This window comes from Rhizobium sp. MHM7A, assembly GCF_005862215.1.
GTDB classification, from domain to species: domain Bacteria; phylum Pseudomonadota; class Alphaproteobacteria; order Rhizobiales; family Rhizobiaceae; genus Rhizobium; species Rhizobium bangladeshense.
The window spans coordinates 227038-283372 of sequence record NZ_VCHT01000009.1 but is presented as its reverse complement, the minus strand read 5'-3'; the positions used below and the strand labels follow the sequence as shown (position 1 = coordinate 283372).

Sequence of the window (56335 nt, the reverse complement as noted above, 5' to 3'; positions counted from 1 at the left end):
CCCTTTGCCGCACGCGAGCTTCTCGCCCGCATCAAGGCGGTGCTGCGGCGCACGCGCATGCTGCCTCCCAACTTCCAGATCAGCGAAGCGGGACAATTGCTGACCTTCGGCGATTGGCGGCTCGATACGGTCGCCCGTCACCTTCTCGACAAGGACGGGACCGCGATTGCGCTGAGCGGCGCGGAATACCGCCTGCTTCGTGTCTTCATCGACCATCCGCAGCGCGTGCTCAACCGAGACCAGCTTCTGAGCCTGACGCAGGGCCGCGACGCCGAGCTCTTCGATCGCTCGATCGATCTTCTCGTCAGCCGCCTGCGGCAGCGTCTGGGGGATGATGCGCGCGAGCCGACCTACATCAAGACAGTGCGCAGCGAAGGTTATGTCTTCTCGGTTCCCGTCGAAATTTCGGAGCCGCGCCGATGAAGGCGGGAATGTCGATCCTGTCGGGCCTGATGTGGCCGAGAACGCTCAGATCGCGGATTTTTCTGATTCTTTTGGTTGGCCTGGCCTTCGCCTATGGGCTCTCTTTCAGCGTTCTCTACATGGAGCGCTACATGTCGGCCAAGGCGGTGATGCTCGGTACGCTGGAAAATGACGTCGCAACATCGATTGCCGTTCTTGACCGGCTTCCGGCAAGTGAGCGCGGCGACCTTTTGGACTGGCTGAGCCGCGGCAACTACCGTTTCGAACTCGGGCCTGGCCTGGCCGGTGTGCCCGACAGCTCCAGCAAGGCGAGAGAGATCGCAGGAAAGATAGGGGCGGCTGCGGGGCATCGCTTTCCGATCCGAATCGAACGGATTCCGGGCGAGGTGAACCGGCTGCAGGCGCATCTGACGCTGAGCGACGGAACGCCTCTGACGATCGATGTCACACCGAGAGGCGTCATGCCGATCGCCGCATGGCTGCCCTATGTGTTCGCGATCCAGATGGCGCTGCTTATCCTCTGCACCTGGTTTGCGGTCCGCCAGGCGATCCGGCCGCTCGGCAAGCTCGCCGCTGCCGCCGATGCGCTCGATCCTGACAAGGACGGTCAGGCTTTGAGCGAAGCCGGGCCGAGCGAGGTGGCGCATGCGGCAAGAGCGTTCAATGCGATGCGGGAGAGGATCGCCCACTATCTCGAGGAACGTGTGCAGATATTGGCGGCGATCTCGCACGACCTGCAGACACCGATCACCCGCATGCGGTTGCGCGTCGACATGGCAGAGGATTCACCCGAGAAGGAAAAGCTGGTGCATGATCTCGCCGAGATCCAGCGTCTCGTCCAGGACGGTATTGCCTATGCGCGCAGCGCCCGCGGCAGCGGGGAAAAGAACGCTCGAATCGATCTCGCATCGTTCATCGACAGCATAGCCTACGACTATCAGGACACTGGAAAGGCCGTCACGGTCGTCGGGTTGGTTGAAGGCGCCGCCTTCACCAGGCCGCATGCCCTTCGCCGCATCCTGTCGAATTTCATCGACAATGCGTTGAAATTTGCCGGCGCCGCGGAGATCAGCGTCGAGCGCGGTGCTGACAACGCAGTCGTTATCAGCGTCATGGATCGCGGACCCGGCATTCCGGATGATATGCTCGAAGCCGCGATGCAGCCCTTCTTCCGGCTCGAGCACTCCCGCAACCGGGAGACAGGCGGCACAGGTCTTGGACTAGCCATCGCCCAGCAGCTGACGGCCAAGATCGGCGGATCTCTGAGGCTCTACAATCGCTCCGGCGGCGGGCTGGTGGCTGAAGTCACCATTCGGTGATGTCGGCGACCGCTGGAAACGTCGCAATGTTTTGTACGGGAAAATGTCATGCGTGCCGGATGCTACGTTCTGTGACATTTCGGCCGTTTCCAGAAACATTCCGGATATATCGGTCCGTCAAACCACGCTCCGTCAACCCGGTCGCGCAGCGGCCAGCCGCGCAGAGCGACGTAAACAAGGAGTGTTTCCATGACCAAGATCGACAAGGTTCTCTATACCGGCAGGACCCGCACCACCGGCGGGCGCGACGGCGCTTCGCTGAGCGATGACGGAGAGCTGGATATCAGGCTCTCGCCTCCCGGCAGCACCCGCCCCGGCACCAATCCCGAACAGCTTTTCGCGGCCGGCTGGTCTGCCTGCTTCATTGGCGCGATCGGCATTGCCGCCGGCAAGTTGAAGGTCAGGATTCCCACCGAAACCGCCGTGAATGCGGAGGTCGACCTCGGCACGACGGATGGCGACTACTTCCTGCAGGCCCGTCTCAAGGTCAGCTTGCCGGGCATCGAAGCGGATGTCGCAAAGGCGCTGGTGGATGAAGCGCACCGGACCTGCCCCTATTCCAAGGCGACACGCGGCAATATCCAGGTCGAACTGAGCATTGCCTGACGGGCAGGAGCCGAAACAAGGAGCGAGGCCGGTCGGGCCTCGCCGACGGAGGATCGAATGAGATTGATGATCATCTGCGTTCTCGGAGCGGCAGTATTTGCCGCGCCCTGCATCTACGACATGAGTTCGCGGGAGCCTTCGCCGCTTGTGGGCCTCGTGACCGCGGCATCGGCAGTTTCTTCGGCGCAGGCGGCCGTTCATCCGAGATCATAAGGGAGAAAGCATTGAAGCTCTATCAGAACGAAATCTCCTCAGCGACGGCGAGGGTCAGGATCGCGCTCGCCCTGAAGGGGTTGAAGGCCGAGGCATTGCCGGTCACCATTCTTGGCGAAGACGCTGAGAGCCGGCAGGCGGGATACCGCAAGATCAATCCGCAGGGGCTGGTTCCGGCCTTGCTGACGGATAGCGGTGTTCTCATCACCCAGTCGCTGGCAATCATCGAATATCTCGATGAATTTCAACCTGAGCCGCCGCTCTTGCCCGGCACGGCGGAGGGCAGGGCGCAGGCCCGCTCGATCGCGCTTGCCATCGCAGCCGAGATCCATGCGCTGCTGCCGCCGCGAATCGGCCTGCATCTCCGCGCGGTCTTCCAGGCCGATGCCGATGCCATTGCCACATGGAGCCGCCATTGGGTCGGTGAGGGAATGGCTGCTGTCGAGACGATGATCGCGGGCCGGAGGCAAGGGGCTTTCGCCATCGGAGATCGGCCGGGCATTGCCGAGATTTTCCTCTTTCCGCAGGCGGTCAGCGCCCGGCGCATGGGTTTCGATCTCGCGCAGTGGCCGAATATTTCAGAGATTGTCGCAAAGCTCCAGACGATCCCTGCTTTCCAGGAGAACGCGCCTGCGGCTAGACGGTGACGTAATCGATGAGCACGCGGCCGCTTCCTTCTTACCGATTGAATTCGGTTTGCTTCGTCCTTTTCTAGCCCTGATATTGGGCATAGGTGACGCGTTCCATCCACTCGACGATCTTGCCGTCGAGCTGTTCCTGGATCGCTATATGGCTCATCGCCGTTTGCGGCGATGAGCCATGCCAGTGGCGTTCGTCCGGGGCGAACCAGACGACGTCGCCGGTGCGGATATCTTCGATCGGTCCGCCTTCGACTGGCTTCGCTATCGCCGTTCGATCTGGCCGCTTGCGCACCACCGATCCACAGGCGGAATCATCCCATGGGGCAATTTGACATTCCTTAACGCGCCACTAATTCACCGTTGAAGCTGAAGGAAACGATGAATGAACAGTGCCGCGCCTGCCACGAAAGCCCGGACCGGTGTGTCCGGTTTGGATACAATTCTGGCAGGGGGCCTCTCCACAGGGCACGTGTTCCTACTGGAGGGGAATCCGGGAGCGGGCAAAACCACAATCGCCCTGCAGTTTTTGATCGAAGGTGCGCGGCTTGGCGAGCTGGGGCTCTACATCACGCTTTCGGAAACCGAGAGCGAATTGCGGGCCGGCGCCGCGTCGCACGGCATGGTGATCGACGGCAATATCGAGATCTTCGAGGTCGTGCCTCCCGAAAGCCTGCTCGATGCAGACCAGCAGCAGAGTCTGCTATATTCTTCGGATCTTGAACTCGGAGAGACGACGAGGGAGATTTTCGCCGCGTTCGAGCGGGTCAAGCCACGTCGCGTGGTGCTTGACAGCCTTTCCGAGATCAGGCTGCTGGCGCAAAGCTCACTCCGCTATCGCCGGCAGATCCTTGCGCTGAAGCATTATTTTGCGCGGCAGGGAGCGACGGTTCTTTTGTTGGACGATCTGACGTCCGACGTACTGGACAAGACGGTGCACAGCGTTGTCCACGGCGTGATCCATCTTGAGGAACTGGCGCCGAATTACGGCTCCGAACGCCGACGTCTGAGGATCATGAAATATCGCGGGCAGGCGTTCCGCGGTGGCTTTCACGATTTCATCATCCAGACTGGCGGCGTGGTTGTATTTCCTCGGCTCGTCGCCGCCGAACACAGGTCGAGTTACCTCCGCGATCAGATCTCCTGTGACATTCCGAAGCTGGATCTTCTTCTTGGCGGCGGCATCGAGCGGGGTTCCAGCACACTCATCCTCGGTCCAGCGGGCACGGGCAAAAGCACCTTTTCGTTTCAGTTCCTGGTTGCGGCGATCCGGCGGGGCGAAAAGGCGGCGGCCTTCATTTTCGATGAGGAGCTCGGCCTGCTCCTTGCGCGTCTGAAGGTTCTCGGAATGGACCTTGAGGCGATGAGGGACGCCGGTCAGGTCCACATCGAACAGCTCGATGCCGCCGAGCTTTCGCCAGGGGAGTTTGCCCATCGCGTGCGAGACTGCGTCGACAAATTGGGCGCAAAAACCGTTATCATCGACAGTATCAACGGATATCAAGCGTCGATGCCGGATGAGAATTCGCTGGTCCTTCACATGCATGAGCTGCTGCAATATCTGAACAGGCAAGGCGCCAACACCTTTCTCACCGTCGCCCAACACGGGCTGGTCGGGGACATGAAGGCACCCGTTGACGTCACCTATCTCGCCGATACCGTCATTCTGCTGCGTTACTTCGAGGCTGCCGGGAAGGTGCGGCGGGCCGTTTCCGTGATCAAGAAGAGGACCGGCTTCCACGAGGATACCATTCGGGAATATCGCATCGGCGCTAACGGGCTAACGCTCGGAGGACCTCTCGTGGGGTTCCAGGGCGTGCTCCGCGGCGTCCCCGAATTCATAGATACCGCAAAGTCGCTCTTGTCGACCGATGGTGGGGATAGCGGCAATTCCTAATTCCGGCAAACCGAGAGCACTGATCTACACCCCCGCTGGCCGCGATGCCTCGGTGGCGGTTTCATTGATTGATGAGGCCGGATTGGAATCGATTGCCGCCGCCGACCTTTCCGCGTTTGCCTCGTCACTCAGTGATGACATAGCGCTTGGCGTTCTGACGGAAGAAGCGGTTCGGTCGAGTGATCTGAAGGCGATCGCGTCCTGGGTTTCGGCCCAGCCGAGCTGGTCGGACCTGCCTTTCATCGTCCTCACCATGCGAGGCGGGGGGCCAGAGCGAAATCCAAGCGCAGCCAGACTTTCCGAAGTGCTTGGCAACGTCACCTTCCTGGAAAGGCCGTTTCATCCGACCTCCTTCATTAGTATTATCCGAACAGCTTTGAAGGGACGGCATCGCCAGTATGAGGCGCGTGCCCAGCTCGAGGCTCTTAGTGAAGGAGAGCGTCGGCTGCAGACCGCGCTCGTTGCCGGTCGGCTCGGGGCATGGGAGCTGGAACTATCTTCGAAGGCCTTGTCGGTCTCGCCGACCTGCAAGGAGATTTTCGGCCGAGGTGCCGACGACGATGTCACCTACGACGATTTGATTGAAAGCATCCACCCCGAGGACCGGCCCGTTGTGGAGGCGCGCCTGCGCCAGACCATCGACACTGGACGTGACTACTCCATCGAGCACAGAACGATATGGCCGGATGGATCGCTACATTGGACCGAGGTCCATGCGCAGCTCTATACCGACAGATATGGTTCCGCCAGGAAACTTGTCGGCGTCTGCTCCGATACCACCACCCGGAAGACCGCCGAGGATGATCTGAGACGGCTGAACGAAACCCTCGAAGAGCGCGTCAAGGAACGGACCAGGGAGGTCAACACCGCGCATCAGACCCTGCTCGAGGAGGTGGCCCAGCGTGAGCGAGCCGAGGAGCAGCTTCGCCAATCACAAAAAATGGAAGCGATCGGCCAGCTCACGGGTGGTGTCGCACATGATTTCAATAATCTGCTGATGGTCGTTCTTGGGAACCTGGAGCTGCTGGGCAAACATGTCGCCGGAGATGCCAAGGCGATGCGTCTGGTCGATGGCGCACTGCAGGGCGCGCGTCGGGGTGCTGCGCTCACTCAGCGGCTGCTGGCCTTTGCCAGACAGCAGGACCTGCAGGTCAGGCCCGTCGATCTGGCCGAGCTGGTGACCGGAATGCACGATCTGCTGCAGCGTTCGGTCGGGTCCTCGATCAACATCGAAACCATTCTGCCGGCGGCGTTGCCGCCGGCGCTGGTTGATGCGAACCAGCTCGAACTGGCGCTGCTCAACCTTGCCGTCAACGCGCGCGATGCGATGCCGGAGGGTGGAAGGCTGGCGATATCGCTCCGTGAGGAACAGGTTATCGGCAATGATGGCGGTCTCGGGGAGGGAAGCTATCTCGTGTTGGCGGTGGCCGACAGCGGCACCGGCATGGATGCGGAGACGCTGAAAAAGGCGGTCGATCCGTTTTTTTCGACCAAGGAGGTCGGAAAGGGCACTGGTCTGGGCCTGTCGATGATCCACGGGCTTGCCGTTCAGCTCAACGGCGCTCTTGTCCTGACAAGCGAGCTCGGCATAGGAACGACCGCAGAGCTGTGGCTTCCGGCGACAGAACGGCCCCCTGAGCGTCCGGCCGAAGAATTGCCAGCCCCAGAGGCCTCGCCCGGGCTGAAGATACTTCTGGTGGATGACGATACGCTGATTGCCATGAGTTCCGCCGATATGCTCGAAGATCTCGGCCATGAGGTCGTCGAGGCAAATTCCGGTTCGGAGGCGCTCGCTTTGATCAGGAGCGGTCAACACTTCGACCTGATGATTACCGATTATTCGATGCCGGGCATGACCGGCGCACAGCTTGCTCAGTCCGCGCGGAACATGCTTCCGACTCTCCCGATCGTCCTGGCAACTGGTTATGCCGAGCTTCCCGCCGGCACAGATATCGATCTTCCGCGATTGGGAAAGCCCTATAATCAAGCGCAGCTTGCCAAGGAAATCACCAAGGCAATTGCAGGCGAAACCACTCCGATCTTGGGATCCAGCCGCATCGCAACCGCTTCAGTGCCTCGCTTGGCCAAGGCCGACGACCGTCGCGATGAAATCGGCGATGGCGTCCGTGTCATCTAGATCGAAGACCGGCAGGGCCGTATCCGCCACGGCATGATCGGCGGCGATGGCGCAGATATGAGGATCGGTCGGTGCCAGCGGCTGACGATTGGCGGCTTCAAGGCGACGAGCCTCGATCTTCGGAATAGGCTCGCGCTTGTAGCCCTCGATCAGGACGAGATCACAGGGGGCAAGGCGGGCGAGGATCTCCTCGAATTCGGGTTCGGGGGCGCCGCGTAATTCGTGCATGATGGCGTAGCGCGTGCCGGACACGATGGTGACCTCGTGGGCGCCGGCCTGGCGGTGGCGGTAGCTATCGGCTCCCACCTTGTCGATGTCGAAATCATGATGAGCGTGCTTGATCGTCGAGATCCGGTAGCCTCGGCGGGTGAACTCCGTTACCAGCCGGACGGCAAGCCCGGTCTTGCCCGAATTCTTCCAGCCGGCGATGCCGAAGATTTTTGGTGCTGTCATGCGCGAAGGGCCTCCAGCCAGCGTTCCGCCTCGATGAGATCATCCGGCGTATTGATGTTGAAGAAAGGGTCGAGCAGGCTGGCGCGGGTCGGATGCAGGGGAAAGGCCACTTGCGTAACGTCATGCCGCAACAGGAAGTCGCGCACGCGGCGTTTTTCGTCGATGGCCAACCAGGTTTCCAGATCAGCGGCAAGCGTCACCGGCCAGAGCCCGAAGACCGGATGGCTGCGGCCCTCGGAGGCGGCAATGGCGATCTGCAAAGGATGCTCGAGCGCTGCTGACAGGCGGGCGACGAGATCGGTGGGGAAGAACGGGCAATCCACCGAAACGGTAACGACGTGGGTAACCGAGGGAAGGCCGGCCGCATAGATCATTGCCGCATGGATGCCGGCCATCGGCCCGGCCTTGCCGGGAAAACGGTCGGGGATGACCGGCACGTGCTCGGTGGCGGCATCGGCGTTGACGGCAACGGAGATGACCTGCTGCGAGAGACGGACCAGCACATGGTGGAGCAAGCTCTCTGTTCCAAGCGTCACCTCCGCCTTGTCGCGGCCCATGCGTTGCGAGCGGCCGCCGGCGAGCACGACGCCCGCTATATCTGACCTGTCGAGCGAAAAACCAGTCATCATCCTGCCTCAAACCGGCGAGCGCGGCGCCGATTCCTGCGCGATCGGCGATACGCGGCGTTTGGCCTCACGATAGAACGTATAGAGGCCGGAAGCGATGACGATCGCAGCGCCCACGAGCGTCCACCTGTCGGGCACTTCGGCGAAAAAGACGAGTCCGAGCAGCGAGGAGAAGATCAGGCTGGTATAGCGGAAGGGTGCAACGAAGGAGATTTCGCCGGTGCGCATGGCAAGGATGACCGACTGGTATCCGACGAGCACCAGGACCGAGGCGAGCAGGAGATGTCCAAGCGCGCTGGCGCTGACCGGCTGCCAGCCACCGAGCACCGGAATGAGCAGGGCGCCGAAGAAGGAGGCGGATACGGCTGTGATGACTGTTATCATCAGCGAGGGGATGTCCGGGTTGATGGTTCGGGTGGCGAGATCGCGTCCGGCCGTCGTCAGCACTGCGCTGACGCAAAGAAGGGCAGCGGCGGTAAAGCCCTCTGGACCGGGTCGGATGATGACCATCACCCCGACGAGGCCGACGAGGATCGCTGACCAACGCCGCCAGCCGACCGGCTCGTTGAAGAAGAGTGCCGCGCCAAAAGTGACGACCAGCGGCAGCGACTGCAGGATCGCCGAGGCATTGGCGATCGGCATCATGCCGAGCGCGGTGATATAGGTAACGGCCGAGAGCATTTCGCAGATGATCCGGAGGATGATCATCGGCTGCAGCACGATGCGCCAGGAGCGCAGCGCGCCCATTTTCCACGCGATCAGATAGACGAGCAGGCTGGTAAACAGGCCGCGCAGGAACATGATCTCGCCGGCATTCATATAGGCGATCACCGATTTGGACAGAGCGTCGCTTGCGGAAAAGCCGGCCATCGCCAAGCTCATATAGATGGCGCCCTCAGTATTACGTGACCGCGGCATGAAGAGATTCCCTTACCTGTGCGCTCCTTCTTAGTCGGGAAGATGCATGAAGGGAATCGGATGAATGTCACACTCGGGATAAATCGCTGATGCGGTGCGCAAGAGGCTGACGTTACGGCAGCACCTATGTGGAAAACCACGACAAGTGACGATTTTACCTCGCGAATTCGGCATTTCCGATACGGTCATTAGGACTTGCACCCGAACTCTGCCGCGAAGCTGATCACCGACGAAGACCATTCGCCATCAGCGACTTTTGCCTTTGCGCGCGGGAAACGGGTGGCTGTAGCGCCTTATGTCTGAGACTTGGGATGCCTCAACAACTGAGGAGAAACAAACATGACACTTCTGAACGATAAGGTCGCGATCATCACCGGCGCAAGCTCCGGCATCGGCCGCGCAGCCGCTAAGGTCTTTGCACGGGAAGGTGCGAAGCTGGTGATCAACGGCCGTCGGCAGGATGCGCTAGATGCCGTCGTCGCCAATATCGAGGCGGAGGGCGGAAGCGCTGTCGCCGTAGCCGGCGATGTCAGGGACGAGGCGCTGCAGGCGAGTCTCGTCGAAACAGTGGTCTCGCGTTTCGGCAGGCTCGATATAGCCTTCAACAATGCCGGCGTCGTTGGCCAGATGGTCTCTGTTGCCGGATTGTCGCTCGAGGGCTGGCGCGAGACGATCGAGACCAATCTGACGGCCGCCTTCCTTGGAGCGAAGCACCAATCGCAAGCGATGGGAGAAGGCGGAGGGTCGCTGATCTTCACTTCCACCTTCGTCGGCCATACCGCCGGCATGCCGGGCATGGGCGCTTATGCCGCCAGCAAGGCCGGCTTGATAGGTCTCGTACAGGTGCTCGCCGCCGAACTCGCCTCCCGCAACATTCGCGTCAATGCGCTGCTGCCCGGCGGAACCGATACGCCTGCCAGCATCACCAATGCGCCTGATGCGACGGCGGAAGTGCTTGCCTTCGTAAATGGGCTGCATGCGCTGAAACGCATGGCGCAGCCGGAAGAGATCGCCAATGCCGCGCTCTTTCTGGCGTCCGATCTGTCGAGCTTCGTCACCGGGACGGCGATGCTGGCGGATGGCGGGGTTTCGATCAGCCGCACATAAGTATGTCAGAGATCGAGCCACCCGCCCTCGTCCTTCGAGGCTCCGGCCTGCGGCCTAAGCACCTCAGGATGAGGGCGGATCGTGGTGCTCGTGGCTGGAGTGATCTGCGTGCCGTGTGGCTAGTGTGGTAATCAGGGCGCTACATCACGTAGACTGGAGCTCTCGCGTGATGCTCGGCCCTCCATTGAGGCAAGCCGCGATTTGTCTCCGACCTCATCCTGAGGTGCCCCGCAGGGGCCTCGAAGGACGAGGTTGACCGCCATTGCGCCGTCATTTCCGGGGCCTAGGACATAATCAAGCCGCCATCGACATTGATCGTCTGGCCGGTGATGTATGCGGCGTCGTCGCTGGCGAGGAAAGTGACCAGGCCGGCGACGTCCTCGCCGGAGCCGGCGCGTTTCATCGGGATGCCCTCAACCCATTCCTTCATCAGTTCGCCCGGACCGTAATTGCCGAGCAGCTTGCCCCAGGCCTGATCGTTATAGGCCCACATGTCGGTTTCGATGATGCCGGGGCAGAAGGCGTTGACGGTGATTTTTTCGGTCGCGACTTCCTTGGCGAGGCTCTGGGTGATGCCGACGACCCCCATTTTCGAGGCGGCATAATGCGGCGTGAAGATGAAGCCGTCGCGGGCCTGGCCGGAGGCGGTGTTGATGATGCGGCCACCGCGCTTGTGCTTGCGTATTCTTGCAATGGCCTCCTGGGCGCAGAGGAAGACGCCCTTGGTGTTGACGGCCATGACCTTGTCCCACTCATTTTCAGTGAGATTTTCGACGCGAGCGATGGTGATGACACCGGCATTCTGGATCGAGACGTCGACTGCGCCGAACTCCTGTTCGGCGGCATCGTAGAGCGCGACGACGCTCGCCTTGTCGGTGACATCGCCGATAAAAGAGATCGCCTTGCCGCCTTCCGCCCTGATCCCTTCGGCAATGCCGTGGACGAGATCCTCATTGGCGGAGACGACGAGATTGGCGCCCTCGCGCGCAAAGCGCCTAGCGATGGCAGCGCCGATGCCGCGGCTTCCCCCTGTAATGACGACAGTTTTTTGATCAAAGCGTTTCATAGTCTTTCCTCGTATTCTGACATAAACAGCAAATCTCGGCGCGGCCGATCCTGCTCTTATTGTTTGGAGCTGAAGCGGCTGCTTGGCGTGAAGGGCGGGCAGACAACGATATTGCACGTCGTCATGCCCGTTAGTCCCGTCAGCACCTCGGTCTCAGCCAGGGAGGGAGCGAGACCGTTCATTTTCCAACGGCCGGCTCACCAGCAGCAGAAGCCGCCATCGACGAGAAGGTCGACGCCAGTCACGAAACTTGCCGCATTCGACAGCAGGAAGACCGCCGGCCCCACCATCTCGTCGACTGTCGCCATGCGCTGCATCGGCGTCTGCTCTTCGAAGAGCTTGGTCTGGTGGACCATCTCCGGCCGGGTGTTCATCGGCGTTGCCGTGTATCCGGGGGAGATGGTGTTGACGCGGATGCCGCGGCCGACCCATTCCATGGCCAAGGACTTCGACATATGGATGACGCCCGCCTTGGAGGCGTTGTAATGCGCCTGGCTCAGCCCCCGGTTCACGATCACACCGGACATCGAGGCGATGTTGACGATGGAGCCGCGTCCATTCTTCAACATGGCGCGGGCCTCGGCCTGGCAGGAAAGGAATATGCCTTTGAGGTTGATATCCATCAGCGTTTGATATTGATCCTCCTCCATCTGTTCCGCCGGGTTGGCGTTAGCGATGCCGGCAGCGTTGACCGCAAGCGTCAGCGCGCCGAGATCCGCTTCGGTGCGTGCTACCGCATCTGCAAGCGAGGTTTTGCTCGTGACGTCAGCGGCGATCTCGATCGAGCGGCGGCCGGCGGTGCGAATATGTTCAGCCGTCCTGGCAAGTCCGTCGTCGGTCCGGCGGTCGAGCAGCGCCACGTCGGCACCGCATTGCGCGAGGCCGATGGCAATGCGCTGCCCAATGCCGCTTCCGGCGCCTGTGACGATGGCCACCTGGCCGCTGAGATCGAAAAGCTTCGGGGCGTTCAGAGTGATGTCGGACACCGCTCTTCCTTTCTCTGTCTGTTTTGTTTTCACGCAATTCCTGACGCAAAACCGCTGCACACTTTTGCTGGAATTGCTTTAGATGGTCGCTAACTCCATGACCGAGACGTCGTTTGCCTGGTCACGATCGAGGATGCCTGCCTGCTTGCCCTGGGCAAGCACGAGAATGCGGTTGGAGATTCCGAGAACCTCCTCGAGGTCCGAGCTTACGACGATGACCGCCACCCCCTGTTTGGCGAGATTGACGATGATGTCATAGATGCCGGCGCGGGCGCCGACGTCGATGCCTCTCGTCGGTTCGTCGAGGACCACGACCTTGGGATCGCGCAAGAGCCACTTCGCGATCACGACCTTCTGCTGGTTGCCGCCGGAGAGATCGGAGGCGTATTGCTCGGCGCGGCCCTTGACGCCGAACTTGGCAACTGCCTTTTCCGCGAAGGAGCGCTTGAGGCGCGGCGTGATCCAGCCACCGCCGAGTTTATCCAGATTGGCGTAGATGATGTTTTCGCTAATCCGGTGGCCGACGATGAGGCCCTGCTCCTTGCGGTCTTCCGGAACCATTACGATGCCCTTGGCGATGGCGTCGGCCGGATCACGCAGCCTGAGTTCCTCGCCTTCCAGCCTGATCGAGCCGGCACTGATCGGATCCGCGCCCGAAATCGCCCGCACCAGTTCGGTGCGGCCGGCGCCGACCAATCCGGCGATGCCGAGAATTTCTCCGGCCCGAACCTCGAAACTGACGTCCCGGAACGAATTGTCAGGCGAGCTCAGGCCGGAGACTTGGAGTACAGGGCGCTCGGTCGGAACGGGCAGGGTGGGGAACAGGCGATCAAGCGGGCGTCCCACCATGCTCTCGACAATCGTTCGCACCGGGGTCGCGCTGTCCGAAAATTCCTGCACCCGCTCGCCGTCGCGAAGAACGACGATGCGGTCGGTAATCTGCTTGATCTCTTCCATGCGGTGGGAAATGTAGATGATGCCCACGCCTTCCGAGCGAAGCTTGCGAACCTGTTCGAACAGAGCTTCCGTCTCGGCGCCGCCAAGGGCGGCCGTCGGTTCATCGAGGATCAGGAGCTTGGCGTTGAGAGCCAGCGCCTTGGCGATCTCGATGAGCTGTTGATTTGCGGTGGAAAGGCCGGCGACCATCCGCGTTGCCGGTATATGGAGGTTCAAGCGCGCGAGCTGGTCTTGGGCCCGGCGGACCATCTGAGCCCGGTCGACGACACCGTTCTTCATCGGCCAGCGTCCGATGAAGACGTTTTCGGCGATCGACAGCTGCGGCAGAAGCTGCAGTTCCTGGTGGATCAGCACAACGCCCTTGTCGATCGCTTCCCGCGGGGTGACCGGGGCATAAGGCTGCCCCAGCCATGTCATCGATCCCTCGGAGGGTGTGCGTGAGCCGGCAATGATGCCCGACAGCGTCGACTTGCCCGCTCCGTTTTCCCCGAGAAGCGCAACCACTTCACCGGGATGGACGTCCAGGCTGACATTCTTCAGCACCTGGAGCGGTCCATACCACTTGGATATGCCCCTCAGGGAAAGAACTGGATCAGTCACGGCACACCTCCTCAAGACCTCGACTTCATTACGGATGGTTGGCGATGAAGCCTGCGACGTTTTCCTTGGTTGTCAGCGTGGCATCCAGGAGCTGTACCGGGGGTACCTTTTCGCCGGCGATAAGCTTGGCGGCATTTTCGACCGCGTCGCGGCCCATCTTCTGCGTCTGCTGGGTTGCCGTTACGTTGAAGACGCCCTTGCTGAGGGCTTCGAGAGCCGCGGTGTCGCCATCGAAGCCGCCGACCACGATCTTCTGCGAGGGGTTTGCGACCTTGATCGCCTGAGCGGCGCCAAGCGCGAGGCCATCGGCCTGTGCGAAGACGATCGAGACATCAGGATTTGCCTGCAGCATGTTCTGCATGATCTGGAAACCTTCGTCCTGGCTCCAGATGTTCGAATATTGCTCGGCGACGACCTTCACATCCGGATAGGCCTTGAGCGATTCAGCGCAGCCCTTGGAGCGGTCGACTTCCGGGGTCGTGCCCTTCTGGCCGTGGATGATGACCATCTTACCCTTGCCGCCGGCTTCTTTCAGAATGTAGTCGCATACCGCCTTGGCCGATGCGACGGAATCCGTTGCGAGGAACGTATCTCCCGGCGCGCCCTCGGCGTTGCGGTCGACGTTGACCACCGGAATGCCGGCGTTCTTCGCGAGCTTGACCGGAACGGTCGCAGCGGCGGCACCTGCCGGAATGTAGATCAGCGCGTCGATCTTCTGGGTCAGAAGATCCTGAATTTGGTTGACCTGCGTCGGCCCGTCGCCCTTTGCATCGACCGTGATGACTTCGATGCCGCGCTTCTTGGCTTCGGCCTCGACCGATTGCTTGATCTGGTTGAAGAAGTTTGCCTGAAGGTTGGCGACGGCCAATCCAAGTTTCTTCAGCTCCGCCGCGTGGACGGGACCGAGCATGAGACCGAGCAGTGCAGCGGACGCAAGCATGGTGCGCGCAATTTTCATTGTAGTTCCTCCGTTTTTGATGGAACCCTAGGGTATGTCCTCCCCCTCGGGTGATTGCTCCGCCCCGAATTTCCGGGACGGAATTCCGTGCCCGCCAACGCGGCGGACGATGCGCGTCAGGCGCGACGCCGACGAATGGTCTCTGCGCCGACCGCAAGCACGATCACGATCCCGATGATCACCTGCTGGAGGAAGGGCGAGACGTTGAGAAGGTTGAGGCCGTTGCGCAGCACACCGATGATCAGCACGCCGATCAGCGTTCCGCCGATGCCGCCTGCGCCGCCGGAGAGCGAAGTCCCGCCGATGACGACGGCAGCGATGGTGTCCAGCTCATAGCCAAGGCCGCTGGACGGCTGGACGGAATCCAGGCGGGCGGCGAGCACGATGCCGGCAAGCCCGGCAAGGACTGCGCTCACGACATAGACGGCTATCGTCACCAGCGGGACGTTGATGCCGGCCAGCCGCGCGACTTCGGGGTTGCCGCCCACCGCATAGAGCATGCGGCCTTCGGACCGGAAGTGCAGGAAGAGCCAGGCCGCAAGAACGACCGCGAGCATGAGGAAGACCGTGGCAGTCATGACGCCGAAATGGCGATCGATTGCCAGCATCATGAACCAGTCGGGGAAGCCGACGATCTGCTGGCCGTCCGTGATCATGTTCGCAACGCCGCGCGCCGCCGACATCATAGCAAGCGTGGCGATAAAGGCCGGAACCCTGAACTGCGTCACCAGAAGCCCGACGATCAGGCCCGAAACGGCCGATGCGATCAGGGCAAAGGCGATCCCGACTGGCAGCGGCAGACCAGCGACGTTGGCGGTCCAGCCCATGACCATCATCGCGAGGGCGAGGGCCGAGCCGACGGACAGATCGATGCCGCCGATCAGGATGACGAAGGTCATTCCAACCGCCATGATGCCGAGGACGGTGATCTGGTCGAGGATATTGAGGCCGTTCCGGACCGAAAGAAACGTGTCCGTGCTGAAGCTCAGAAAGATGCACAGCGCCAGCAATCCCACGAGCGGACCGGTCGCTCCCTTGAGCTTGCCGAGCCAAGCTCCGGAGGAAAGCCTGTGTTCATTGATATCGAGCGCCACCATTGCTCCTCCCATGCTTACGCTTGTATCTGATATTCGTGCAAGCTAGAATAATTATTCACTGTTGCTGGAAAATTCATTAACAAGTTGCTTTCCGGCTGTCAACAAGATTTGCAGCAGTGTGCGCTTCCGGGTGCCTCGCTAAAGGGCTTGACTAATCGGTTGGTTGTGCAAAAATATTGAATAGTGAATATTTATGCATATGAGGAGCCCATGGATACGACAGAACTTGAGCGCATCGCCCGCGACATCCGATTGCGTGATCTCCAGGCGGTCTTTGAAGCGGGCGCCGGCCATATTGGAGGGGAGATGTCGGTCATCGACATTCTGACGGCGCTCTATTTTCGTGTGCTGAAAGTCTGGCCGGATCAGCCGAAGCATCCCGACCGCGACAGGTTCGTTCTGTCAAAGGGACATACGGCCTGCGCTCTCTATGTGACGCTCGCAAAGCGCGGCTTCATTCCGGAGGAGGAGATTTCCACCTTCCTGCAGCCGCATTCGAGGCTGAACGGGCATCCGAACTGCAACAAGGTCCCTGGCGTCGAAACGAATACCGGGCCGCTCGGCCACGGTCTTCCGGTCGCAGTCGGGATGGCAAAGGCCGCCAAGCTCTCCAGCGCTCGATATCACACCTATGTCGTCACCGGCGACGGTGAGATGCAGGAGGGTTCCAACTGGGAAGCGATCATGGCGGCAGCGCAGTTCAAGCTCGACAACTTGACCTTGATCATCGATCACAACAGGTTCCAGCAGGGCGCTGCGCTTGCCGAAACCAATGATCTTGCGCCGCTTCGTCCGAAGCTCGAAGCGTTCGGCTGGGAGGTTACCGAGATCGACGGCAACGCTATGAGCGAAATCGTTCCGGCTCTTGAACACCGGGGATCTACGCCGCACTGCATCGTCGCCCACACCAACAAGGGCCACGGAATCTCCTTCATGCAGGATCGCGTCGAGTGGCATCATAAGGTGCCGAGTAGGGAACAATACGAAATCGCATTGGCAGAATTGTCGGAGGCACTGTGATGAACGCGCCAGTAAACCCACCCAAGCTCCACGATTGCCGCGACGCATTCGCCTCTACGCTCGAGCGGCTGGCCGGCGAAAACGAAACGATCGTTGCCGTCTGCAACGACTCTGTCGGCTCCTCCAAGCTCGGCGGCTTCAAGTCGAGGTTTCCGGAGCGCCTCGTCAATGTCGGCATCGCGGAGCAGAACATGGTCGGCGTCGGAGCAGGCCTTGCCAATGGCGGACGGCTGCCCTTCGTGTGCGGCGCTGCTCCGTTTCTGACGGGGCGGTCGCTGGAGCAGATCAAGGCCGACATTTCCTACTCGAACGCCAACGTCAAGCTGGTGGGGATCTCGTCCGGCATGGCATATGGCGAACTCGGTCCGACTCATCACTCGATCGAAGACTTCGCCTGGACGCGGGTGCTGCCCAATCTCCCGGTCATCGCGCCCTGCGACCGGATCGAAACCGCTGCTGCGGTTGCCTGGGCAGCGACCTACAGCGGGCCTTGCTTCCTGCGCCTGTCACGGGTCGGTGTGCCCGACCTTCTTCCGGAAGGTCACACGTTCGAACTCGGCAAAGCGAATCTCCTTCGCCAGGGTTCGCAAGTCACCTTGATCGCCAATGGCACCTTGACGCATCGCATCGTGAAGGCTGCCGAGATTCTCGCAGACCGCGGCATCGATGCCAGGGTGCTCAATCTCGCAACGGTTCGTCCGATCGACGAAGAGGCCATCATCGCCGCAGCCAGGGAAACCGGAGCGATCGTCACGGCCGAAGAACATTCGATCTTTGGCGGGCTCGGCTCCGCGGTGGCCGAAGTGGTGGTCGACCATGCCCCGGTGCCGATGAAGCGCCTCGGCGTTCCCGGCGTCTATGCCCCGACCGGTTCGGCAGAGTTCCTGCTCGACGAATACGGCATGTCGCCATCCGCAATCGCCGACGCCGCGCAGGCGCTGATCAAGCGCAAGTAATGGGATCAAGACTGGCCGGGACGCCTGTTGCCATCCCGGCCGTCAGCTGATCTGGGGAGGATAGAATGCGGGCAATTCTGGCATTCGACCAAGGCACGACCAATTCGAAGGCAGTTCTCGTTTCCGAGACGGGCGAAATCATCGGCCGAGGTTCGTCCCCTGTCGGCATCTCCTATCCGGGGGAAGGCTGGGTCGAACAGGACCCGCGCCGGCTCTACGCTTCGGTCTGCGAAGCGATCGATGCGTGCCTGAAGGCCAGCCCCGACGCGAATATCGCGGCCATTGCCATTTCCAATCAGCGCGAGTCCGTCACCGCCTGGGATGCCGAAACGGGAGAGGCGCTTGGACCGGTGGTCAGCTGGCAGTGCCGTCGAACGGCACGGGATTGCGAACGTCTGATTGCCGAACGCCGCCTCGAGCGTGTGCAGGCGCTGACCGGCCTTCCGCTGGATCCGATGTTTCCAGGTTCGAAATTCCGGTGGCTGCTCGACCGGATTCCGGCCGGACGGCGGGTGCGATTGGGAACGGTCGACAGTTGGCTCATCCACTGCCTGACAGGCGGGCGCCGGCATGTATGCGATGCTTCGAATGCCGCCAGGAGCCAGTTGTTCGATCTCAGCGAACAGAGATGGAGCGAGGAACTCGGTGAGATCTTCGGCGTCGATGTCGCGTTCCTGCCCGAAGTGCTCGACAGCTCCGCCGATTTCGGCCGGACGAAAGGACTGCCAGGGGTGCCGGACGGCACGCCGATCATGGCCGCGATCGGAGACAGCCACGCCGCCCTGTTCGGCCATGGAGCATTCAAGCCGGGCGACGGCAAGGTGACCTTCGGAACCGGCTCTTCGATCATGACGACGCTCCCGCAATTCATAGCCCCACGCAACGGCATCACGACCACCGTCGCATGGCGCATCGGGGGAAAGCCGACCTTCGCTTTCGAAGGCAATATTCTGGTTTGCGCTGCCAGCCTTCCCTGGATGGCCGGCATTCTCGGCCTTGAAGATGTGGCGGCCCTTGTCGAACTTGCGGCGAGCGCCGAGCCTGGCGGACCCGGTTTCGTGCCGGCCTTCGTCGGACTGGGAGCGCCCTATTGGAATTCCGACGCCCGTGCCCTGTTCTCGCAGATCAACTTCAATACGACACGTGCGCAGATGGCGCGGTCGGTAACCGATTCCATCGCGTTCCAGGTCCATGATGTGATTGCCGCCATGCGGGCACAGAGCGGCGGCGCGCTCGGCGCGCTCTATGTCGATGGGGGACCGAGCCAGAACCGCTTCCTGATGCAGTGTGTGTCGAACCTCATCGAACATCCCGTAATCCAATGCGAAGCACCCGAGGCATCGGCTCTGGGCGCTGCCTATCTGGCGGGGTTGTCGCTCGGCATGTGGAGCGATCTCCACGTTGTCGCGGCGCTGCCGCGAAACACCGAGATCATCGAGCCGCAAACCGTGGATCGCGCGGGACTTCTCGATAGCTGGAATGATGCGCTCGCCCGCTCGACGTCCCGCGAAACACAGGCTAAAGGTGAATAAAAATTCACTCCGGGATCAGCGATGACTCGCCTCAACGAACTCCGCCTCATTTCAAGGGTCGCCCAGATGTACCACATAGAGGGGCGGCGACAGGCGGAGATCGCAGAGCACCTTCGACTGTCGCAGGCCACGGTGTCACGCATGCTCAAGCGCGCCGAGGCTGAAGATATCGTAAGGACCAGCGTGATCCCTCCTGTCGGCACCTACAGCGAGCTCGAGGGCGCGCTTCGCGAGAAATACGGCCTGCCTGAGGCGATCGTCGTCGAGTGCACGGAAGATCGGGACGGCGCCATCATGGCCCGTATCGGTGAGGCAGCGGCTCATCTCCTGGAGGTGACGCTTGCGCCGGGTGAGATCATCGGCGTTTCGAGCTGGAGCCAGACCATTTTCAAGATGGTCGAGAATATTCATCCTCAGAAGAGCGCCCAGGCGAAATACGTCGTCCAGACCCTTGGAGGCATGGGCGATCCGTCGGTGCAGACGCATGCGACGCAGCTGACAACACGGCTTGCGCGCCTGACCGGCGCCGAGCCGAAGCTGCTTCCTGTGCAGGGCGTCACGACATCCAGAGAAGCAAAGCTTCTTATGCAGGCCGACCCCTTCGTGCGCGAGACGATGGATCTGTTCGGCAGCATAACGCTTGCAATCGTCGGCATCGGAGCCGTGGAACCATCCGAACTTCTTGCACGCTCCGGCAATATCTTTTCGTCTCGCGAACTCTCCGACCTTGCGGAAGCGGGAGCCGTCGGCGATATCTCGCTTCGCTTCTTCGATAAGAACGGCAAGGCGGTCAAGACGCCCTTGGATGACCGGGTCATAGGGCTTCCACTCGAGGATCTCGAACGGGTGGACCGGGTCATTGCTCTTGCCGGCGGAGCCAAGAAGACCGACGCGATCGCAGGCGCGCTCCGCGTGGGTGTCATCGACATGCTTGTTACGGACAAGTTTACCGCGCAGCGCTTGATCGACTGACGAGGTGGGGTGACTTTACCGGGTCAATGTGCCGTCCCGTCGACGGTTACATGATGCTATTCCAGCGAGCATTTCTCCACCCGAGCCTCGATCCTGTAGATCTCCATCAACGTCTCGGCAATCACCACATCCCCTTGGGGCGCCGCAGACGCGCATGCGGCCGTTGGCAATGATGAGGACTTGTCGACGAACCGCAGCGCCTGGTTGAGGTCTTGAATGGCGATCATGGCGAGCATGCCCTTGGTGCAGGCCTGTCGGCCATGAAGTCCAGGACTTCGATCTGGCGGTGGAGGTCGAGCGCGCTGGTTGGTTCGTCCATCAGCATGATTTCCAGCTCGCGGAGCGCCTGGGCGATCGAGACGAGTTTGACGTTGCGGCCGGACAGCACGCCGAGATCACGGAAGGCGAGGGCTAATGTCTAGGGCGCCCATGATCTCGTCGATGAAGCGCAGGTCGCTGTCGCGGGCGGCCCAGGACTGGCCCTGCTTACGGGCGAGCAGGATGCCCGGGCCCTTCGCTTCAGGCTCCGGGCGTGCGGCCCTGCGATCGATTCACTGGATCGATCGCCGCTTTGCAGGACCGGGCATCACCCACCGGTGACACTCATATGCCGGGCCACCGCCGGACGGTTGTGCGTGCGGTCGATGATGAAGTCGTGGCCTTTCGGTTTGCGGGTGATGGCCTCGTCGATGGCGGCATGGAGAAGGGCGTCGTCTTCGGTGGCCCGCAGCGAGGCGCGCAGGTCGGCGGCATCGTTCTGGCCGAGACACATATAGAGCGTGCCGGTGCAGGTGAGGCGCACACGGTTGCAGCTCTCGCAGAAATTATGTGTCAGCGGCGTGATGAAGCCGAGGCGGCCGCCTGTTTCCTCGACCCTAACGTAACGCGCTGGGCCGCCGGTCTGATAATGGATGTCCACAAGGGTGAACTGACGTTCGAGATCGGCTCGCAATTTCGAGAGCGGCAGATACTGGTCAGTCCGGTCTTCTTCGATCTCGCCCATCGGCATGGTTTCAATGACGGTCAGGTCCATGCCGCGGCCGTGGGCGAAACGCAGGAGATCGGGGATCTCGGCACCGTTGAAATCCTTCAAGGCCACGGCATTGAGCTTGATTTTGATGCCTGCCTTCTGCGCGGCGTTGATGCCTTCCATCACCTTGTCGAAATCGCCCCAGCGGGTGACCTTGCGGAACTTCTCGGGATCGAGCGTATCGAGCGAGACGTTGATGCGGCGCACGCCGCAGTCATAAAGTTCCTGAGCATGGCGGGAGAGCTGCGAGCCGTTGGTGGTCAGCGTCAGCTCATCAAGGCCGGAGCCGATCTTTTCGCCGAGCCTGCGCACGAGATACATGATGTTCTTGCGCACCAAGGGCTCGCCGCCCGTCAGCCTGATCTTCTTCACGCCTTTCGAGATGAAGGCGGAACAGAGCCTGTCAAGCTCTTCCAGCGTCAGGAGATCCTTCTTCGGCAGGAAGGTCATATTCTCCGCCATGCAATAGGTGCAGCGGAAATCGCAGCGGTCGGTGACGGAGACGCGTAGATAGGTAATTGCTCGGCCGAAAGGGTCGATCATTGGATGCGCATCTGACACCAGCGGCGCCGCGTTGCTTATCGTTCCCACTCTTGTATTCACCAGTTCCTCCGCCGCAGGGCCTTGCCCTTCGGGCTGTCGTCGTCGCGAAAGTCATGCCGGTTTCAAGCGATATCTTTCAATGTGTGCATATGTGATTGCCCCGTCAAGGGAAACAGATTTCACATACGGCAATTTGCGCTTGCCTCCAAAATGGCGAAAGCCTACTTCTCCAGGGAAAGAGGGTGACAGAGATGAGCGATATCTGGCCGACCGAACTCCGCGTCTCGAAAGACAGGCAGCGGCTTGTGGTGACCTTCAGCGATGGGCAGAGCTTCGACCTGTCGGCCGAGCTGCTGCGAGTGCTCTCGCCTTCGGCCGAGGTGCAGGGCCACGGGCCGGGGCAGAAGGTAACGGTACCTGGCAAACGCAACGTCGCAATCATCTCGATGACGCCGACCGGCAATTACGCGGTCCGTATCGGTTTCGACGACATGCACGATACCGGCATCTACACCTGGACCTACCTGCGCGAGCTTGGCGAGCGAGGGCCCGAGCTGTTTTCGGCCTATGAGGACGAGCTCAGGGAAAAGGGCATGAATCGCGACACGGCGGAGAAGCCGCGCTGAATTTCAGATAAAACAGCCATGAGGGGCATATGGCGAAAACCAACCGAAAGAGCTGGCTGCGTGCCAAGGGCAGCGCCGCCGGCAGCAAAGTGACCTTTCTCGAGCTGTTCTTCGACCTGGTCTTCGTCTTTTCGATTTCGCAGCTTTCGCATGCGCTCGCAGCCCATTATACGCCGCTTGGCGCGGTCGAAGCGGCGCTGATGACCTTCGCCGTCTGGTGGGTGTGGATATTCACCGCCTGGGTGACGAACTGGCTCGATCCGGACAGGATGCCGGTGCGCGGCATGCTGGTGGTGCTGATGATGCTCGGGCTGGTGTTGTCAGCCTCCATTCCCGAGGCATTCGGCGACAAGGGGCTGCTCTTTGCCGGCGCCTATGTGGCAATGCAGGTTGGGCGGTCGCTGTTTGCGACCTATGCGATGACGCGAGTGGACCGTGCCAATACGCTGAATTTCGCCCGCATCACAAGCTGGCTGGTGGCGGCCGCCGTCTTCTGGATCGCCGGCGGGCTCTTGGAGCATGAGGCCCGGCTCATCGCATGGCTGATCGCATTGGCGATCGAATATGCCGGGCCGGCCGCGGGCTTTGCGGTGCCGCGGCTCGGACGCTCAAGGCCAAGCGACTGGGATGTGTCCGGCGCCCACATGGCTGAGCGTTGCGCCCTCTTCGTCATCATCTGCCTCGGCGAAGCAATTCTTGTTTCAGGCCGTACATTTTCGGAGTTGCCGATCTCTGGTTTGACCGGCCTGATCTTCGTAACCGCCTTCATCGGCACGGTCGCCATGTGGTGGCTCTACTTCCGCTTCGGCCACGGGCGAGCCGTTCATCGTATCGAGCATGAGGAGACACCGGGGGCCTTGGCGCGGCAGGCCTTCACCTATGGGCACATTCCGATCCTGGCCGGCATCATCGTGCATGCGGTGGCTGTGGAATTCATGTTCTCGCATCCGCATGAGACGGGCGACTTCGGAATCGCCGCGGCGGTGCTCGGCGGTTCGGGCCTGTTCCTCGTCGGCAATCTCTGGTTCAAGGGCGCGACCAGCGGGCAGATGCCGCTGTCGCATCTTGCCGGCCTCGTGCTGGTGATCCTGCTGGCCTTCGTGACCCCCTTCATCGAGGTCTATCTGCTGGGTATTCTGGCGACGCTGGTGCTGATCATCGTCGCTGCCTGGGAATACCGCTCGCTGAGCGGCACATCGACGGCGCCGTCGCTGCATTGATCATCACTCGTCGTCGCGCAGATCTTTCAGCAGCACGGCGACGATGCGTTCCATCGAGGTGGCGGTCGCCATGCATTGCTCGATCGGCTCATCGGAGAGCGTGCGCTCGATGAGATCGGTCTGGATTGCCATCGCCGCCTCGGTCAGTTTGCGACCCTCCGGAGTGAGATAGAGGCGTAGCACCCGCTTGTCGCGCTCGTCGCCGCGCCGCTCGATCAGGTCGCGTTTTTCCATCTGTGGCAGCAGCATGCTCATGTTGGAGCGGCCGACAAGCAGTTTGCGTGCCAGCTCCTGCTGCGAAATGCCTTCGAAGCGGTAGAGATTGACCAGAATGTCGAGGTGAGGCGGCTTGATTTCGAGATCGGCGAGCGAGCGGGTCAAAGACTGCTGCATCAGCTGACAGGCGCGCGCCACCGCAATCCAGCTGCGAAAACGCGGATGATCCCAGGGAAGGGATTGATTTTTGTTCATAGTTGTACTTTATTGTTCAGTGTTGAACAGTCTTTGGGATTCCCACTATGGCAAATTTCTTAAGTGACGTCACCCGCCGCGGTTTTTCGCTGCTGCAGGCAGTTTCACCCGCTCTGGCGGGCAAAGCGGCGTTCCTGCTGTTCTGCCGTACGCCATCGCCAAGGCCGGAGGGAGCGAAGGCGAGGGCGGCGCATGCGTCGGGTGCGGCCCGGCTTGCCGGAGCCGAGCGTTTCGCCCTTAAGCTCGCCGGTGGAGGACGTGCATATGCCTACCGGCTGAACGGCGGGGCCCGGGGCAAGCGCAAGCGATTTCTGGTGACGCATGGCTGGGGCTCGCGCACTGAATATATGGCCGAGCTCGTTTCCATGCTTTCGGCGACTGGCGCGGAGGTCGTGGCGCTCGATTTTCCCGGCCATGGATGCGCCGGCGGACGCTTTCTGCACATGGGGCTCGCCGTGGAAACGATAGCGGCGGCCGAAGCGCGGTTCGGCACATTCGATGCAGCGATCGGCCATTCCTTCGGCGGGGCAGCTCTGATGGTCTCGGCTTTGGGTTTGCTGCCTCATCTCGCACCTGTCACCATCGAGCGACTGGCGTTGATCGGCGCACCGAGCGAGATGCGCTGGCTGTTTATCGATTTTGGCCGTTTGGTAGGCCTGCGCCCTGCCGCGCAGGCAGTCTTCGAGAACGAGGTTAGCCGTGTCACCGGGCGGCGACTCGAGGATTTCGATATCGGCGGGGCGGCGGATAGCATTGGCCGGCCGGTTCTCGTCATGCACGCCGAAGACGATAAGGAGGTGTCGCCCGCCCATGCAAGACGCTACGGGGCGGCAGGCGAGAGCGTCCGGCTGTTGTGGGCGAACGGTTTCGGGCATCGGCGCATCGTAAGCGCCGCTCCGGTGCTTGCTGCGATTGCGACATTTCTAGATGGCAATCCGGACGAGAAAGGCGTTACCGGCAGCGCTATCAAAAAAGATGCGGAGATCATTCCGTTTTTTGAGCTTCCGGCAAGGCGCGCGGCATTGTAGCGTCCGCCCCGGATATCAAGCCGCGGCGGGACGCCTTATGAAAATCATCAGCAGCATCGAAGAGCTCAATAGGATCTACGGCGCAGGCCTATCGCAGGCTTCGGTCGACAAGGTGACCAAGCGACTGACGCCGCTTTACCGTCAGATGATCGAGATATCGCCCTTTGCGGCGCTTGCGACCGTCGGCCCGGAAGGGCTCGATTGTTCGCCACGCGGCGATCTCGGCGGCGTGGTTCGCGTCGTCGACGAAGAGACGCTGCATCTGCCGGACTGGCGCGGCAACAACCGCGTCGATTCGCTCTCGAATATTGTGCGAGATCCAAGGCTCGCGCTGATGTTTCTGGTCCCTGGCTCGAATACGACGATGCGCATCAACGGACGCGGTGTCGTCTCCGACGATGATGCGCTGCTTGCAAGCTTCGAGATGGATGGCAAACACCCGCGCACCGTCGTCGTCATCTCGATCGACGAGGTCTATTTCCAGTGCGCACGCGCAGTGATGAGGGCCGATCTCTGGAATGGCGAACATTTCGCCGATCCGGCGAAGCTGCCGACGCCGGGTCAGATGCTGAAGGCCGCGGTCGGCGATTTCGACCAGGAAACCTACGACCGGGAATGGCCGGCACGTGCGGCGAAGACGATGTGGTGAAGGCCATCAGGACTTGTAGATCAGCCAGCTCTTGCTGAAGTCCTTCTGCATGCCGTCCTGATAGAGGACTATGCAGTTGCGCCCGGCATTCTTGGCGCCGTAGAGGGCGATGTCGGTCTTGCTGTATAGCTCGCCGGCATCCTCGGCATTCGACGCCATGCAGATGCCGATCGAAACGGTGATCGGGCCGTAATTCACCCGCGTGCGGGAATTCTTGAACGGCGTGGTTTCCAGCGTACGGCGGATGCGTTCGGCGATCGCCGCCACTTCCTCGACTGTGTTGCCCTCGATGATCAGGGCAAATTCCTCGCCGCCGGCACGGGCGACGAAGACGTCGCGCCGGACATTGCTGCGGATGACGGAGGCTACGGTGGCAAGAATCTTGTCGCCGACGGGATGGCCGTAGGTGTCGTTGATCTTCTTGAAATTGTCGATATCGGCGAGCAGCAGGGCCGTCACCGGCCGCATGCCGGGATTGTTGAAGACGGCCGCAAGGCGGTCGTCGAAGGCGCGGCGATTGGAAAGGCGCGTCAGCGAATCGGTATTGGCGATGCGCTTGTATTCGTCGAGTTCCTTGCGGACCTGGTCCATCTCCTGCGAGCGCTGGACGACGTCCTCGACGGTGCGTTCGCCATGCGCCATGGTGTCGCCAGTCGCCTGGCTTAAAAGTTCGATGGCGCTTTCGATCAGTTCGACGCTGGCATTGCTCTTCGATGTGATGCGCTTGTGGGTTTCGCCGAGCAGCCTGGAATAGCTTTCGAGCGAGCTCTGCTCCTGCCTCAGGATCCGCAACAGGCCTTCGAGTTCGCCTGATATGCGCGTATGAACGTCGTCGAAGACCCGGGCCGGGCTAGTGGTGAAATATTGCGCACCGAGCGCATCAAGTTCGGCCTGCGTGGCTTGGCTGCCAAGGGCTGCAAGTTCGCGAGTGAGGGCAGGGTTAGAGCCGATATAGGCCTCGTAGAAGAGTTCGTAATTGCGCGGTATCGGCGCAACACCCATCGAGCGCATGGCATAGGTGATTTGACCCGCGACGTCGGGAACCTGCACCTTCGGCGCGACAGCCGTATTCATCCGGCGAACTCCTCATATATTCAAAGGCAATATTTAATTTGTTAGCTTAAATTTCTTGGGAAAAGATTAAAGCGACATATACCAAAGATTACATATAAAAATTCCGGCGAAGCTCAATACTTCAGGCAGGCCTATGATTCTGCATTGGGAAATGTATCTTCGGCGGAACAGTGCATACCCGCTTGGCGGGAACGGTGTCTAAAAAACTTACAGTTCTTATCTGGTCCGAGGCCGTATTCATCTTGTCGACACCTGTAGGCAGAGGCATGAGACCATGAAAAGGTCTGGCCACATTTCTGTCATCGCTCTCGCCTCAACTGTCATCGTCGCTGGTGTCTTGCTGCTGGAGCAAACCGGTATTTTCGCCGGAGTATTCCGTACGGAGATACTGGCCAGAGTGGACGATGGAGATGTCGCGCGTCCCAGCCCTACTGCCGGTATGCCGCAGGATAACGGGGCATTGGATAAGGCGTCGACGCGGTAGAGGCGCGTGAGGAGCAGCTGACCGCGGTTGTTTTCATTGCCTATTCCTGGCGCTCAACGCGCTTGTGGCTCTGCCGCTTGCTTCTTCTCAACTGGATACCGTCGCAGTCATGCCAGGTTCAACTCCTGGAAGAAATCATTGCCTTTGTCGTCGATGACAATGAAGGCGGGAAAGTCTTCGACCTCGATCTTCCAGACTGCTTCCATGCCGAGTTCGGGATATTCGAGTACCTCGACCTTGCGAATGCAGTCCTTGGCGAGACGGGCAGCGGGGCCGCCGATCGAGCCGAGATAGAAGCCGCCATGTTTCTTGCAGGCCTCGCGCACGGCGCGCGAGCGGTTGCCCTTGGCGAGCATCACCATCGAGCCGCCGAAGGACTGGAACTGGTCGACGTAACTGTCCATGCGGCCGGCCGTCGTCGGACCGAAGGAGCCGGAGGCGTAGCCGGCCGGCGTCTTGGCGGGGCCGGCATAGTAGACCGGATGGTTTTTCAGGTAATCCGGCATGCCTTCGCCCTTTTCCAGCCGTTCACGAATCTTGGCATGTGCGAGGTCGCGGGCTACGATGATGGTGCCGGTCAGCGAAAGGCGCGTCTTGACCGGGTGCCTGGAGAGTTCGGCGAGCACCTCGGCCATCGGCTTGTCGAGGTCGATATGCACGGTCGATTCCGACAGTTTCGCCTCGTCGATCTCGGGCATGTACTTCGACGGATCAGTTTCGAGCTGCTCGATGAAAATGCCATCGCGGGTGATCTTGCCTTTGGCCTGGCGGTCGGCGGAACAGGAGACCCCGAGGCCGATCGGAAGGGATGCGCCGTGGCGGGGCAAGCGGATGACGCGCACGTCATGACAGAAATACTTGCCGCCGAACTGGGCGCCGACACCCATCTGCTGCGTCAGCTTGTGGATCTCATTTTCCATCTCGAGGTCGCGGAAAGCATGGCCGCTTTCTGAACCTTCGGTGGGTAGTTCGTCGAGGTAGCGGGTCGAGGCAAGCTTGACCGTTTTCAGGTTCATCTCCGCCGAGGTGCCACCAATGACGATCGCCAGATGGTAGGGAGGACAGGCTGCCGTACCTAACGTCAGAATCTTTTCCTTAAGGAAGTCGATCATCCTGTCATGCGTCAGGAGCGAGGGCGTGCCCTGGTAGAGAAAAGTCTTGTTGGCCGAACCGCCGCCCTTGGCGACGAAGAGGAATTCGTACGCGTCGGTGCCTTCCTCATAAATGTCGATCTGGGCAGGCAGGTTGTTCCTAGTGTTTTTCTCCTCGAACATCTTCACGGGCGCAAGCTGCGAATAACGCAGGTTCTTCTTCTCGTAGGCGTCTATGACGCCGCGGGCGAGGGCCGCCGCATCGCCGCCCTCGGTCCAGACCCTGCGGCCCTTCTTGCCCATGATAATGGCCGTGCCGGTGTCTTGACACATGGGCAGCACGCCACCGGCGGCGATATTGGCGTTCTTCAGGAGGTCATAGGCGACGAAGCGGTCATTGTCTGTGGCCTCGGGGTCATCGAGGATGGCGGCGAGTTGCTTCAGATGGCCCGGACGCAGCAGGTGGTTGATATCGGCAAAGGCGGTTTCTGCAAGTAGGCGGATGCCTTCCGGCTCAACAGTCAAGATTTCCTGACCCCTGAAAGTGTCGATCGAGACATGATCGCCGCTGATCTTGCGATAGGGGATGGTGTCCTTGCCGAGCGGGAAGAGATCGTCAGCCATCGAAGAGACCTTTCTGGTGGGCGTGCGTCGCTAGATTGGAACCGATCTAAATCCCCTGCCAGGCAAAAGCAATCAGGATGCCGCGAGAGTTCGGCGGGTGCGCCATGCGCAGTGGACGAGGCGAGGCTGCGACGGGCTCGACACAAGACGACTTCAGGTTGCCTTCGGTTCGGAGCCGGTCCATATTCCCGGTCGCGTTAACTTGCAGGAGCTTCCGATGACCAAAGCAAAGCCAACTGCTAACGACGACCTCTTTATTTCTTTCGAACATGATCCGATCAGAGGGAACCTTCTCGACAACGACAACGATCCCGAGGGTGCGCCGCTCTATCTTCGTTTTTTCGATGGTGTCCGCGTCGATGCGAAACAGGGACCGACGCAGGAGACGATCATACAAGGGAAATACGGCACGTTCACCGTGCGGCCCGATGGTCATTTCACCTACGAGCTGGATTACACGCTCGACGTGGTGAAGAACCTGCGGGCGCACGAACAGCTGATTGAAGAGATCCGCTACAAGATCTCCGATGGCGCCGGGGGAACGGACGTCGGCATTTTGACGCAGGCGATAGACGGCGTCAACGAAGAGGACAAGTACCATGAGACTCTGGATTTCGACGATATGGGCGTCTTATCGAGGGCAGATAATTTCTCCCTTCCCAATTACCGTGGCTTTGCGCTCTCCGTGAACGGCAGCCATGAAGTGACGCTTCTGAACGGTATCGTCTATGATACGATCGCGGGCGTCGACGCCATCACCGAGGACGGGTTCAGCGATACCGTTCTATCGCCGGGTTCTGCGCCCGTAAGCTTGAAGCTGCTCGATGGCGGGGAATTCACCTTTCAGAGCGTTTCGATCGCCGAAGTGTCGGCAGCGCCCTTCCACCTGACGCTCACTGCCCTGAATGGCGGGCAGATCGTCTATCAGCAGGAACTCGAGGTCACCGGCGCCAGTCTCGAGGTCACTCTTGAAGACATCGAAGAAATCCGTTTCGACTTCATGGGCAATTCGGTCGTCATGGACAATTTTTCGCTGCTGGTTTGATCCCGGTCACCCAGGTCTGCAAGAGGAATGTCACATGTCAAACAGATATTCTATCGCAGCACAGCCTGAAGCGATCAGCTTCGATCAGGATCGGACGGCCGTCATGGTGATCGACATGCAGAATGACTTCGGCAGCCGCGGCGGAATGTTCGATCTTGCCGGCCTTGATATTTCGCCGATCCAGTGCCTCGTTCCGCCGATCGCGCTGCTCCTCGAAGCGGCGCGAAAGGCCGGTCTTCTGATCGTCTACACCAGACAGGAGCACAATTCCGATCTCTCTGATGCCGGAAATGACGATTCCGCCCATCGAATAAAGCACAGGCGCATGAATATCGGGCGGGCCGTCACGGCACCCGATGGCAGCGAAAGCATGGTTCTGGTTCGCGATACGTGGAATACGGCCATCGTTCCGGAACTAGCGCCTCAGCCAGGCGACGTCGTGATTTCTAAACATCGATACAGTGCGTTCTTCGAGACGCCGCTCGATGCCATTCTGCGGACCAGGCGGATCAACACGCTCATATTCGTTGGGGCGACTACCAGCATATGCGTCGAATCGACGGTCCGGGACGCAACTTTTCGGGATTACCGTCCCGTCGTGCTTCGCGACTGCACCGCTGAATTGATCGCCGCCGATGCTGCCCGCAGCAATCATGAGGCGACGCTGCTCGCAATCGAGCTGCTTTTCGGCTGGACGGCAGAATCCGGCGACGTGATTCAAAGTCTGCTTGCCGAGGCTGCCGGGTAGAAGGAAAGACGGATCGAGGTGAGCGATCGACCCGTCAGCAACGCCAGGCAAAGAAGGGCTGCAGCTTGCCGCCGGCTACTTCGGCCCGATCATCGTTTCCGGGCGGACGATCGCATCGTAGTCTTCGGCGGAGACCAAACCGCTGGCGAGCGCCTCTTCCTTCAGCGTCGTGCCGTTCTTATGGGCCGTCTTGGCGATCTTGGCGGCGGCGTCGTAGCCGATCTTCGGGGCGAGGGCGGTGACCAGCATCAGCGAGCGTTCGAGACCGGCCTTGATGTTGTCCTCGCGCGCCTCGATGCCGACGACGCAATTGTCGGTGAAGGAGACGGCGGCGTCGGCAAGGAGCTGCACCGACTGCAGGAAATTATAAGCCATCATCGGATTGTAGACGTTGAGCTCGAAATGGCCCTGGCTGTCGGCGAAGGTCAGTGCGGCGTGATTGCCGAAAATGTGGATGCAGACCTGCGTCAGCGCCTCGCACTGGGTCGGATTGACCTTGCCCGGCATGATCGAAGAACCGGGTTCGTTTTCCGGTAGCGCCAGCTCGCCGAGGCCGGCGCGCGGGCCTGATCCGAGCAGGCGGATGTCGTTGGCGATCTTGAATAGGGCGGCAGCTGCCGCATTGATGGCGCCATGTGAAAAGACCATGCTGTCATGCGAGGCAAGCGCCTCGAACTTGTTTGGCGCAGTGACGAAAGGCATGCCGGTGATGTCGGCGATCTCCTCAGCGACCTTTTCGGCGAAGCCCACCGGCGCATTGAGGCCAGTCCCGACTGCGGTGCCGCCCTGGGCGAGTTCGCAGAGACCGGGCAGCGTCATCTCGATGCGCTTTATGGCGGAGCCGACCTGAGCGGCATAGCCGGAAAATTCCTGGCCGAGCGTCAGCGGTGTCGCATCCTGGGTGTGGGTGCGGCCGATCTTGATGATGTGGCTAAATTCCGTAACCTTCATATCGAGGGCGGCGTGCAGGTGCTTGAGGGCCGGCATCAGATGATGAGCGATCCGTTCGGCGCAGGCGATGTGCATCGCCGTCGGATAGGTGTCGTTGGACGACTGGCTCATATTGACATGGTCGTTCGGGTGCACCGGTTTCTTGGAACCCATGACGCCGCCGAGCATTTCTATCGCACGATTGGAGATGACTTCATTGGCGTTCATGTTCGACTGCGTGCCGGAGCCGGTCTGCCAAACGACCAGCGGGAAGTGCTCGTCGAGCTTGCCGTCGATCACCTCCTGGGCGGCGTCGACGATCGCCTTGCCGAGTGTGGGATCCAACTGGCCGAGCGACATGTTGGCGCGGGCGGCGGCCTGCTTGACGATGCCAAGAGCGCGGACGATCGACAGCGGCTGCTTTTCCCAGCCGATCTTGAAATTGCCAAGCGAACGCTCGGCCTGGGCGCCCCAATATCGGTCGGCGGCGACGTCAATTGGGCCAAACGTGTCGGTTTCGGTGCGGGTAGCGGTCATAGGGTTTGCCTTCCTGTCGCATGCTGTTTTCGGGCATCTTCGAAAGATGAGGTCTTATAGGTTGGAAACCCGGACAAGAAAACCGGATGCTGCGCGAAATATTGAAGGTAGCAGTCATGTTTGTGCTGCTGCCGGCCGTGCTTTTTCGGCCACGTTGAAAATTTTATGCGGCAGGAGGTTTTAGCCGCACTGGTTTGGCGGCAAAAAATCGGTAAAAAATTAACTAATAATTTCATAATTTTGTGTGAACTACTGCGCGGCGCCGTGCAGGATTTTCGTCACATAGAATTAGGTCCGCCGGCGCTGGCAGCGAAGGCCGGTTTCTGATCAATGGAGCCCTGCGCTGCTTGAGTTTCGCGGGATTTGAGCTTGAGCCTTGCGCTCGTGACAAGAACAGCATGACACCGGGACTGGAATATATATGACGTTCGTTTTGAAAGGTGCGGTATCCGCATTGGCAATTTCCTGCGGGCTGGCGGCAATGAGTGCCGTTCCCGCGCATGCCTATACGCTGATGGATATGCTGCGCGGCGACAGGCAGCGGACCCAGAGCACCATCTTCATGGACCAGATGCCGCCCGGGCGCGTGGCGCCGCGTGGCAGCGCCGGCGGATCGCTTGGGCTCGACCCGGAGGCGCCGCTGCCGAAGGTGAGCGGCCCACGCTATTACACCTACAAGACCGAAGCCCTGCAGTTCGTCGATACCAGCAAGTTCGCCGATCCGATCGTCACAGGTGCGGTTGCAGAGGTTTCGCCGGCGAGCGATTCCGGCACGGAACCGGTGGTGCAGCGCCGCTTCCTGGCACAGGCCAGGGTTCGCGCCAACGCCGACGTCGCCAAGGCGCTCGAAGCTTATTATGGCGACAACCGCAACCCGCTCGTCTGGATTGACGGCAACCAGATCAGCGAGCGCGCCAAGTCGGCGATATCCGCGCTGGCCGATGCGGCTTCCGTCGGCCTCGACCCTGCCGATTATGCCGTCCAGACGCCGACGGTCGATCCGGCCAATCCTGATCCTGCCGTGCGCGACCGGGCGCTGATGCAGTTCGAGCTTGAACTTTCGGGCAAGGTGCTTGCCTTCGTGCAGGACACGGTCCGCGGCCGCATCGACCCGAACAAGATTTCCGGCTATCACGATTTCCAGCGCAAGGCGGTCAATCTGGCGCCGGTGCTGAAGCTCGCCCGCATGAGCCCTAACCCCGGCGCCTATATCGCCAGCCGTTCACCTGATAGCCCGCAGTTCGAGGCTCTGAAGGGGGAGCTCGCCAAGCTTCGTGCCGCCGGCGGGAGTGAGGAGCAAATCGTCATTACGCTCACCGGGTTGCTCAGACCCGGCGACAGCTCGCCCGAGATCGCCAACATCGTCAAAGCGCTGCAGAAGCACGGGTCCGAGACGCTGAAGACCGATCATGCGGCGACGCTTGCAGCCTATGCGGGCGGCAGCGACTATTCGCCCGAGATCGTCTCGCTGGTCGAGGACTTCCAGAAAGAGCGCGGACTGAAGCCGGATGGTGTGATCGGCCAGGCGACGGTGCGCGCCATGACCGGCGGCGACACCAATGCTTCGAAGATCGACAAGCTCGTCGTCGCCATGGAGCAGGCGCGCTGGCTGCCGGAGGACCTTGGTTCCCGCTACGTCATGATCAATCAGCCGGCCTATATGGCCTACTACCACAATGACGGCAAGGAACAGCTGTCGATGCGTGTGGTGGTCGGTGGCAAGAACAATCAGACCTATTTCTTCAACGACCAGATCGAAACGGTGGAATTCAACCCGTTCTGGGGCGTGCCGCAGTCGATCATCATCAACGAGATGCTGCCGAAGCTGCGATCGGACCCGAACTACCTCGATCAGCTCGGTTATGAGGTTGAGGTGAATGGCCATGCTGTCGCCTCGTCCAGCGTCGACTGGTACGGGTCAACAGCGAATGTTTCGGTGCGCCAGCCGCCAAGCAGCGATAACGCCCTCGGCGAACTGAAAATCCTGTTCCCGAACAGCCACGCGATCTACATGCACGATACGCCTTCGAAGAGCTTCTTCAAGCGCGACATGCGGGCGCTCAGCCATGGTTGTGTGCGCCTTGCGAACCCGCGTGCAATGGCAGCCGCCGTGCTCGGTACGACAATGGACGACGTCGCCAGGCAGATCGCCAGCGGACAGAACCATGCGGTGAAGGTGCCACAGAAGATCCCGGTTTATGTCTCCTATTTCACCGCCTGGCCGAACAAGGACGGCGTGGTGGAATATTTCGACGACGTTTACGGCCGTGACGCCTATGTAGAGAAGGCTTTCGATGCCACGAGCAAGGCGCGTGGGGCGCAGATCTGACAATCGGATTTGATGGTTATGCGGGCGGGCGGTCTTTGGACCGCCCGTTTTGTTTTGGGGGCTTAAAGGGGAAGACACGAGGGAGAGGACATGCAACGGGCCGTGATCGCGCAGACATCGTCTTGATCACCAGGCCTCAAACAGCAACCTTTTCCGCATATTCCCCTAATAGTCTTTCGACCAATTCCGTTGTCAGCTCATCGAAATGGGTGATGATGTGGTCTGGTCCTAGGGTGTTCACCGGCACATCGGAATAGCCGAAAGGCACGGCGATCGACGGCACGCCGGCGTTTTTAGCGACCGCGATATCGTTGATGCTGTCGCCGACCATTACGGTCCGGGAAACATCGCCACCGGCGCGCTCGATGGTAGATGTGAGGTGACGCGCGTCGGGTTTTCGGTATTCGAAGGTGTCGCCGCCGGTAATGGCGTCGAAATAGCCGGTGAGACCAAGCTTCTCGAGCAGGCCGCGCGCGAGGCTCTCCATCTTGTTGGTGCAGACGGCGAGGCTATAGCCGCCCGATTTCAGCAGGTCCATCGCCGCGATCAGGCCGGGATAGGGTTGGGTATGGCCCGGCATGTTGCCGGCATAATGGGCGACGAAGCGTTCCACCAGCGGCGGCAGGGTGTCCGCTGAGAGCGGATGGCCGCGTAGCCGGCAGGCGCGCTCGATCATGACGCGCGCGCCCTGGCCGACAAGATGGGTGAGGTCGTCATAAGTGACCGGTTCAAGCCCGAGGGCTGCAATCGTATGGTTCAGGCTTTCGACCAGGTCGGTATGCGTGTCGAGGAGCGTGCCGTCGAGATCGAAGACGACGAGCGGAGCGGGTGCAGGAGTCAAGGGCTTGCCTTTTTGAGCGTGGGCGTCTTGCGAGCGGCGTCCACGGAAACGAACGTGTCTCTCCGCGGAAGCGATGGACACTCCTGAGGTAGGCGATCGCGTGACGGAAAGCAACGGCCTGAGGACCGCCGGGAAAGCCGCAGGCGTTTGTTTCGGCTTTTCATTTTCCGTGATGATTTTGACTTTCGTTTGCCAGGCGAGGCGTGTAAACAGCACATCCAACGCAATAATTCGGAGTTGGCGGCGCATGGATGCCCGCGAAATGAAGATCAAGGCCGCCGAGGCCGCGCTCGCTCACGTCGAAAGCGGGATGCGTCTTGGCATTGGCACAGGGAGTACCGCGGAAGAATTCGTCCGCCTGCTGGCGGAGAAGGTTGCGGGCGGCTTCCAGGTCGAAGGCGTTCCAACGTCCGAACGAACGGCGCGGCTCTGTGTCGAACTCGGTGTTCCGCTGAAGTCGCTTGACGAACTGCCGGCGCTTGATCTGACGGTTGACGGCGCCGACGAGGTCGATCGGGCGCTCAGGCTGATCAAGGGCGGCGGCGGCGCGCTGCTGCGCGAAAAGATCGTCGCCGCCGCTTCGCAGCGGATGATCGTTATCGCCGACGAGAGCAAGCTGGTCGAAACACTCGGCGCCTTCGCGCTGCCGATCGAGGTCAATCCCTTTGGTCTCGTCTCAACACGGATCGCCATCGAAAAGGTTGCGACGCGGCTCGGCCTTTCGGGCGAACTCAACCTGCGTCAGTCCGGTGACGGAGAGTTTACCACGGACGGCGGCCATCACATCATCGATGCATCTTTTGGCCGCATTCCTGATGCAGAGGCGCTTTCGAGCGAGCTGAATTCCATACCCGGCGTCGTCGAACACGGGCTCTTTATCAATATGGCGGCACTTGCGATCATTGCCGGTCCTGCGGGTGCGCGCACTCTGCAGGCAAACAGATAACAGGAGCATACACTCATGGTGAACATTGCAGGTCTTGGCCGTTTTGCCGCTGCGACCATCGTTCTTTCCGGGCTTGCCTTCGGCTCCGCCGTCAACGCGCAGGAGGTCTCCGAGGAGCAGCTGAAGGCCGCGCGCGCGGCGATTGACGCCATCGGCGCTACTGCCCAGTTCGACAATATCCTGCCCGGTCTTGCCGAGCGCCTCAAGGCCGGCCTGATCCAGGATTCGCCGAACTACCAGGATGCCATTTCCTCGACAGTGGATGCGCAGGCGCTGGCGCTGGCGCCGCGCCGCGGCGATCTCGAGAAGGAAGCTGCGCTCACCTATGCGAAGACTTTCACCATCGACGAGCTGAAGGCGATCGCCGACTTCTACAATTCCGACGTCGGCAAGAAGCTGCTGAAGGACGGCCCGGTCGCCTCGCGCGAGACAGCGAAGGCCGCGGATATTTGGGCGCAGGGCATTTCTCGCGACCTGGAAAGGCAGAGTAATGCCGAGCTTTCCAAGGTCATCAAGGCGCCGCCGCCGGCAACCGACAGCCCGGTTGCTCCGGCTCCGGCCGCCCAGCAGTAAGATCTGCTCGTCAGAACTTGCGAAAGCCCGGCATCGACCGGGCTTTTTTGTTATGATGCAGCAAGTGTGCGGCGGAGCTTGGTGAGGCAGACATGTCCGATCATTACAAGGCTGTGCGAGTGCGCATATCAGGGAGAGTCCAGGGCGTCGGGTTTCGCATGTGGACGCGCGGCGAGGCGTCACGGCTTGGGGTCACTGGTTGGGTGCGCAACGAAGCGGACGGATCTGTGGCCGCCTTGGTCGCTGGATCCGATAGCGCGATTTCGACAATGATCGAACGTTTTAGAAGCGGGCCGGCCGGGGCATCGGTTTCAGGCGTCGAGACTGAAGCGGTCCGGCTTGAGCAAATGCCCGCGGAGTTCCGTATCACCGGCTGAGAGCGGCATTCCGCCGACGGATGTGATCATCGACGCGCCGGAGACTCACCCCCAATCCTTCGAGCTCTTTGCCAATTGCCACACGCCTGTCTCATCCGGCTCCACGCGTTTGTTGCCACGGTAGAAGATCGGCACTCCGGTTTTCTTGTCCATTGCGAAGCGGCTCGGGGTAAATTTCTCATTCTCGTGACCCTGGATGGCGAGGTTGAGAGCTTCCTTGAACTTGCCGGCCCTGCACAGGTTGGCGAAGAGAATCTGATCCATCTTTTGCTCCGGCATTTTTGATCCCGTCAGTTGCCTGCCAGTCTGATGCGACCCGGTCAACCGCCAATGAGGATTCGCCAAGAGAGAACGTCGTGACGCGGGAGCGGGCTTTTGTTTTCATGACGATCGCCCCTATATCAGGAACGTCCTTCCTGTGATTCCCTTCCGGAGCTTCTCATGTCTTCCTATGATTACGACCTCTTCGTCATCGGCGGTGGTTCCGGAGGCGTGCGCGCCGCGCGCGTCGCCGCCTCGCTCGGCAAGAAGGTGGCAATCGCCGAGGAATATCGCTACGGCGGCACCTGCGTCATCCGCGGCTGCGTGCCGAAGAAACTCTTCGTCTATGCCTCGCAGTTCCACGAACATTTCGAGGATGCGGCGGGCTTCGGCTGGACTGTCGGCAAAAGCAGCTTCGACTGGAAGAAGCTGGTGGCCGCCAAGGATGTAGAAATCGCCCGGCTGGAAGGCCTCTACAAGAAGGGACTGGCCGGCGCCAATGCCGAGATCCTGGAAACGCGCGCCGAACTTGTCGATGCCCATACGGTGCGGCTTGTGAAAACAGGGCAGACGGTAACGGCAAAGACGATCGTTATCGCGACCGGCGGACGCCCGAACCCGCATGTCGCACTTCCCGGTCACGAGCTTTGCATTTCCTCCAACGACGCCTTTCATCTCGACGAACTGCCGAAATCGATCGTGATCGCAGGCGGCGGTTATATCGCCGTCGAATTCGCGAATATCTTCCATGGCCTCGGCGTGGGAACGACGCTGATCTATCGCGGCGCCGAAATCCTGTCTCGCTTCGATGAGGATCTGAGGCGAGGGCTGCACGAGGCCATGGTCGCCAAGGGCATCCGCATTCTCTGCCACGATACGCTGCAGCAGGTTTCGAAGGCCGAGGACGGGCTCGTTCTCGAGACGCTGAACAACGGTACGCTGCAGGCCGATATGGTGATGCTGGCGCTCGGGCGCGATCCGAATACAGAGGGGCTTGGCCTCGAGGCGTCCGGCGTTGCCGTCGACGAGCGCGGCGCCATCATCGTCGACGAATATTCCCGCACCAACATCGAAAACATTTACGCGCTCGGCGATGTCACCAATCGGGTACAGTTAACGCCGGTGGCGATCCACGAGGCGATGTGCTTCATCGAGACTGAGTACAAGAACAATCCGACCCGACCGGACCATGAGCTGATCCCTACCGCTGTATTCTCACAGCCGGAGATCGGCACCGTTGGCCTTTCGGAAGAAGAGGCGGCCAAGCGCTACGGTGAGCTCGAAGTATACCGCGCCCAGTTCCGGCCGCTGAAAGCCACGCTTTCCGGTCGGCGCGAGCGGATGCTCATGAAGTTGATCGTCGATTCTGCTAGCCGCAGGGTGGTGGGAGCCCACATCCTTGGGCATGATGCCGGCGAGATGGCGCAGCTGCTCGGCGTCACGCTGAAGGCCGGCTGCACCAAAGACGATTTCGACCGGACAATGGCGCTGCACCCGACAGCGGCCGAAGAGCTCGTCACCATGTATGCGCCGAGCTACCGTATTCGTGACGGGAAGCGCCTTTGAGCTTCCTAACTGGTGATGCGCGGCGCGCGGATGACCTTGAGGAAGAGCGCCTTCATCGCATCGGCGATACCTTCGGTCGGCGTCACCTCGAAGTAGAGGCCGGGTGAGGCGCATGCCTGCATCTTCGTCGGGATCTCGCTCTGAAAGGGCTTGATCCAGGTGTTGTACCAACTGTTCTTCGGCAGCGGCAGATAGGTGGTGTAGAGCACCGCGATCCTGACGCCTTTGTCCTTCAGCGGCTGGCAGAACGAAGTGTCGATCGGCTCCTGGCAGCGCTTGCCGGTGAGCTTCTTTGTGCAGCCCTTCGGCTTTTCGCTGTCGCCGACGCCGTCCGAAACGAAGAAGAGGATTTTCTGCGGTGTCGCGGAGGTGCTGCCATCGCCGGGCGTCGTGATGATGTCTTTCATCTGCGTCAGCGCGTTGTCGAAGCTCGTCTGTTGGTCGTTGTTGTAGCCCTGATACGGAATGGTCATCAGATCAACGGCGTCGGTGTAGGTGCGCACCTTATCGAGATCGTCCGTCGGACTGGATATGGTCGTGAGCTTGGCGTCTTCGGCCTTGGTGCCGAAGGTGTAGACGCCCATGCGGAACTGGTTTTCGGAAACGCGCGTCGTCTTGGCGGTCTGCGTCAATTCCTTGGTCGCCTGGCGCACAACGTCGATCCGCATGCTGACGCCGAGTTTCTTGGCGAGATTGTAGTAATTGTTGCTGTTCTGCGTTTCGTGACAGGCGAAGGCACAGCTGTCACTGGTGTTCTTTTCCATCGTAGCGACATCCTTGGCGGTGGCGCCGACGCCCATTGAAGGCGTATTGTCGAGCAGGATATAAAAATCCATGAAGGAGGCGGTCTGGTATTCGGCTGTCGCCCTGCCCGAAATAGTGATCGACTCACGGCCGAGAACGCGCATGAAGGTGGTCGGCACAGTCGCGTTGAAGGAAACTTGCGAGTTCAGCTTGTTGGCCGCCTTGGTCACATCGATGTCGAGATCAACCTGAATGTCGCCCAGTTCACCCGACATTTGAGACATGAAGATGTTGTGGGCATCAGTTTTGCCGAACGAAATCGTACCATTGCCGCTCATCGCCATCGCGGCGGCGACCGCCCCGGATTTTTCGGCGATCGAACCGACGGCGGCGGCATCGGCAGCGGCATAGAGCTGTGTCCTCAGGCTCAGTGCGTGGGCCACATCCACCGCCATGCCGGCAGCACCGAGGAGCGGCGCCATTAGCAATGCCGTCATGATGCCGAAATTGCCCGAACGGTCCAGAATGAAGCCGGGCGGAAGAATCGCCATGACATGCCCCTGATGATGAAACTCGTTCAGGTCTTACACGCAAAGTCTGAAATATGGGAAAATCGACATGGTATATGCTGGTTTAAAGCTTCGGGCGATTGGCCTTTGCAAGCCTCATCTAAAGGTCTATAAGCCGCCGGATATCAAGACAGGGCATCCGAGGAATGGATGTGAGTGAGGTTGGCGAAATGGCAGAGAACTGGACCCCGAGCAGCTGGCGGCAGAAACCGATCCTGCAGGTGCCCGAATATCCCGACGCAGCCGCTTTGGCGGCGACGGAGGCCCAGCTTGCCAGCTATCCGCCGCTTGTCTTCGCGGGCGAAGCGCGCCGCCTGAAGAAGCATCTCGCCAATGTCGCCGAAGGCAACGGTTTCCTGTTGCAGGGCGGCGACTGCGCCGAGAGCTTCGCCGAACACGGCGCCGACAACATTCGCGACTTCTTCCGCGCCTTCCTGCAGATGGCAGTTGTGCTGACCTTCGGCGCGCAGCTTCCGGTCGTCAAGGTCGGTCGCATCGCCGGCCAGTTCGCCAAGCCGCGCTCGTCAAATGTCGAGAAACAGGGCGACGTGACGCTGCCTGCCTATCGCGGCGATATCATCAACGGCATCGAGTTCACCGAGGAATCGCGCATTCCGAACCCGGAACGGCAGGCCATGGCTTACCGCCAGTCGGCCGCGACGTTGAATCTTCTCCGCGCCTTTGCGATGGGCGGCTACGCCAATCTCGAAAACGTGCATCAGTGGATGCTCGGCTTCGTCAAGGACAGCCCGCAGGGAGAGCGCTATCGCAAGCTTGCCGACCGCATCAGCGAAACCATGGATTTCATGAAGGCGATCGGCATCACTTCGGAAAATCACCCGAGCCTGCGCGAGACCGATTTCTTCACCAGCCATGAGGCGCTGCTGCTCGGCTACGAGGAGGCGCTAACCCGTGTCGATTCCACCTCGGGCGATTGGTATGCCACATCAGGCCACATGATCTGGATCGGCGACCGCACGCGCCAGGCAGACCATGCGCATATCGAGTATTGCCGCGGCATTAAGAATCCGATCGGCCTGAAATGCGGCCCCTCGCTGCAGGCCGATGATCTGCTGCAGTTGATCGATATCCTGAATCCGGGCAACGAAGCCGGCCGCCTGACGCTGATCTGCCGCTTCGGGCATGACAAGGTTGCCGAAAACCTGCCGCGCCTCATTCGCGCCGTCGAGCGGGAAGGCCGCAGAGTCGTCTGGTCGTGCGATCCGATGCACGGCAACACGATTACGCTCAATAACTACAAGACCCGTCCTTTCGAGCGGATCCTGTCGGAGGTCGAAAGCTTCTTCCAGATCCACCGCGCCGAAGGCACGCATCCTGGCGGCATCCATGTCGAAATGACCGGCAAGGACGTGACGGAATGCACCGGCGGCGCCCGCGCGGTCACCGCTGACGACCTGCAGGACCGATACCACACCCATTGCGATCCTCGCCTCAACTCCGACCAGGCGCTCGAGCTCGCCTTCCTGCTTGCTGAGCGCATGAAGGGCGGCCGCGACGAGAAGCGCATGGTCGTCAACGGTTGAGCCCAGCCCGAGACGAATGACGAAAAACCCGGCGCGAGGCCGGGTTTTTTATTGCCCTCAGATGCTGGCTTGGACGCTGTGCAGGTTGGCGTAGACGCCGTCCTGCGCCATAAGTTCGTCGTGTGTGCCCTGTTCGACGATGCCGTCAGCAGTCAGGACCAGAATCCGGTCGGCATGGCGGACTGTCGACAAGCGATGGGCGATGACGAGCGTGGTTCGGCCATTCGCCAGGCTCAGCAGCGCCTGCTGTACCGCCCGTTCGCTCTCGTTGTCGAGGGCGCTGGTCGCCTCGTCGAAGATGAGGATCTCCGGATTTTTGAGAAAGGCGCGGGCGATAGTGATGCGTTGGCGCTGGCCGCCCGACAGCTTGACGCCGCGCTGGCCGATATCGGTATCATAGCCATTGGGCAGGGCCATGATGAAGTCATGCGCATTGGCCGCACGCGCCGCCGCTTCCAGTTCGGCATCGCTGGCATCCGGCCGGCCGTAACGCAGGTTTTCCGCCACGGTGCCGGCAAAGAGGTAGACATCCTGCTGCACCACTCCGACATGGCGACGAAGCGAGGCAAGGGTCACGTCACGGATGTCTGTGCCGTCGATGCGGATCGCCCCGGCCTCGACATCGTAGAAGCGCGGTATGAGCGCGCAAAGCGTACTCTTGCCTACTCCCGAAGGGCCGACCAGCGCGACGAATTCGCCGGGGGCGATGGTGAGGGATAGCCGTTCCAGCACCTTGGGGCCATCGGCCTCGTAGCCGAAGGCGACGTCGGAAAAGCTGATCTCGCCGCTTGGCGCCGACATCAGACTGGCGTCTGGCAGATCGGTGATATCGGGATCGATCTCCAGGATTTCCATGGCTCTGATGAAACCGGTATAACCCTCCTGCCAGAGCCGCACGAAATTCGCGAGCCGCTGCACAGGATCGACCAACACGCCGACGCAGAGCAGGAAGGTCAGCATGTCCGGGACGGTCAGGTCCGCGGCCAGGATGCGCAAGCCTCCTGCGATGATCACCAATATGGTGACAAGCTGGGCGAAGGTTTCAGTGCCGACTGAAAACCATGCCTCGCTGCGGTAGCCATCAGCGCGGCTTTGCAGGAAACGCTGGTTCTGCTCGGCGAAGCGCCGGCGTTCGAGTGCCTCGTTGGCGAAGGACTGGACGACACGGATTCCCGCAAGCGCATCCTCGACACGCTCGTTGACGGCCGCGATCTGCCGCTTGCTGGCTTCGAGCGCCCGGTTCATGCGCCGGTTGAAATAAAGGGCATAGGCCACCGCCACCGGAGTTAGCAGCAGGATGAGGGCCGCCAACAGCGGGTCGATGAAGAACAAGACCAGCATGGCACCGCCATATTTCAGGATGGCGATAGAGATATCCTCGGGGCCGTGGTGAAAGAGCTCGCCCAGCCAGAGGGAATCGTTGGTGATGCGGCTCATCAACTGCCCGGTGCGCTGACGGTCGTAGAAGCTGAACGAGAGCTTCTGGCAATGCTCGAAAAGTTCTTGGCGCACCGTCGCTTCGATGCGGGCGCCCATCACGTGGCCGCGATAATCGACGAAGAAGATTGCCGCTATCTGGACAGCCAGAACGGTCAGCATCACACCGCCCATCGCAAGGATCTGAGCGAAGGCCTGCGGCGCGTCCGGCAGAGACAGAAGCCGGCTTGTGACAATATTGGCGCAAAGCGGCAACGCCACCGCGGTGCCGGCGACGAGGATGGCGCAAAGCAGATCCGCCAGCAGCAAAGGCAGATGCGGACGGTAATAAGAGAGGAACTTGCGCATGCGCGACCAGCGCCGCTGCCGATCGGCGGCGTTCGAATAGTCGCGGAAGAGGTCCAGGAAGAGGTTATGGCGTCGCGAGCTTTTCCTCGCGCGGGAGAACGGAGTGTGCATGAAGCAGAATGTCCTTGTGGGCGATATTTCCTTTCTGTTCGGACAGGGTCGCTCTCATGTCAGTCTCCCGGCGGTTGAATAAATCGAGCCTATAGTATCACCGAGAACAGCGTCCGGTTCAACGCGGCGAGGAGAGGAGATCGGCGAGTGTTGTCGACGGGCAACATCTGGCGGTCGCCGGCCAGGCTTGAACGGGGTTTGCGTTGAACCTGCGCCTTCAAGATTTCTGATCACTGGTTCAGGGGAATGGATTTGACGATGAGACCTTGTCGCCGCAAGTTTCTCCACGAACGAGGAGAGAGCGATCATGAGTGAACAACATACCGGCGGCTGTCTTTGCGGCGCCGTGCGATTTTCAATTCGGGCAAAGCCGGGACCTGTCGTGGGTTGCCACTGTTCCCAATGCCGCCGGCAGACGGGACTTTATTATGCTGCGGTCAACGTGCCGCGCACGGCGCTTTCGGTCGAAGACAACAAGGCGGTCCGCTGGTATCGCTCGAGCGATGAGGCGCAACGCGGCTTCTGCCCCAATTGCGGCTCCGCGTTGTTCTGGCAGGGGGATGAATCGCCGGAGGTTTCCGTCCTCGCCGGAGCCTTCGACGAACCGACCGGCCTTGCTTTCAGCCATCATATTTATTGCGCCGACAAGGGTGATTTCTACGAAATAACAGATGGCCTGCCGCAATATGACATCTATCCCGTCTAGCCGATTTGGGCCGTCTTGCGTCAGGTCTTGGCCGCGAGCGAGGCGCTGAGGCGAGCCACATCTTCTCGCAGCGCCGTCAGTTCCGTCAGGACGCGCATGTCTATTTTCTGGTGCAGCGAGAGCACTTCGAGTTCGGCCTTGAGATTGACCTCGTAATCCTTGGCGGCCTCGAAGCGGTCGCGCTCGGCCTGGCGGTTCTGTGACATCATGATGATCGGCGCCTGGATGGCGGCGAGCATCGACAGGATCAGGTTCAGGAAGACGAAGGGGTAGGGGTCGAAGGCGCCGGTTGCCAGGACGACGGTGTTGATCACCGTCCAGACAACGAGGAAGGCCAGGAAACCGAGGATGAAGGACCACGAGCCGCCCACACGGGCAATGCTGTCGGCGATACGTTCTCCAAACGAGGCCTCGGCAGAAAAGGCGGCGTTGACATCGGTCGAAATGATCTTGCGCTCGTGCGCTTTCGCCAGCACGCGTTTTTCGGTGTCGTCTAGTTCGTCGGCCGGTTTGTCGAAATGATGGTGCACGAAATTCGAGAAATTATTCATGGCCTGTTTCCGATGCCGGTTGTCTATCTCGGGCGTCAGTATTCCGCTCCGCCGGTAAATTGCAATGCATCGACGCAGTAGGCCTGCAGCGCGGCTGTTCACAAAAAATTCGTGGACCCGATGCAACGCTTTGACCGCGAACGTGTTGCGGTAACGGGAGCCGCAGGCTAAACAAATGACATGACACAGGAAAACGCTCTCTCCGATATCTTCCGCATCGCTATCGGCCAGCTCAATCCAACGGTCGGCGATGTCGCCGGCAATCTTGCCAAGGCACGTGAAGCACGCGCAGATGCCGGCCGAGAGGGCGCGCATTTGCTTGTACTGACCGAACTTTTCATCTCCGGCTATCCGCCGGAGGACCTGGTGCTGAAGCCGGCCTTCATCCGCGCCTGCTGGAAGGCGGTGGAGAGTCTTGCGGCCGACACCGCCGATGGCGGGCCGGGCGTCGTCATCGGCTTTCCCAGGCAGGACGAGACGGGGCGCTATAATTCCGTCGCGGTGCTCGACGGCGGCAAGGTGATCGCAGTGCGCGACAAGGTCGATCTGCCGAATTACGGCGAGTTCGACGAGAAGCGGGTCTTCGTGCAGGGGGCCATGCCGGGACCGGTGAATTTCCGCGGCGTGCGGCTCGGCATTCCGATCTGCGAAGATATTTGGGGCGAACTCGGCGTTTGCGAGACACTGGCCGAAAGCGGGGCGGAGATCCTGCTGTCGCCGAACGGATCTCCCTACTATCGCGGCAAGGTCGATATCCGTCACCAGGTGGTACTGAAGCAGGTGCTCGAGACCGGTCTGCCGTTGATCTATGCCGCCCAGCTCGGCGGGCAGGACGAGCTTGTCTTCGATGGTGCGAGTTTCGCCTTTAATGCCGACAAATCGCTTGCCTTCCAGATGAGCCAGTTCGAGACGGCGATTGCAGTGACGACATGGAAACGTCGGGAAGCCGGCTGGCACTGCGCCGAAGGGCCGATGGCGCGTATCCCCGAGGGTGAGGAGGCCGATTATCGCGCCTGCCTGCTCGGCTTCCGCGACTACGTCAACAAAAATGGCTTCAAAACCGTCGTTCTCGGCCTTTCCGGCGGCATCGACTCGGCGATCTGCACAGCGATCGCGGTCGATGCCCTCGGAGAGGAGCGGGTGCGAACGGTCATGCTGCCCTATCGTTACACCTCGGAAGATTCACTGAAGGATGCAGCCGATTGCGCGAAGGCGCTCGGCTGCCGCTATGACATCGTACCGATCGAGCAGCCAGTAACCGGTTTCAGCAGCGCACTGTCCAACCTCTTCGAGGGTACGGAGAGCGGAATCACCGAGGAGAACTTGCAGAGCCGCGCGCGCGGCGTCGTCCTCATGGCGATCTCCAACAAGTTCGGCGCGATGGTGGTGACGACGGGAAACAAGTCGGAAATGTCGGTCGGCTATGCCACATTGTACGGCGATATGAACGGCGGCTTCAATCCGATCAAGGACCTCTACAAGATGCAGGTCTATGCGTTGGCGCGCTGGCGCAACGAGAATGTGCCGCCGGGTGCACTAGGGCCGTCGGGTGAGGTGATCCCGCAGAATATCATCGACAAGGCCCCATCGGCCGAGCTGCGTCCCGACCAGAAGGACCAAGATTCGCTGCCGCCTTATCCCGTTCTCGATGATATTCTCGAGTGCCTGGTGGAGAAAGAAATGGGGGTCGAGGAGATCGTCGGGCGCGGCCATGACGTCGCGACCGTTCACCGCGTCGAGCATCTGCTCTATCTCGCCGAATATAAGCGCCGGCAATCGGCGCCGGGCGTGAAGATCACCAAGAAGAATTTCGGCCGGGACCGGCGCTATCCGATCACCAACCGATTCCGGGATCGCTGACGCGATCAGGATCTGGGGCGATCGTGATCACCGACGCGATCGGCATCGCGGACGCGCTCGGGATATCAGGAGGAAACATGCGCAGCTCGGTCGAGATCTACAATGTCAGGACAGGCAGGGCGCGCGAGGTCTGGCAGACGGACAGGCTGGTGGAGGCGCCGAACTTCTCCCCCGACGGTTCATATCTTCTGCTCAACGGCGACGGGCTGCTGTTCCGGCTGCCGCTCAACGGCGGCGATGTGGTGAGGGTCGATACGGGCTTTGCGGTCAACTGCAACAATGATCACGGCATTTCACCCGATGGCACCGAGATCGTCATCTCCGACAAGACCGAATTCGGCAAGTCGGCGATCTATATCCTGCCGATCGAAGGCGGCACGCCGCGACTCGTCACTGAAAACCATCCTTCTTACTGGCATGGTTGGTCACCGGACGGTCGGCAACTCGCCTATTGCGGCATTCGAGACGACCTCTTCGACATATATACGATTTCCGTCGACGGTGGCGTCGAGACGCGGCTGACGCATGGCGAAGGCCGCAATGATGGACCGGACTACTCCGCCGACGGACAATGGATCTACTTCAATTCCAGCCGCACCGGGCTTATGCAGATCTGGCGTATTCACCCCGACGGCACAGGCCTCGAGCAGGTGACGTCGGACAATCAGGGCAACTGGTTCGCCCATCCATCACCCAGAAATGACAAGGTGTTGATCCTGTCCTATGACCCCTCTGTTTTCGATCATCCGCGCGATCTCGACGTGCGGCTGCGGCTAATGGATATGGACGGCGGCAACCTGAAGACCCTGTTCGAGCTTTTCGGCGGGCAGGGCACGATCAACGTGCCCTGCTGGTCTCCTGATGGCGAGGAATTCGCCTATGTGCGCTATTTCCCGGCCGTTTAAGCCGCTGCCGCTTTGCGCCGCGTGCCAGCGGCTTTCGCCAACTCTTCCAGCACTGTCACCGACAAGTTCCAGTCGATGCAACCATCGGTGATCGACTGACCGTAGACCAGCGGCTTGCCGGGAACGAAATCCTGGCGGCCGGCGACGAGGTTGCTTTCCACCATCATGCCCTTGATATGATAGTTTCCGGCGGTCACCTGCGAGGCCACGGAATGGACGACGAGTGGTTGGTTCATCGGGTCCTTGCCACTATTGGCATGGCTGGCGTCGATGAGAATGCGGGGGGCGACGCCGAGTTTAAGGCATTCCGCTGTTACGGATTCGACATCGGCCGCCTCGTAATTCGGCCGCTTTCCGCCGCGCAGAATGATGTGGCAGTCCTCATTGCCCTTTGTCGAGGCGATTGCCGCCTGTCCGTCCTTGGTGACGGCCGGGAAGTGATGCGGCTGTGAAGCGGCGAGGATCGCGTCGAGCGCGACGCGAGCGCCGCCATCGGTGCCGTTCTTGAAGCCGATCGGGCAGGAGAGGCCGGAGGCGAGCTGGCGATGGATCTGACTTTCGGTCGTGCGTGCGCCAATCGCACCCCAGCTGACGAGGTCGGCAATGTATTGCGGCGTGATCGTCTCCAGGAATTCGACACCCGCCGGAAGCCCCATCGCATTGATGTCGAGCAGCAGGCGTCGCGCAATTCTCAGCCCTTCCTCTATTCTGTAGCTGCCGTCGAGATGCGGGTCGTTCATCAAGCCCTTCCAGCCGACTGTGGTGCGGGGCTTTTCGAAATAGACACGCATGACAATTTCAAGATCGCTGGAGAAGCGCTGTCGTTGCTCGGCCAGCCGTGCGGCATATTCCCGTGCGGCAACCGGATCATGGATGGAGCAGGGGCCGATGACCACGATCAGGCGGTCGTCTTCACCCTTGAGAATCTTATGGATCGCATTGCGGTTGCTGGTCACCGTCTCGCTGACGTCAGCGGTTCGGGGAATTTCCGCGATTATATCAGCGGGTTTGGTCAGCGGAGTGATCTCGAGGATACGCAGATCATCGATGGTATCAGACACAGTATGGCTCCTGTTTGGTCATACCGTGCGGAATAAAAAAGCCGCCAGGTAGACTAGCGGCTGTTCGGGTTGTCGTCGCGTCGAATTCAGTTACGCACGGACCCGCATCCGCTGTGAGCAGCGGTACGAATAAAATCGCGAGGCGTAGATTGAAGTCGTCGACATCAGGCGTATGTAGCGTCGAGGTCGTCGATTGTCACGCAAAATTTGCGGTCGGAAATCCGGCGTTCGCATGGCATCTTCCGCCTCCGAGAGGCTAAAGGCGTATCGCCCAGAAGCATTCCGTTCGAGGCGATACGTTGTATAACGAAATTAGAGGGCGTCGACGTTCACGCCTATGGTGACGGCGCCGATCGGGGTTCCCGATTCGTCTGAGATAGTGATGCTCGCCTGCGACTGCAGTGTCTGGGTCGATTCGTCTTTTTCGATCTCATCAACGAAGATGGCATCCTTGCCGGCGCCGAAGGACTTCTGGAATTTCGCCTCGTCCCCCTGCCAGTAATCGGAGGTGACGTCGCTTTGGCCGACATTCAGCCCCTTTGCGTCCATGACGAAGATCTCGGTAATCTTGCCGCCCGAGGCTTCCTTTTTCGCCTGAAGGAATTTCGACAGCGCGTTGCCGAGCACGCCATCGATCATCGAGTGGTCGGAGCCATCGACCTCGGCGCGCCATTTCTTGTCGAGGGCGTCGATGTCGGCTTCGCTCAGATTGGCGTTCGCAGTATCCTGCGCCTTAATTGCCTCAATGACGGTGGGATCGTTCAGCCAGGGGTTCACCTCGCTCTTAACGTAATCGGCAATCGGGGCAAGCTTGGCATCCTCGGCCATCGATACGCCGATGGGTGCGACGAATGCGGCTGAGGCGAAAAGCAATGTGGTCACAACTCTCTTCATAACTGTTCCCTTCCTGTGATCAGTTGCTGAGAAATGGGGCTTATCGGGCGAGGACGACATCAGAACTCCTCCCAGGCACTGGGAGAAGCGGCAATGGCTGCATTTCCGGCATGTCGTGGCATGATGGCTTTGGGTTCTGCACGATTTTGGCGGGCGCTCGGCTGGACGGGCCTTGGCTCGCCCGCCACGGTCGAGCCGACAACGAACCGGCCGGCCGAATCCTGCAGCTGGCGTCCCTGCAACAGCAGCTCCTGGCAGGCCGCGTTCGTTTCTTCGACCATCGCCGCGTTCTGCTGCGTCGCGTGATCCATCTGGTTGATCGCGCCGTTGATTTCCTGCAGACCGGTCGCCTGCTCGCGATAGGACTGAACGAGGGTAGCGATGCTGTCGCTGATGCGATTGATCTGCTCCTCGATCTTCAGGAGAGCATCACCGGTCTCGTTCACCAGCCCGACGCCGGCGGCAACCTCCTGGCCGGAAACGTTGATCAGGTTCTTGATTTCCTTTGCCGCGTTTGCCGAGCGCTGGGCGAGTTCACGAACCTCCTGTGCGACAACCGCAAAACCCTTGCCGGCCTCGCCGGCGCGCGCGGCCTCGACGCCGGCATTCAGCGCCAGCAGGTTCGTCTGGAATGCGATTTCGTCGATGACGCCGATGATGCGCCCGATCTGGCTGGAGGAGGTCTGGATCCGGTCCATCGCTCCGATCGCGTCGCGCACGACCGTCGCCGAGACGTGAGCACTTCGCTTGGTTTCCTCGACCAATTGTCCAGCATTTTCGGCCCGCTGCGACGAGGTCTTGACGGTCGTGGTCACTTCATCCAGTGCCGCAGCCGTCTGTTCCAGTGCTGCCGCCTGCTGTTCGGTCCGCTTGGCAAGCTGATCTGCGGAGGAGGCCAGTTCACTTGAACCGCCCTCAACCGCAACGGAAGCGATCTTTATCTCTGTCAGCGCGGCCGCGACGGCCTGGACCATGTTGTTGAAATCCTGGCGCAACTTGTCGAATTCAGGGCCTAGATCGGCAAGCTGAACCGAGAAGTCGCCGGCGGCCAGCTTTTCCAATGCGTTCGCAAGAGTGGTCATCACTAGCCGTTGCCTGTTGCCGGCTTCTTCCGTCAACAATGCATTGCGCGCCCGTTCGGCATCGAACGAGGCGCTCTGCTCGGCAGCGGCCTGCTCTCTTTCGACCTTTGCGATCGCCTCGTGACGGAAGACTTCCAGCGCACGCGCGAGAAAGCCGATTTCGTCGCCATTTTCCCTGTAGGCGACGGGGGAGGCGAGGTCGCCATTCTGCAACGCGCCAATTCGTTTGCTGAGGATCCTGAGGGGCCGGCCCACCAGGCTGCGCATTGCGAGAAGGAGAGCGATGACTGCGAAGGCAGTGATGACGGATTGGGTGAGCAGCGAAACGAGAACCTTCTGGCGGACTTCGGAAGCTATCTTTTCGACAGACCAGTTCGTAACGACGTAGCCGGTTGTCTTGCCAGACTTGTCCAGCGGCAGCGGCGCAATAATCGTGACCAGACCGGCGGACATTCCGTTGTCATCGACTGTCGTTTTGTCAGGTTTGGCGCTGAGGCGCGTCGCCAGGTCGGCCGGCGTCGGCAAACCGGAAATGCCGTCGCGCGTCCAGGTGTCGACGGCAGCAGGCTCCGCGTTGAATGCGGCAAATTGAACGAGATCGAGCGAGGGGTCGTCACGGTACAGCGAATAGGCTTCGCGAACGGCGTTCGCCTTGCCCCATTTCACGCCGCCGGCGGCCAGAGAGGCAAACTGTTCCGCATCCTTGGACCAGTTCGCCTTGGCGCTATCGATCAGCGCCCGGGTTTCATACATCCACGTATAGGTGGCGAAAGCGGAAATGCAGCATACATTGACGGCGACGATGATCACAGCCAGCTTGGCTGTCAGGGGCATGGTTTTCAAGAATTGGAACATCCGCGGAGCCTGGAATTGCGGCTCGGTCGACCATCTTTGCGACCGGCATATCTGCACGGCATCGACGCTGACGGTCACATCACGAGCGCTCATGCCCATGTCTGATTTGCGACCCAAAACGCGCAAAGGCAGTGTGGATTTGATGTATGAAGAAATCATAAAGTAGAGGAGGATGGGTAGGCACACAGAGGCTGTTCCTCCCGCAACCAAAAGATCGCCGATGCGGAGCTGTCTGCCCCTGATCAGCCGTCTGCGGTCGTGGTTCAGGGTCAGTCTGCCCGCACTTGCCGCCGCGCCGGTTTCCTGAAATAGATGCGCCGTCAGGTGCTCGCCCTTTGGGCGGGAGAATCGGGAATCCGGTGCAATGCCGGAACGTGCCCAACGCTGTAAGGCCGACGTCTGCCGCTTCATCGTGCCACTGGCTTTTGCCGGGAAGGCTGCGGCAGATGGATGAAGCCAAGTCAGAAGACCGGCCTGGCGAGATAGACCCAACCCGCGCGGACGGCGGGCGGTTGCGTTGTTGGGGATATGACGATGCGACCCTTTGATGTGGATGCCCTTTCGGCGGCATCCGGTTTTTCGCCGGCCGAGCGCGAGGCGGTGTATCACGCGATCATGACGCGACGTGACGTGCGCAGCCAGTTCCTGCCCGATCCCTTGCCCGACGACCTCGTGGCGCGGCTTCTGACAGCCGCGCATCATGCACCTTCGGTCGGCTTCATGCAGCCATGGAATTTCATTCTGGTCAAAAGTGCAGCCGTCCGCTCGCGCGTGCGCGACGCCTTTGCTGTGGCCAACGATGAGGCAGCGTCGATGTTTGAAGGTGAGCGGCGGCAGGCCTATCGATCCCTCAAGCTCGAAGGCATCGTGGAGGCGCCGCTCGGTATATGCGTGACCTGCGACCCCACTCGCGGCGGCGGCGTGGTGCTGGGACGGACGCACAATCGGCGGATGGATTCCTATTCGACCGTTTGCGCCATTCAGAATCTCTGGCTTGCCGCCCGCGCCGAGGGGGTCGGCATCGGCTGGGTCAGCATCTTCCGTGAAGGTGACCTGAAAACCATTCTCGGCATCCCCGAGCATATCGAAGTGGTCGCCTGGCTCTGCGCCGGCTTTGTCGACCGGCTATATGAGGAACCGGAACTCTCGATCAAAGGCTGGCGGCAGCGGCTGCCGCTCGAGGAACTGGTTTTCCACGACGGATGGGGACGCAACGACCCCTAGCAGTTACTGCTGTTGCGGTTGTGGGCCCGGCGTTGCCGGATTGGCAAGATCGATCGAGCCCTGGTCGCCTGCAAGGAATTGCGGGCCGACCTGACGGATCTTGTTCCGCGTGGGGTCGTAGGGACGCTCGGGAACGGATGGTTGCTGCGGGGCCGCTGCTGCTGCAGTGTCCTTCGCCGGGGGGGTGGTGCGGATCGTTGTGATCGAACCCTGCTGCGGCGGCTCGCTTAGGGCCTGCTTGCCACGCATCTCCTCGTAATAGGCGGTGAGATTGCAGGCGCAGGAATTTTTCTCGCCAGGCGCGCGGTTCTTGTAGGCGAAGGCGTTCTTCATGGCGCTGTAGGGAGCGCCCGTCGCGACCGAGATCATGTTCGAGGCCTCGGTACTGGTCACGTCGCGATAGAAGAGTTCTGTCTCGATGCCAGGGCACATTTTGGCGCAGGTCTGGGCATCCCGGCCGAAATCGACCGAGGTGGTGTTCGAGCTGATCGGGAAGAAGCCGCCGTCGCAGCTGCGAACGCAGATGGTGCTGACCGGCGAAAACATTTCAGCCCTCGGCAGGCCGTAACGCGGATCGGCCTCTTCACCGCTACCGAGCGCGATGAAGGTGTCGGTGCGCATCGCCTGTTCTTCGACGCTTGGGGCGGCCTCGCTGGCGCTGCGCTCTGTCGGCGCATAGAAATTTTCGCTGTTGCAGCCATTGCGTTCGAGCGCAGCCGTCAATTCACGGCGCGCGCCGTCATCGCCGCCGGCTTGGCTGCGCAGCTCGTTGCGGCGCTCCTGGAGATAACGGATATTGTCGATCATCCGGGCTTCGGCGTCTGAGAGCTCGGCGCAAAAATCGGCATTCTCGCCGCCGATCACGAGCATGCTGCCCGAGGTGCAGCCGTAGCTGCGCAGATCGTTGCGGACCTTGCGCAGCTCGAGGTTCTGCTCGGCGATTGCGCTGGCATATTGGCGCGCTTCCGGACCGTTGCCGTTGCCGATCGACCGCGGCAGTTCGGCAAGACGACCGCGCAGGTCGTTGCAGACGGCGCTGGACTGCGCGGCGGCGGGCGATGCCAACGCTAGAAGAAATGCAAGAGACAGGTTTCGGCGTTTCACGACTCGTCCCGGAATAAGCAATCGGTGGGGTATCGAATGCGACGTCACCCCGTGCGTTTCATAGCTCATTTCTCTTAATAAGCTCAGAGGATTTCTTAGCGTATTTTCGCGATCTTATCCAGCAGAGCGCCTGGCGCTCGTCGCTCCAGCTATTCCGATTATGCCTAAGTTCCAGCGACAGCTGACGGTCGTCATTGAGGCCGATCAGCCTTGAAGAATGTGCCTGCGTGTCAGCTCCATCAGGCCATCGGTGTCGCGTTTCTCTATCGCGTCGACCATCTGCTGATGTTCGCGGCCGGATTGCTCTATGCGGGCGCGCGTTCGCCACTGCGACACCGGCGCGGAAGACGTCCGCTGCCGAATTTCCGTGATCAGTTCCACGAGTTCCTGGTTGCCGGCGAGAGCAAGCAGATGGCGATGGAAGGCGAGATTGGCTTCGTAAAGTTCAAGCATGGTGCCGTTCAGCACAAGATCGTCGAAGCGTAAAGCCAGAACCCGCAAATTTGCAATATCGGCCTCGCTCGCATTCGCGATGATGCGGTCGCTGACGGCCACTTCGAGGATGACGCGAATGTCGCTGACCTCCTGAGCGCGGCGCCCGTCCTGCTCATGGACGTGATAACCGCGATTGGGGATATGCTCCACCAGTCGCTTCTGCACCAGTCTGTCGAGAGCCCTGCGAACCTCGGGCCGTGTACAGTTATACCGCCTCTCGAGATCGATCTGCTTCAACCAGGTTCCGGGCGGGAGGCGACCGGCAAGGATATCCTGGAGAATGAGTTCGGTCACATCGATGGCTTGCGGCTCTTGTGCTTGCGCTGTCGCGTCGCCTTCCAGCGAAATCATTCAATTCTCCCAGCCCGATTTCGGCGATGACTATCATAGCTCTGCCTCGGCCAACAACGAGGCGACATCGGCATCGAAAAATATTCATGCTCATGCCTTGCGCGCCTGATGCAATTGGAGCATAAATTGGCGCCAATTTGATTACCACTTTATAAGGCGGATTGTAAATCCATGCAGAATTCAGATGCCGTTTGGGAAATCGTCGAGAGAAAGCGCGCGGCGTTCTTCGAGTTAAGCGACCGCATCTGGGATATTCCGGAGACGAATTACCTCGAACATCATTCGGCCGAAGAGCACGCCCGCATGCTGGAAAGGGAAGGCTTTCGTGTCGAGCGCGGCATTGCCGGGTTGCCGACGGCGGTCATGGGAGAGGCGGGCGAGGGTGGCCCGGTCATCGCGATCCTTGGCGAGTTCGATGCGCTGCCGGGTTTGAGCCAGGAGGCCGGTATTGCCGAGCAGCGCCCCTTGGTCGACGGCGGCAATGGCCACGGCTGCGGCCATAATATGCTAGGCGCCGGATCCATGCTCGCTGCCGCCGCGGTAAAGGATTTCCTCGCAAAAAGTGGTTTGAAGGGAAGGGTGCGCTATTACGGCTGCCCAGCCGAGGAAGGCGGCTCTTCGAAGGGTTTCATGGTGCGCGCCGGCGTTTTCGACGACGTCGATATCGCCATCTCCTGGCATCCCGCAGCCTTTGCCGGCGTCAACAACCCCATTTCGCTCGCCTGCAATGAGATCAACTTCCATTTTTCCGGGAGGGCGTCGCATGCCTCCGCCACGCCACACCTCGGCCGCAGCGCTCTCGATGCGGTGGAGTTGATGAATGTCGGCGTGAACTATATGCGCGAGCACATGCCTTCGACCGCGCGCATCCACTACGCCATCACTGACGCTGGTGGCGGCGCGCCTAACGTCGTGCAGGCGCGCGCGACGGTACGCTATCTCGTCCGTGCAAGGACCTTGCCGGAGCTCCTGTCTCTGGTTGCCCGCGTCAAAAAAGTTGCCGAAGGTGCGGCCCTGATG

At 60.6% G+C, this 56335-nt stretch carries 53 protein-coding genes, 2 pseudogenes and 1 riboswitch (2 of these 56 running past the window's edge); of the genes and pseudogenes, 30 read left to right on the top strand and 25 right to left on the bottom strand.

The window, feature by feature from the left end:
• The 4 genes from FFR93_RS26630 to maiA form a co-directional block, all read left to right on the top strand.
• Nucleotides 1-423: the 3' portion of a response regulator gene (locus FFR93_RS26630; RefSeq protein WP_138395364.1), read on the top strand. It extends 318 nt beyond the left edge of the window; only the last 423 of its 741 coding nucleotides appear in the window; the start codon falls outside the window, past its left edge; the stop codon is at nt 421-423.
• Nucleotides 420-1742: a HAMP domain-containing sensor histidine kinase gene (locus FFR93_RS26625; RefSeq protein WP_138395363.1), complete on the top strand. Its 1323-nt coding sequence runs from the start codon at nt 420-422 to the stop codon at nt 1740-1742. The genes FFR93_RS26630 and FFR93_RS26625 overlap by 4 nt, the downstream gene beginning before the upstream one ends.
• 189 nt (nt 1743-1931) lie before the next feature.
• Nucleotides 1932-2348 carry an organic hydroperoxide resistance protein gene (locus FFR93_RS26620; protein ID WP_138395362.1) on the top strand — a complete coding sequence of 139 codons (417 nt, stop codon included), beginning with the start codon at nt 1932-1934 and terminating at the stop codon, nt 2346-2348.
• Between the two features lie 224 nt (nt 2349-2572).
• Nucleotides 2573-3208, top strand: a complete 636-nt coding sequence (maiA, locus tag FFR93_RS26615; RefSeq protein ID WP_138395361.1) for a maleylacetoacetate isomerase — start codon at nt 2573-2575, stop codon at nt 3206-3208.
• Between the two features lie 64 nt (nt 3209-3272).
• Here the strand turns inward: maiA and FFR93_RS26610 are convergent.
• Nucleotides 3273-3452 (bottom strand): annotated as a pseudogene (locus tag FFR93_RS26610) (cupin domain-containing protein); the annotation flags it as partial.
• A gap of 132 nt (nt 3453-3584) precedes the next feature.
• Between FFR93_RS26610 and FFR93_RS26605 the strand changes: the two are divergent.
• Nucleotides 3585-5096 carry an ATPase domain-containing protein gene (locus tag FFR93_RS26605; RefSeq protein WP_138395360.1) on the top strand — a complete coding sequence of 504 codons (1512 nt, stop codon included), beginning with the start codon at nt 3585-3587 and terminating at the stop codon, nt 5094-5096.
• Nucleotides 5071-7233: a hybrid sensor histidine kinase/response regulator gene (locus FFR93_RS26600; RefSeq protein WP_138395359.1), complete on the top strand. Its 2163-nt coding sequence runs from the start codon at nt 5071-5073 to the stop codon at nt 7231-7233. Before FFR93_RS26605 ends, FFR93_RS26600 begins: the two co-directional genes overlap by 26 nt.
• On the opposite strand, the gene mobB is transcribed toward FFR93_RS26600, so the two are convergent.
• The 3 genes from mobB to FFR93_RS26585 are packed head-to-tail and all read right to left on the bottom strand — an operon-like array spanning nt 7165 to nt 9230.
• Nucleotides 7165-7686 carry a molybdopterin-guanine dinucleotide biosynthesis protein B gene (gene mobB, locus FFR93_RS26595; RefSeq protein ID WP_138395358.1) on the bottom strand — a complete coding sequence of 174 codons (522 nt, stop codon included), beginning with the start codon at nt 7684-7686 and terminating at the stop codon, nt 7165-7167. The genes FFR93_RS26600 and mobB overlap by 69 nt on opposite strands.
• Nucleotides 7683-8312, bottom strand: coding sequence for a molybdenum cofactor guanylyltransferase MobA (mobA, locus tag FFR93_RS26590; RefSeq protein ID WP_138395357.1), 630 nt, complete (start codon nt 8310-8312; stop codon nt 7683-7685). The genes mobB and mobA overlap by 4 nt, the downstream gene beginning before the upstream one ends.
• A gap of 9 nt (nt 8313-8321) precedes the next feature.
• Nucleotides 8322-9230 carry a DMT family transporter gene (locus FFR93_RS26585; RefSeq protein WP_138395356.1) on the bottom strand — a complete coding sequence of 303 codons (909 nt, stop codon included), beginning with the start codon at nt 9228-9230 and terminating at the stop codon, nt 8322-8324.
• A gap of 339 nt (nt 9231-9569) precedes the next feature.
• Here FFR93_RS26585 and FFR93_RS26580 point away from each other — a divergent pair, with 339 nt between their 5' ends.
• A complete protein-coding gene (locus FFR93_RS26580; protein WP_138395355.1) occupies nt 9570-10337 on the top strand; it encodes an SDR family oxidoreductase in 768 nt (255 codons plus the stop codon).
• Between the two features lie 283 nt (nt 10338-10620).
• On the opposite strand, the gene FFR93_RS26575 is transcribed toward FFR93_RS26580, so the two are convergent.
• From FFR93_RS26575 to FFR93_RS26555, 5 genes are all read right to left on the bottom strand, one after another.
• Nucleotides 10621-11403, bottom strand: coding sequence for an SDR family oxidoreductase (locus tag FFR93_RS26575; protein ID WP_138395354.1), 783 nt, complete (start codon nt 11401-11403; stop codon nt 10621-10623).
• A gap of 197 nt (nt 11404-11600) precedes the next feature.
• Nucleotides 11601-12389: an SDR family oxidoreductase gene (locus FFR93_RS26570; RefSeq protein ID WP_138395353.1), complete on the bottom strand. Its 789-nt coding sequence runs from the start codon at nt 12387-12389 to the stop codon at nt 11601-11603.
• Between the two features lie 78 nt (nt 12390-12467).
• Nucleotides 12468-13946: a sugar ABC transporter ATP-binding protein gene (locus FFR93_RS26565; protein ID WP_138395352.1), complete on the bottom strand. Its 1479-nt coding sequence runs from the start codon at nt 13944-13946 to the stop codon at nt 12468-12470.
• 28 nt (nt 13947-13974) lie between these two features.
• Nucleotides 13975-14904 carry a sugar ABC transporter substrate-binding protein gene (locus tag FFR93_RS26560; protein WP_138395351.1) on the bottom strand — a complete coding sequence of 310 codons (930 nt, stop codon included), beginning with the start codon at nt 14902-14904 and terminating at the stop codon, nt 13975-13977.
• 116 nt (nt 14905-15020) lie between these two features.
• A complete protein-coding gene (locus FFR93_RS26555) occupies nt 15021-16001 on the bottom strand; it encodes an ABC transporter permease (protein WP_088676130.1) in 981 nt (326 codons plus the stop codon).
• 210 nt (nt 16002-16211) lie between these two features.
• Here FFR93_RS26555 and FFR93_RS26550 point away from each other — a divergent pair, with 210 nt between their 5' ends.
• The 4 genes from FFR93_RS26550 (at nt 16212) to FFR93_RS26535 (ending at nt 20481) form a co-directional block, all read left to right on the top strand.
• A complete protein-coding gene (locus tag FFR93_RS26550; RefSeq protein WP_138395350.1) occupies nt 16212-17021 on the top strand; it encodes a transketolase in 810 nt (269 codons plus the stop codon).
• Nucleotides 17021-17977, top strand: a complete 957-nt coding sequence (locus FFR93_RS26545) for a transketolase family protein (protein WP_138395349.1) — start codon at nt 17021-17023, stop codon at nt 17975-17977. Before FFR93_RS26550 ends, FFR93_RS26545 begins: the two co-directional genes overlap by 1 nt.
• A 65-nt stretch (nt 17978-18042) precedes the next feature.
• On the top strand, nt 18043-19509 hold the full coding sequence (locus FFR93_RS26540; protein ID WP_138395348.1) for an FGGY-family carbohydrate kinase: 1467 nt from the start codon (nt 18043-18045) through the stop codon (nt 19507-19509).
• A gap of 21 nt (nt 19510-19530) precedes the next feature.
• Entirely contained in the window at nt 19531-20481 is a 951-nt protein-coding gene (locus FFR93_RS26535; protein WP_138395347.1) for a sugar-binding transcriptional regulator, read from the top strand.
• 56 nt (nt 20482-20537) lie between these two features.
• On the opposite strand, the pseudogene FFR93_RS26530 reads toward FFR93_RS26535, so the two are convergent.
• Together FFR93_RS26530 and moaA are read right to left on the bottom strand one after the other, a co-directional pair.
• Nucleotides 20538-20984 (bottom strand): annotated as a pseudogene (locus FFR93_RS26530) (ABC transporter ATP-binding protein); the annotation flags it as partial.
• A gap of 83 nt (nt 20985-21067) precedes the next feature.
• Nucleotides 21068-22114 (bottom strand): GTP 3',8-cyclase MoaA, encoded by a 1047-nt coding sequence (gene moaA / locus FFR93_RS26525; RefSeq protein ID WP_138395346.1) that lies wholly within the window; start codon nt 22112-22114, stop codon nt 21068-21070.
• A gap of 191 nt (nt 22115-22305) precedes the next feature.
• Here moaA and FFR93_RS26520 point away from each other — a divergent pair, with 191 nt between their 5' ends.
• Both FFR93_RS26520 and FFR93_RS26515 read left to right on the top strand, forming a co-directional pair.
• Complete coding sequence (locus FFR93_RS26520; protein WP_064705192.1) at nt 22306-22680, top strand: DUF971 domain-containing protein; 375 nt, start codon at nt 22306-22308, stop codon at nt 22678-22680.
• A 29-nt stretch (nt 22681-22709) separates the two neighbouring features.
• Nucleotides 22710-23900, top strand: coding sequence for a low temperature requirement protein A (locus tag FFR93_RS26515; protein ID WP_138395345.1), 1191 nt, complete (start codon nt 22710-22712; stop codon nt 23898-23900).
• Between the two features lie 3 nt (nt 23901-23903).
• Here the strand turns inward: FFR93_RS26515 and FFR93_RS26510 are convergent, their stop codons facing one another.
• Nucleotides 23904-24371: a MarR family transcriptional regulator gene (locus FFR93_RS26510; protein ID WP_138395344.1), complete on the bottom strand. Its 468-nt coding sequence runs from the start codon at nt 24369-24371 to the stop codon at nt 23904-23906.
• Between the two features lie 47 nt (nt 24372-24418).
• On the opposite strand from FFR93_RS26510, the gene FFR93_RS26505 reads away from it, so the two are divergent.
• Nucleotides 24419-25399 (top strand): alpha/beta hydrolase, encoded by a 981-nt coding sequence (locus tag FFR93_RS26505; RefSeq protein WP_138395343.1) that lies wholly within the window; start codon nt 24419-24421, stop codon nt 25397-25399.
• A 37-nt stretch (nt 25400-25436) separates the two neighbouring features.
• Nucleotides 25437-26048 (top strand): pyridoxamine 5'-phosphate oxidase family protein, encoded by a 612-nt coding sequence (locus FFR93_RS26500; RefSeq protein WP_138395342.1) that lies wholly within the window; start codon nt 25437-25439, stop codon nt 26046-26048.
• A 6-nt stretch (nt 26049-26054) separates the two neighbouring features.
• On the opposite strand, the gene FFR93_RS26495 is transcribed toward FFR93_RS26500, so the two are convergent.
• A complete protein-coding gene (locus tag FFR93_RS26495; RefSeq protein ID WP_138395341.1) occupies nt 26055-27122 on the bottom strand; it encodes a GGDEF domain-containing protein in 1068 nt (355 codons plus the stop codon).
• Between the two features lie 274 nt (nt 27123-27396).
• Between FFR93_RS26495 and FFR93_RS41600 the strand changes: the two genes are divergently transcribed.
• Nucleotides 27397-27606 carry a hypothetical protein gene (locus tag FFR93_RS41600; protein ID WP_138395340.1) on the top strand — a complete coding sequence of 70 codons (210 nt, stop codon included), beginning with the start codon at nt 27397-27399 and terminating at the stop codon, nt 27604-27606.
• Between the two features lie 107 nt (nt 27607-27713).
• Here FFR93_RS41600 and FFR93_RS26485 read toward each other — a convergent pair whose 3' ends face one another.
• On the bottom strand, nt 27714-29321 hold the full coding sequence (locus FFR93_RS26485) for a fumarate hydratase (RefSeq protein ID WP_138395339.1): 1608 nt from the start codon (nt 29319-29321) through the stop codon (nt 27714-27716).
• A 217-nt stretch (nt 29322-29538) separates the two neighbouring features.
• Between FFR93_RS26485 and FFR93_RS26480 the strand changes: the two genes are divergently transcribed.
• Together FFR93_RS26480 and FFR93_RS26475 are read left to right on the top strand one after the other, a co-directional pair.
• On the top strand, nt 29539-30366 hold the full coding sequence (locus FFR93_RS26480) for an Ig-like domain-containing protein (protein ID WP_138395338.1): 828 nt from the start codon (nt 29539-29541) through the stop codon (nt 30364-30366).
• A gap of 34 nt (nt 30367-30400) precedes the next feature.
• Entirely contained in the window at nt 30401-31114 is a 714-nt protein-coding gene (locus tag FFR93_RS26475) for a cysteine hydrolase (protein ID WP_138395337.1), read from the top strand.
• Nucleotides 31115-31189: 75 nt separating this feature from the next.
• Here FFR93_RS26475 and fumC read toward each other — a convergent pair whose 3' ends face one another.
• Nucleotides 31190-32581: a class II fumarate hydratase gene (gene fumC, locus FFR93_RS26470; protein ID WP_138395336.1), complete on the bottom strand. Its 1392-nt coding sequence runs from the start codon at nt 32579-32581 to the stop codon at nt 31190-31192.
• A gap of 165 nt (nt 32582-32746) precedes the next feature.
• On the opposite strand from fumC, the gene FFR93_RS41040 reads away from it, so the two are divergent.
• Both FFR93_RS41040 and FFR93_RS26465 read left to right on the top strand, forming a co-directional pair.
• The gene (locus FFR93_RS41040) at nt 32747-32908 is read left to right on the top strand and encodes a hypothetical protein (RefSeq protein ID WP_171049263.1); all 162 of its coding nucleotides are present in this window, start codon (nt 32747-32749) and stop codon (nt 32906-32908) included.
• Between the two features lie 94 nt (nt 32909-33002).
• Nucleotides 33003-34910, top strand: coding sequence for a murein L,D-transpeptidase (locus tag FFR93_RS26465; protein WP_138395335.1), 1908 nt, complete (start codon nt 33003-33005; stop codon nt 34908-34910).
• Between the two features lie 136 nt (nt 34911-35046).
• Here FFR93_RS26465 and FFR93_RS26460 read toward each other — a convergent pair whose 3' ends face one another.
• Entirely contained in the window at nt 35047-35751 is a 705-nt protein-coding gene (locus FFR93_RS26460) for an HAD family hydrolase (protein ID WP_138395334.1), read from the bottom strand.
• Between the two features lie 247 nt (nt 35752-35998).
• On the opposite strand from FFR93_RS26460, the gene rpiA reads away from it, so the two are divergent.
• The 3 genes from rpiA to FFR93_RS26445 all read left to right on the top strand — a co-directional run bounded on the left by rpiA (nt 35999) and on the right by FFR93_RS26445 (nt 37647).
• Nucleotides 35999-36697, top strand: coding sequence for a ribose-5-phosphate isomerase RpiA (gene rpiA / locus FFR93_RS26455; protein WP_064705179.1), 699 nt, complete (start codon nt 35999-36001; stop codon nt 36695-36697).
• Between the two features lie 15 nt (nt 36698-36712).
• Nucleotides 36713-37270: a DUF2059 domain-containing protein gene (locus FFR93_RS26450; protein ID WP_138395333.1), complete on the top strand. Its 558-nt coding sequence runs from the start codon at nt 36713-36715 to the stop codon at nt 37268-37270.
• Nucleotides 37271-37362: 92 nt separating this feature from the next.
• On the top strand, nt 37363-37647 hold the full coding sequence (locus FFR93_RS26445; protein WP_138395332.1) for an acylphosphatase: 285 nt from the start codon (nt 37363-37365) through the stop codon (nt 37645-37647).
• A gap of 45 nt (nt 37648-37692) precedes the next feature.
• Here FFR93_RS26445 and FFR93_RS26440 read toward each other — a convergent pair whose 3' ends face one another.
• The gene (locus FFR93_RS26440) at nt 37693-37911 is read right to left on the bottom strand and encodes a hypothetical protein (RefSeq protein WP_064705176.1); all 219 of its coding nucleotides are present in this window, start codon (nt 37909-37911) and stop codon (nt 37693-37695) included.
• A gap of 177 nt (nt 37912-38088) precedes the next feature.
• On the opposite strand from FFR93_RS26440, the gene gor reads away from it, so the two are divergent.
• A complete protein-coding gene (gene gor / locus FFR93_RS26435) occupies nt 38089-39474 on the top strand; it encodes a glutathione-disulfide reductase (RefSeq protein ID WP_138395331.1) in 1386 nt (461 codons plus the stop codon).
• Between the two features lie 5 nt (nt 39475-39479).
• On the opposite strand, the gene FFR93_RS26430 is transcribed toward gor, so the two are convergent.
• Complete coding sequence (locus FFR93_RS26430; RefSeq protein WP_138395330.1) at nt 39480-40769, bottom strand: vWA domain-containing protein; 1290 nt, start codon at nt 40767-40769, stop codon at nt 39480-39482.
• A gap of 188 nt (nt 40770-40957) precedes the next feature.
• Here FFR93_RS26430 and FFR93_RS26425 point away from each other — a divergent pair, with 188 nt between their 5' ends.
• Nucleotides 40958-42331 (top strand): 3-deoxy-7-phosphoheptulonate synthase class II, encoded by a 1374-nt coding sequence (locus FFR93_RS26425; protein ID WP_138395329.1) that lies wholly within the window; start codon nt 40958-40960, stop codon nt 42329-42331.
• Nucleotides 42332-42388: 57 nt separating this feature from the next.
• On the opposite strand, the gene FFR93_RS26420 is transcribed toward FFR93_RS26425, so the two are convergent.
• A complete protein-coding gene (locus tag FFR93_RS26420) occupies nt 42389-44227 on the bottom strand; it encodes an ABC transporter ATP-binding protein (RefSeq protein ID WP_138395328.1) in 1839 nt (612 codons plus the stop codon).
• Between the two features lie 307 nt (nt 44228-44534).
• On the opposite strand from FFR93_RS26420, the gene FFR93_RS26410 reads away from it, so the two are divergent.
• A complete protein-coding gene (locus FFR93_RS26410; protein WP_064705172.1) occupies nt 44535-44933 on the top strand; it encodes a GFA family protein in 399 nt (132 codons plus the stop codon).
• A 20-nt stretch (nt 44934-44953) separates the two neighbouring features.
• Here the strand turns inward: FFR93_RS26410 and FFR93_RS26405 are convergent, their stop codons facing one another.
• A complete protein-coding gene (locus tag FFR93_RS26405; RefSeq protein WP_064712655.1) occupies nt 44954-45484 on the bottom strand; it encodes a DUF1003 domain-containing protein in 531 nt (176 codons plus the stop codon).
• A 180-nt stretch (nt 45485-45664) separates the two neighbouring features.
• On the opposite strand from FFR93_RS26405, the gene FFR93_RS26400 reads away from it, so the two are divergent.
• Together FFR93_RS26400 and FFR93_RS26395 are read left to right on the top strand one after the other, a co-directional pair.
• Nucleotides 45665-47344 (top strand): NAD+ synthase, encoded by a 1680-nt coding sequence (locus FFR93_RS26400; RefSeq protein WP_138395327.1) that lies wholly within the window; start codon nt 45665-45667, stop codon nt 47342-47344.
• A 77-nt stretch (nt 47345-47421) separates the two neighbouring features.
• Complete coding sequence (locus FFR93_RS26395) at nt 47422-48249, top strand: TolB family protein (RefSeq protein ID WP_138395385.1); 828 nt, start codon at nt 47422-47424, stop codon at nt 48247-48249.
• Here FFR93_RS26395 and FFR93_RS26390 read toward each other — a convergent pair.
• The 3 genes from FFR93_RS26390 to FFR93_RS26380 form a co-directional block, all read right to left on the bottom strand.
• Nucleotides 48246-49310, bottom strand: coding sequence for a 3-deoxy-7-phosphoheptulonate synthase (locus FFR93_RS26390; RefSeq protein ID WP_138395326.1), 1065 nt, complete (start codon nt 49308-49310; stop codon nt 48246-48248). The two genes, FFR93_RS26395 and FFR93_RS26390, sit on opposite strands and share 4 nt — an antisense overlap.
• Before the next feature lie 312 nt (nt 49311-49622).
• Entirely contained in the window at nt 49623-50204 is a 582-nt protein-coding gene (locus FFR93_RS26385) for a hypothetical protein (RefSeq protein ID WP_064705167.1), read from the bottom strand.
• 59 nt (nt 50205-50263) lie between these two features.
• On the bottom strand, nt 50264-52141 hold the full coding sequence (locus FFR93_RS26380) for a HAMP domain-containing methyl-accepting chemotaxis protein (protein ID WP_138395384.1): 1878 nt from the start codon (nt 52139-52141) through the stop codon (nt 50264-50266).
• Nucleotides 52142-52446: 305 nt separating this feature from the next.
• Nucleotides 52447-52634, top strand: a riboswitch (cobalamin riboswitch).
• A gap of 41 nt (nt 52635-52675) precedes the next feature.
• Between FFR93_RS26380 and bluB the strand changes: the two genes are divergently transcribed.
• The gene (gene bluB, locus FFR93_RS26375) at nt 52676-53365 is read left to right on the top strand and encodes a 5,6-dimethylbenzimidazole synthase (RefSeq protein ID WP_064705166.1); all 690 of its coding nucleotides are present in this window, start codon (nt 52676-52678) and stop codon (nt 53363-53365) included.
• A gap of 3 nt (nt 53366-53368) precedes the next feature.
• On the opposite strand, the gene FFR93_RS26370 is transcribed toward bluB, so the two are convergent.
• Nucleotides 53369-54469 carry a DUF2865 domain-containing protein gene (locus tag FFR93_RS26370; RefSeq protein WP_138395325.1) on the bottom strand — a complete coding sequence of 367 codons (1101 nt, stop codon included), beginning with the start codon at nt 54467-54469 and terminating at the stop codon, nt 53369-53371.
• A gap of 204 nt (nt 54470-54673) precedes the next feature.
• Nucleotides 54674-55315: a GntR family transcriptional regulator gene (locus tag FFR93_RS26365; protein WP_064705164.1), complete on the bottom strand. Its 642-nt coding sequence runs from the start codon at nt 55313-55315 to the stop codon at nt 54674-54676.
• Between the two features lie 171 nt (nt 55316-55486).
• Between FFR93_RS26365 and FFR93_RS26360 the strand changes: the two genes are divergently transcribed.
• Nucleotides 55487-56335: the 5' portion of a M20 family metallopeptidase gene (locus tag FFR93_RS26360; protein ID WP_138395324.1), read on the top strand. 576 nt of this gene lie beyond the right edge of the window; the window shows 849 of its 1425 coding nt (coding positions 1-849); its start codon is at nt 55487-55489; its stop codon lies beyond the right edge, outside the window.

Coding starts and splice junctions, on each gene's coding strand:
- FFR93_RS26625 (WP_138395363.1), top strand. CDS start 420: ATGAAGGCGGGAATGTCGATCCTGTCGGGCCTGATGTGGCCGAGAACG.
- FFR93_RS26620 (WP_138395362.1), top strand. CDS start 1,932: ATGACCAAGATCGACAAGGTTCTCTATACCGGCAGGACCCGCACCACC.
- FFR93_RS26605 (WP_138395360.1), top strand. CDS start 3,585: ATGAACAGTGCCGCGCCTGCCACGAAAGCCCGGACCGGTGTGTCCGGT.
- FFR93_RS26600 (WP_138395359.1), top strand. CDS start 5,071: ATGGTGGGGATAGCGGCAATTCCTAATTCCGGCAAACCGAGAGCACTG.
- mobB (WP_138395358.1), bottom strand. CDS start 7,686: ATGACAGCACCAAAAATCTTCGGCATCGCCGGCTGGAAGAATTCGGGC.
- mobA (WP_138395357.1), bottom strand. CDS start 8,312: ATGACTGGTTTTTCGCTCGACAGGTCAGATATAGCGGGCGTCGTGCTC.
- FFR93_RS26585 (WP_138395356.1), bottom strand. CDS start 9,230: ATGCCGCGGTCACGTAATACTGAGGGCGCCATCTATATGAGCTTGGCG.
- FFR93_RS26580 (WP_138395355.1), top strand. CDS start 9,570: ATGACACTTCTGAACGATAAGGTCGCGATCATCACCGGCGCAAGCTCC.
- FFR93_RS26575 (WP_138395354.1), bottom strand. CDS start 11,403: ATGAAACGCTTTGATCAAAAAACTGTCGTCATTACAGGGGGAAGCCGC.
- FFR93_RS26560 (WP_138395351.1), bottom strand. CDS start 14,904: ATGAAAATTGCGCGCACCATGCTTGCGTCCGCTGCACTGCTCGGTCTC.
- FFR93_RS26555 (WP_088676130.1), bottom strand. CDS start 16,001: ATGGTGGCGCTCGATATCAATGAACACAGGCTTTCCTCCGGAGCTTGG.
- FFR93_RS26550 (WP_138395350.1), top strand. CDS start 16,212: ATGGATACGACAGAACTTGAGCGCATCGCCCGCGACATCCGATTGCGT.
- FFR93_RS26545 (WP_138395349.1), top strand. CDS start 17,021: ATGAACGCGCCAGTAAACCCACCCAAGCTCCACGATTGCCGCGACGCA.
- FFR93_RS26540 (WP_138395348.1), top strand. CDS start 18,043: ATGCGGGCAATTCTGGCATTCGACCAAGGCACGACCAATTCGAAGGCA.
- FFR93_RS26535 (WP_138395347.1), top strand. CDS start 19,531: ATGACTCGCCTCAACGAACTCCGCCTCATTTCAAGGGTCGCCCAGATG.
- FFR93_RS26520 (WP_064705192.1), top strand. CDS start 22,306: ATGAGCGATATCTGGCCGACCGAACTCCGCGTCTCGAAAGACAGGCAG.
- FFR93_RS26515 (WP_138395345.1), top strand. CDS start 22,710: ATGGCGAAAACCAACCGAAAGAGCTGGCTGCGTGCCAAGGGCAGCGCC.
- FFR93_RS26510 (WP_138395344.1), bottom strand. CDS start 24,371: ATGAACAAAAATCAATCCCTTCCCTGGGATCATCCGCGTTTTCGCAGC.
- FFR93_RS26505 (WP_138395343.1), top strand. CDS start 24,419: ATGGCAAATTTCTTAAGTGACGTCACCCGCCGCGGTTTTTCGCTGCTG.
- FFR93_RS26500 (WP_138395342.1), top strand. CDS start 25,437: ATGAAAATCATCAGCAGCATCGAAGAGCTCAATAGGATCTACGGCGCA.
- FFR93_RS26495 (WP_138395341.1), bottom strand. CDS start 27,122: ATGAATACGGCTGTCGCGCCGAAGGTGCAGGTTCCCGACGTCGCGGGT.
- FFR93_RS41600 (WP_138395340.1), top strand. CDS start 27,397: ATGAAAAGGTCTGGCCACATTTCTGTCATCGCTCTCGCCTCAACTGTC.
- FFR93_RS26485 (WP_138395339.1), bottom strand. CDS start 29,321: ATGGCTGACGATCTCTTCCCGCTCGGCAAGGACACCATCCCCTATCGC.
- FFR93_RS26480 (WP_138395338.1), top strand. CDS start 29,539: ATGACCAAAGCAAAGCCAACTGCTAACGACGACCTCTTTATTTCTTTC.
- FFR93_RS26475 (WP_138395337.1), top strand. CDS start 30,401: ATGTCAAACAGATATTCTATCGCAGCACAGCCTGAAGCGATCAGCTTC.
- fumC (WP_138395336.1), bottom strand. CDS start 32,581: ATGACCGCTACCCGCACCGAAACCGACACGTTTGGCCCAATTGACGTC.
- FFR93_RS41040 (WP_171049263.1), top strand. CDS start 32,747: ATGCGGCAGGAGGTTTTAGCCGCACTGGTTTGGCGGCAAAAAATCGGT.
- FFR93_RS26465 (WP_138395335.1), top strand. CDS start 33,003: ATGACGTTCGTTTTGAAAGGTGCGGTATCCGCATTGGCAATTTCCTGC.
- rpiA (WP_064705179.1), top strand. CDS start 35,999: ATGGATGCCCGCGAAATGAAGATCAAGGCCGCCGAGGCCGCGCTCGCT.
- FFR93_RS26450 (WP_138395333.1), top strand. CDS start 36,713: ATGGTGAACATTGCAGGTCTTGGCCGTTTTGCCGCTGCGACCATCGTT.
- FFR93_RS26445 (WP_138395332.1), top strand. CDS start 37,363: ATGTCCGATCATTACAAGGCTGTGCGAGTGCGCATATCAGGGAGAGTC.
- FFR93_RS26440 (WP_064705176.1), bottom strand. CDS start 37,911: ATGGATCAGATTCTCTTCGCCAACCTGTGCAGGGCCGGCAAGTTCAAG.
- gor (WP_138395331.1), top strand. CDS start 38,089: ATGTCTTCCTATGATTACGACCTCTTCGTCATCGGCGGTGGTTCCGGA.
- FFR93_RS26430 (WP_138395330.1), bottom strand. CDS start 40,769: ATGGCGATTCTTCCGCCCGGCTTCATTCTGGACCGTTCGGGCAATTTC.
- FFR93_RS26425 (WP_138395329.1), top strand. CDS start 40,958: ATGGCAGAGAACTGGACCCCGAGCAGCTGGCGGCAGAAACCGATCCTG.
- FFR93_RS26420 (WP_138395328.1), bottom strand. CDS start 44,227: ATGCACACTCCGTTCTCCCGCGCGAGGAAAAGCTCGCGACGCCATAAC.
- FFR93_RS26410 (WP_064705172.1), top strand. CDS start 44,535: ATGAGTGAACAACATACCGGCGGCTGTCTTTGCGGCGCCGTGCGATTT.
- FFR93_RS26405 (WP_064712655.1), bottom strand. CDS start 45,484: ATGAATAATTTCTCGAATTTCGTGCACCATCATTTCGACAAACCGGCC.
- FFR93_RS26400 (WP_138395327.1), top strand. CDS start 45,665: ATGACACAGGAAAACGCTCTCTCCGATATCTTCCGCATCGCTATCGGC.
- FFR93_RS26395 (WP_138395385.1), top strand. CDS start 47,422: ATGCGCAGCTCGGTCGAGATCTACAATGTCAGGACAGGCAGGGCGCGC.
- FFR93_RS26385 (WP_064705167.1), bottom strand. CDS start 50,204: ATGAAGAGAGTTGTGACCACATTGCTTTTCGCCTCAGCCGCATTCGTC.
- FFR93_RS26380 (WP_138395384.1), bottom strand. CDS start 52,141: ATGTTCCAATTCTTGAAAACCATGCCCCTGACAGCCAAGCTGGCTGTG.
- bluB (WP_064705166.1), top strand. CDS start 52,676: ATGCGACCCTTTGATGTGGATGCCCTTTCGGCGGCATCCGGTTTTTCG.
- FFR93_RS26365 (WP_064705164.1), bottom strand. CDS start 55,315: ATGATTTCGCTGGAAGGCGACGCGACAGCGCAAGCACAAGAGCCGCAA.